Genomic DNA, 57,671 nt, shown 5'->3' with positions numbered 1-57,671 from the left:
GCGTGATAACCGTCGGCGCCGCGCTCGAAGACCACAGTATCGAGTGTGCGTTCCAGTGCGCCCCCGGAACCTCTGCATAACCTATCGCGGCTCGCGTTCGCGTCCTCAAATATGGTGCGACGAGGCGTCCGAGCGCAGCGCCTGCCTCATTGGCAGGTCAAGCTCGGCAACGCGGTCGCACCATATTTGAGGCCGAACCCGTTACGGGCCGGGGCTTTGCGCGCGGCTGGTCGGCGTCAAGGTTCGCTACCGTGCCGAAAGCACGCCACGCTCTCCCTTCCTTGCCAGCCGCGCGCAAAGCACGCCGGCGCGACCGCGCTAGGTTATGCAGAGGTTCCCCGGCCGTCGATAAACCGTGGCATGACTGACGCCGAGCGCCCGGGCGGCACCGGCCAGCGTGGACTGGCGGGCGATGGCCAGCACGAGTTTGAGTTGATTCCAGTCCAGATCGTCCATCATGTACGCCAGATTGCCACGTCCGGCGGTCGCGCCGTGCTCAGCCGGACGTATCGGCCCATGCCACCGGGCGATATCGACTCGCATGCACCAGCACCGCCGCGGTCAGACACGCCATGCCGGCCAGAAGCCAGAGGCCGAAAAGATTGCCGGTCACGGCCGCGATCAGGCCGCCGGCCAACACCATGGCCCCGGCGCCGAGCTGATGCGCGGCGTTGAGCCAGGCGAAGATTGCCGGGCCATGTGCCCCGAAGACACGATTGGATAATGCGATCACCGGCGGCACGGTGGCCACGTCGAACAGGCCGAACAGGATGCCGAAGGCCAAGAGCGCCGGCGTCATCGTTTGCCCGAGCAGCCAGGGCAGTGCGAACAGCGTGGCCGCGCGCAGTCCAAAAACGACGGCCAGCAGCGTTGCCCGATTCATGCGATCGGACAGCCAGCCGGCGGCGATGGTGCCGGGCACGTTGAAGAGGCCGATCAGCAGCAGGATGAACGACGCCGTCTCGGCGGGCATGCCGTGGGCCGTGGCCGCCGGCGTGAAGTGTGACCACATCAGGCCGTTGGTCGTCGCACCGCACAGGGCGAAATGGACGGCGATGAGCCAGAACGTCGGCTCGCCGGTCGCGCGACGCAGCACGGCCAGCACGTCGGACAGGCGGGCCTGACGGTCCGGATGGCGCGTGCGCAGACGAGCGACGCCGGTCCGGCGCTCGGTCAAGAACAGCGCCTGGGCTACCATGGTCATCGCGGCCAGGCCGGCAGCCCCGATCAGAGCCGCGCGCCAGCCATAGCGTGCGGCCAGGGCCGCCCAACCCGGCAGGAAGGCGAACTGCCCGACCACGGCAGCCGCGGTGAGCACGCCGCTTGCCGTACCACTGCGGGTGAACCATAGACGGGCCACGAATGCCCCGTAGGCCATGGTCAGCGCCCCGGTCCCGGCACCGACAAGCACGCCCCAGGCCAGGTTGAACAGCCAGACATTGGCGATCAGGCAGAGCGCGCTACCGGCGATCAGTGCCGTGAGCGCGATCAGCACCACGCGTCGAATACCGTAGCGCGTCATGGCGTGGAGCGCGAACGGGGCGGTCACGCCGTAGAGCGCCATGTTGACGGCCACGCCACCGGCCGTGGCGCCGGGCGGCCAGCCGCGGGCCTGTGACAGCGTGCTCATCAGCAGGCCCGAAAGGGTCGTGAACGAGCCGGCAGCAATGATGGCCAATCCGGCCAGCGCCACGGCCCAGCGTTGCTCGGCTCGCGTCACCCGCGGATCGATGGCGGGCGTCGAGGGGGAAGCGGTCATGACAGGCGTCCGATCTCGAATGAGGCGGACAGGCTAGTTGCTATGGCGTCGCGACGAATCAACCAGGGCTGAAAACAGAGTTTGCAGGCCTGCAATCGGGCGATCCCGTACCGCTCGACGGATGAGGCGGACACAAAAAAGCCGGCCGCGGGCAATAACCCGGGGCCGGCCGAGACGGCCATGAAACGCCCCTCCTCAGAGGGTTGCCAGCGCGATCTCCTGGCCGACCTTGATCGCTTCCGTACGATCGGCAGCGGATTTCGAATCGCGCTTGGGTTCGATGGCGCCGTCGAAGCGCACCTCGACTTCCCATCCGAGCCCTTGCTGACGGCCGAGCACTTCATAGCCGCGTTTTTCGTCGCGATGCAGGCTTTCCCAGTCGTTCACATCCATTCTGATCACCGATGAGGAGAGAGATGCAGCACGCTAACAGCCCGGCGCGCCGGGCGTGATCCGTAGCGTTGCGGAGCGCCGATGCGCTGCGATCACGATCCCGGCTGGCCGTGTGCTCGGCGCTCGTTGGCCGGATTCAAGGCCGGGGAGCATCGCGCTCAGGCATACAACACGTATCGTTGAACATGCGCTGTCGATAGATGATCGCGTAGATTGAGTCGTGGTTCCCGGGTGAGATTGTCATGGAAAAGCCATCGGGCGTGTGCCGAGCGGACACATCCACGATATGGTCGGTGGGCTCGGTCCGGCGCGAGCGGGGCGCCTGAGCGCCGTGCCGGATCGTCATATTTCCGACGGCGACAGCAGTCGCCGCGCCAGCGTCCTGCATATGCTGCTGTGGCTGACCATGGGCTGTGGCGTGATCTTCGCGCCGCTCAACTTCGCTCTAGGCAGCAGCTATCTGGCGATACTCGAACTCACGATGGTCGGCTTCGCGGCCGTCATCAAATACAAGCTGCGCCACGGTGAGCCCGTCAATCGCGCGGTGTGGAGTTATCTGCTGCCGTTTCTCGGTGCGCTCGTCTATGCCCTGTATTCGGCGCCCAACCTGTCGGTGTTCGTCTGGATATTGTTGATCCCCACGCTGTGTCATCGATTGCTGGGGCCGCGGTCCGGCTCGCTGATCGGCTGCGGCTTTCTCGTGCTCGCCGGCGTGGTGGTGGTCTCGCGCTTCAAGTTTCAGCCCTCTATCGACGATATATCGATGGTCGCGGACGTGATGCTGTGTTCGGTCGCGTTGTTCGCGTTGTCGCTCGTGCACGAGATCGAGCTGACGCGTGCCGATCGGAAGTTGCGCGAACGAGCCGACGTGGATTCGCTCACCCGTTTGGCGACACGCGGGCGTTTTCGCGAGATGTTCGAGCAGCGCCGGGCGGCTGTGCGTCATCTGCCCGACAGCGCGCAACGCACCGTCGCTTTGATCTTGATCGATATCGATTTCTTCAAGAAGATCAACGATACCTACGGTCACGATGTGGGCGATCGTGTGCTGGCGGCCGTCTCCGGGCGATTGCTTCACAACTGTCGACAGCAGGATCTACTCGGGCGGATCGGCGGCGAGGAGCTGGCGATCTGCATGTTCGCTCTGGATCAGGCCGAGGCTGAAATGCACGCCGAACGGCTGCGCCGCTGTGTCGCCGATGCGCCGATCAGGACCCACGGCCATGCCATCGTCGTCACGCTGAGCCTCGGCGTGGTCCTGTTCGATCTCGCCCGGAACACTTTCGACACCATGTTCAGCGAAGCCGACCGTCGTCTGTACGCCGCCAAGCGGGCTGGGCGCAATAAAGTTCGGGCGACGTCGGTCACCGCAGCTGCCCGTGAGGCAGAGGGGGACGAGGCGCGGGTATCTGAAAACGGCTAGGGCCTGTTGCGGGGCAAGTATGCGGCCGTACCAGGGCCGCGACATAGCGCCGAAAAACCGGGTAAAAGTCTTGTCACGCAGCGACGACAATCCGGCGTTATCGAGCGCTCACGTGGCTGAGCCATGCCACATGAGCGATGCCTTGTCTTGCTGTTGCTTGTCCCTTGGGGTTGGGCCGCCCATGAAAAATCGACGATGGGCGCCCTGCGGCGTTGCGAGTCTGGATCGTGGCACGCCACGATCGGCGACTCGCGCCTTGCCGGACACACTGCGGTCTCTCGACGAAAAGGCGCTCGAACGAAACATCAACAGGCCCTAGGTGATCTTGCCGGTTGTATTGCGATACCGTCTCTCGCCAGGCTGAGCGGTCATGCAGACGCGACGGAGGATTCGCGATGAGCAATGATCGGGATCAGGTGACACAGGCCATTCACGGTACCCGACTGACCGCGCATTCGGTCTATCAGGCCATCAGTCGCGACGGCGAGGAAGAACTGTCACGCGCGCCTTTGTCGCTCTGGTGGTCGGCCCTGGCGGCCGGGTTCGCGATCACCCTGTCGGTGGTGGCCGAAGGGCTGTTGCATGCCGCGCTGCCCGATACGCCCTGGCGACCGCTCGTGGCGAATTTCGGCTACGCGCTGGGTTTCGTCGTGGTCATTCTCGGGCGCATGCAGTTGTTCACGGAAAATACCATCACCGTGGTGCTGCCCGTGATGCGCGAGCGCTCGTCGCGTGTCTTCGGTCTGACCGCACGGCTCTGGGCTATCGTGTTGCTGGGCAACCTGGTCGGCACGTTCATCGCTGCCGGTTTCGTGCACTACGGCGTGGCCACGCCCGAGCTCAACCACGCGCTGACCGAGATCGCGGCACCTCTGTTCACGCACAGTTTCGGGAACACCCTGCTCCAGGGCGTACCGGCCGGCTTCATGGTCGCGGCCATCGTCTGGATGCTGCCGAACGCGCGTGGTTTCGAGCTGTGGATGATTCTGTTGATGGCTTACCTGATCGGCATCGGCGACTTCGTGCATATCATCGTCGGCTCGGCCGAGGCGTTTGGCCTCATGTTCGCCGGCCACGTCGGCATCGGCGCCGTGATCTGGCATTTCATCATCCCGGCCCTCATCGGCAACGTGATCGGTGGGACATTGCTGTTCTCGCTTCTGGCCTATGGCCAGGTGCAGGACGAGGTCTGAGCCTTGCCGACTCATGTCGTGCGCAGGCGCGGCATGACGCGCTCGCGACGCGCATTGTCGGGCGAATCCAGATCGAAGGCCTGACCGGCCGAGGGCAGAATCACGCGCGAGAGCATGCGATCGCCCGGGTGGCCCTGGGCGGCCCGGTCACTCAGGGCCGCCGACAGACCGGCACGGCCGGCCGGGTCGCCGTGGTTGATGAACACTGTCGTCGTGCCGCTCGGCCGGGCCTCGGGCGGCCGCTCGAAGACGAAACGACACAGGGTTTCAATATCACCATGGCCGGAATAATAGTCGCCGAAATCCACGATCCGGGCCCGGACCCGAGTCGGATCGATGCGGGCCTGACCGAGCGTCAGCGGCGTGTCGGACGGCCACTCGCCGGCGGCCAGTCGGCGTAGACGACCGGCGCCGGTCTCGGCCGGCGCGTAACCGCACAGCACGATCGTGGCGGCGGGGTTGTGAATCTGGTCGGTGATGAAATCGACGATGCGCCCACCCTCGGCCATGCCGCTGCCGGCCAGCGCAATCACACGCGACAGGGCCGGATCGTGCATGGCGCGTAATGTGCCGCCGGGGGCGCGATTGCCGCTCACCCGTGCCCAGAGACTTGCCAGATACGTATCGACGGCCGTCTCGTCGGCCAGGCCCAACCGTTCGGCAAGATGCGGATTGCGCCAGACGCGGGCACCGTCGCGCTCGGCGGTATCGCCGAGTATGGCGGCATAGACTTCGGTCATGCGGGCGGCCAGCGGCGCATCGAGTGCCAGCCAGCGCGGCCGGCCTGCGGCATCCGGCAGACCGGCCGGTGAGCGTCGCAGGACCGCGTCCAGATCGAACCAGAGTTCCTGGGCCCGGTGGATCGCGAAACAGGGCGCGACGACCGGCCCGCCACCGCGTGCATCGCTGTCGGCCAGCAAATCGGCCCAGGCATCGAGCCGATCGGGAAAAGCCTTGTAGGTGGCATCGCGGGCGGGCTCGGCGCCGCGCGTGGATTCGATGACCATGTAGTCCGCCTGGCCCGGCAATGCCTGCCCGGCAAGCAGCGACTGATAGGGGTTGTCCGGCGTGTTGCCGCCGATATCACCGCTGAACACGATGGTCCGTGCCGTACCGATGCGGCTTCGCCAGCCGATGGTGGCGGCGACCGCGCCCAGGATGTGCGCACTGCGATGCAGGGCGACTGTTACGCCGTGCAGCCGCATGGGCACGTCGAAGACGAAACCGGGCCGTAGATCGAGCGGCTGGAAATCGATCATCTCGACATCGTCGGCGCTGTATTCGCGCGAGAACTTGGCGGCATCGAGCAGGGCGATGCGTGTCATCCAGGCCGTGGCCTCGGTGCAGTACACCGGGCCGCGAAATCCGGCTCGGTGCAGCTGCGGCAGACGCCCGGAATGATCGCGATGGGCATGCGTGAGCAGGACGAAATCCAGTCGTCGGGCATCGAAGCCCAGCGGTGGAGCGCCGTCCGGCACGCCGGGCGCGCGACCGGCCTCGGCCCCGCAGTCGATCAGGCAGCGCACGCCGAGCCGGTCGTCCGTCAGCAGGCTCGCCGAACCGGTCACGGCATCGGCGCCGCCGAGAAAAGTCAGTTGCATAAATGGTCTATGCGTCGTGTCCGGCACAACGCGTTGGAAAGAGCGTTTCTATATCTGATCCTACCGATAAATAACGGCGCTGGATGCGCCGTTGGCGCCCGAACCCGGCCCCTCGGTCCTGCCGGGTGGTTCCATGTCCGGCGATCGGCGAGGATACCGACCCACTCGGCGAGGGCGCGCGTGCCGGCCGTCGCTGTCACATGTCGTCGACAAGGAAGAATCCGTGGCCGAACTGTCTGCCATCTATCGTTATCCGATGAAATCCGGCGCCGGTGAAGCCTTGCGGTGTGCGGACGTGGCCGAGGAGGGCTTGATCGGCGATCGACGGTTCATGGTGGTGCGGCCCGACGGTCGTTTCCTGACGGCCCGGGTCTGCCCGGGCCTGCAGCGCATCGTGGTGCGGTTCGACGGCACGAGTCTGTCGCTCGAACATGACACGCAGGTCGCGCTGCGGGTGCGCAGGGGCGATTTCGCCGGGCACGCGTTTTCGACCGGGGTATGGCGCGATGCGTTCGATGCGATGACGACCACCCACGCCCTGGATGCCTGGGTGAGCCGTGTGGTCGGCGAGCCGGTCCATCTGTTGTATGTGGGCGAACGCTCGGCGCGTTATCGCGATTCGATCGGCGTGCGCGTGGGGTTCGCCGACGGCTATCCGCTGCTGTTGACCAGCGAGGCGTCGCTGGCCGATGTGAATGCCCGCACGATGGGCGACCACGTCATGGCCCAGTTCCGGCCGAACGTCGTTGTGGCGGGCATATCGGCCTATGCCGAGGACGACTGGCGCCGTATCCGCATCGGCGAGGTCGTCTTTCGCGTGGACAAGCCCTGTACGCGTTGCGTGATGATCACCGTCGACCCGGCGCGGGGCGAACGCCGCGCAGACGGTGAGCCGCTGCGCACGCTGGGCACCTATCGCAAGTTCGGCAAGGACGTCTGTTTCGGCCAGAACCTCGTGGCCGAATCGGCTGGCCGAATCGTGCGCGGTGATCCCATCGAGATTCTCGAATAGCGCGCGCCTGCGGTGTCGCGCGTGACCGCGGGCCGCCGATCGGGCATGTTGCGCGGTGTCGCACCGGGCACGAATGTTGCTGCGAGGCGTTCGGAACCATGGGATCGGGGAAAAGGGGATCAGATGCTGCGTGAAGTGATCGGCGCCGGCCTGTCGGCGGCCTTGTTGTGGGGATGTGTCGGGGCCACGGCAGTGGCCGCACCGGCCGATGGGTCGGCGGCGCAGGCGAGGGCGCCGGCCAACCAGGGCTATTACCGCGAGCCGAGTCTGTGGCATGACGAGATCGCCTTCGTTGCCGAAGGCGATATCTGGTTGGCGGGGCTGAACGGCCGGAATGTCCATCGCCTGACCAGCACGGCCGGGGCCGAGGACACGCCGTTCATTTCGCCCGACGGCAAGCAGGTGGCCTTCGTCTCGGATCGCGACGGACCGAGCGAGATCTATGTGATGCCGCGCGCCGGCGGCCTGCCGAAACGCGTGACCTTCGAGCAGGCTCGGGTCCGGTTGCACGGCTGGCTGGCCGACGGGCGCCTGCTCTATGCCACGAGCAACACCGTGGGGCCGTCCAGCCAGTGGCAGCTGCGCATCGTCGAGCCGAAGACCGGCACGACTCACCCGGTGCCGCTTCAGGATGCGATCGACGGCGATTTCACGCCCGACGGCCAGACCCTGGTCTTCACCCGATTCGGCCTGACGCTGACCGGCGACAATGCCCGCCTGTATCGTGGCGGGGCGATGGGCCAGCTCTGGCGCTATGCCACGAACGGGCAGTCCGAGGCCACCCGGCTGCCCACCCAGGGCTCGGTCAGTGCGCCGATGATCTGGCGCGATCGTGTGGTGTTTCTCTCGGACGCCGACGGTCATCCGAATCTGTGGTCGATGAAGCGCGATGGCAGCGCGCGTCGCCAGCTGACGCACTACACCGGCTTCACCCCGCAGTCGCCGAGCATTGCCGGCGATCGGGTCATCTATCAGCTCGGTGCCGATCTGGTCTGGCTCGATCTGGCCCAGGATCAGACCCACCGAATCGATCTGCATCTGCCCTCGGATTTCCGGCATCGCCAGTCGCGCTGGATCGATGATCCGATGTCCGATCTCGACGCGGTGTCGCTGGGCGGCAACGGTCGCCGGGCGGTGGTGACCGCACGCGGGCATGTCGCGACCATCGGTACCAATGCCGCGCGCATCATCGATATCACGCCGGCCGGCGCGCCGCGCCTGCGGGCAGCCGTGACCGGCCCGAAGGCGCAATGGATCTATGCCATCAGCGATGCCGCCGGCAGCCAGGAGATCTGGCGATTCGCCGCCGACGGCACCGGTCACGGCAAGCAGCTCACCCACGACGGCCAGGGCGTGCGCTGGTCGGTGCATCCCTCGCCGGACGGACGCTGGCTGGCGCATGACGACAACCAGGGCAATATCTGGCTCTATAATCTGAAATCCGGCACGGACAAGAAGATCATCACCGGCGGGACCGGAGGCACGGCCGCCGATGCGATCCGCTGGTCGCCGAACAGTGCCTATCTGGCCGTGGCCTGGCAGCCCAAGGGGGCCGCACGCGAACGCATCGCGCTCTACGGTGTGCGCGAGGATCGGGCCGAGACCGTGACCACGGCTCGCTATGCCAGTTTCGCGCCGGCGTTTTCCAGCGATGGCCGCTGGCTCTATTTCCTCTCCGATCGGCGGTTCGTGCCGACGCCGGCCTCGCCCTGGGGCGATCGCAACCTTGGCCCGGCGTTCGATGACCGCACGCAGATCTATGCGTTGGCGTTGACCACCGATACCGATTTTCCCTTCGCCACGCCCACCGAGTTGAATCCGGTGGACGTCGAGGCCGCATCACAGGCCGACGACGACGAGGACACCGCCTCGGATGCGGCCACCGATGAGGACAGTGCGTCCCGGACCGGAGACAAATCGAGCCCGTCGGGTCAGATGGCGCGCTCGGCCGGGGCGTCGTCGGCGCCACGCGTGGCCTGGGACGGTCTGTCGTCGCGACTGTGGCCGGTGCCGGTGGATGCCGGTGATTATCACGACCTCGGCGTGACCGACAAAGCGCTTTATGTCCTGGCCGATGATCCCGGGCACAGCGATCAGTCCACTGACGGCCAGGCCGCGACCCAGCTGCTGACCATCAAGATCGCGCGCGAGGATGTGCAAGCCAAGGAATATGCACCCAACGTCAGCGCGTTCACGCTGAGTCCGAACGGCCAACGCCTGCTGCTGTCGCGTGGCAGCCACGGCCACGATCTGCTGATCGTCGATGCCGGGTCCAAGCTGCCGGACTCGCTCACCACGGCCCATGTGCGCACCGGTGACTGGGGCTTTGCGCTCGACCCGGTGGCCGAATGGCACGAGCTGTTCGCCGATTCCTGGCTGATGCATCGGGCGGCGTTCTTCGATCCGAAGATGCGCGGCACCGACTGGGCTGCCGTGCGCAAACGCTACGGGGCACTGATCGACCGCGCCGCCGACCGGCGTGATGTCTCCGACGTGCTGGCCCAGATGAAGACCCAGCTGGCCGCGTTGCACTCGCAGGTCTACGGCGGCGATGTCGATACGCCCGATCCGGCGATTTCCGGCGCCGGGCTTGGCGCCCGGCTGGTCCAGAGCGATGACGGCGTTCGTATCGATCATATCTATCGCACCGATCCGGATCTGCCCGATGATGCCGCGCCGTTGGACCGGCCGGGCGTCGATGCGCGCGCCGGCGATCGCATCGTGGCGGTCAACGGCCACCCCGTGAAAAAACTCGGGCCGCTGTATCGGGCGTTGCGCAATCAGGTTGGCGCCCAGGTGTTGCTGACGCTCGCACGCGGCGGGCAGACGCATCGCACAGTGGTCTCGCCGGTCGGTCTGCGACGAGAGGCCCGACTGCGCTACGAAGATTGGGTCCAGGCCAACAAGACCCGGGTGACCAAGGCCAGCGATGGTCGCATCGGCTACGTGAACCTCTACGCCATGGGGGAAAACGACATCGCCAGCTTCGTACGTGACTTCAAGGCCCAGTTCGAAAAGCCGGCCCTCATCGTCGATGTTCGACGCAATCGCGGCGGCAATATCGATTCCTGGGTGCTCGATCAGCTCATGCGCCGGCCCTGGATGTTCTGGAAGTCCCGCGGGGCGGCACCGGAAGTCAACATGCAGCAGGCCTCGCGGGCCCATATCGTCGTGCTCGTCGACCCCGTGACCTATTCCGACGGCGAAACGTTCGCGGCCGGTATCAAGGCACTGGGGATCGCGCCATTGATCGGCCAGCGCACGGCGGGCGCCGGCGTCTGGCTGTCCGACAGTCATACGCTCGAGGACGGTGGTCATGCCCGGATTGCCGAGTTCCCGCAGTTCGAGATCGGTGGCCGCTGGCTGGTTGAAGGGCACGGGATCAGCCCGGATATCGAGGTCGTCAATGCGCCGCACGCCAGCTACGAAGGCCACGATGCCCAGCTCGCCAAGGCGGTCTCGATGCTCAAGCAGTCGCTGCAGACATCACCGGTCAAGCCGCTCGATGCCCAGCCCATCCCGCCGCTGGATGCGAAACAGCCGTTCGCCCGGCCGGTTAAGCCGCTCGATCATCCGGCACGGGATTAGCGTTGGGGGCGGTCGCTGCCCTTATGGCCCGATCACGCTGCCAGGCGGTGCGCTGAGCGCGGCCTCGGGCAGTGCCCGGCGCTTCGGTCTGGGGGCTGCCCGTCGCGGCGGCGGCGAGGGCCTGTTATTAACCCGGCATAAAAATAGATGATTTTTCGGCTTGATTACGCGCGTGTGCGACAGCACGCGCGCCACGGCCAACGGCCGTGAAGCCATCGACCACGAATGCCGGCGAGCTGTTCGTCTTTGTTTTTCAAGTCCTGCCCAGCCGCGGGCCGCGGCGCGCATGCATTCACTTTCACGCCTGATTGATCCGAAAGGTCATCGGGTCGTGTGCCGCGTCAATCACCGGATTGCACGCCGACGGACACAGGGCGATATTCAAGCCAAGGGACAAATGGCTCGCGATTTGCGTTCATCGTCTGGAGGTATGTCAACCAAGGGGGCACGACATGAGTGATACGGCAAGATTCGTCCGGGTACTGGCCCGTCGCGACGTCCTCGCGCTGGCCTTCGGCGCGATGATCGGCTGGGGGTGGGTGGTGATGACCGGCCACTGGATTCTCACGGCGGGCAGTCTGGGCGCGGTGCTGGCATTCGTGATCGGGGGGCTCGCGATCGTTTGTGTCGGGCTGACCTATGCCGAGCTGGCGGCTGCGATGCCCGAAGCCGGCGGTGAGCACGTTTACAGCTATCGGGGGCTGGGGCATCTCGCCTCGTTCGTATGCACCTGGTCGATCGTGCTCGGTTACATGACGGTCGTCTCCTTCGAGGCGGTGGCGTTGCCGACCGTGGTCGAAAATCTCATCCCCGGCTACAGCGTCGGCCATCTGTGGACCGTGGCCGGCTGGGACGTCAACGCCAGCTGGGTCGCGGTCGCCGTGCTCGGCTCGCTCGTGATGATGGCGATCAATTATGTGGGCGTGCGTACGGCTGCCCTGGTCCAGAAACTGGTGACGCTGCTCATCGTCGCCGTTGGCGTGATGTTCTTCACCGGGGCGCTGTTCTCCGGCAACGGCGGCAATCTGGCGCCGCTCGTAACGGGCGATCCGGGTGTCGCGGCGGGCATCCTGAGTGTGCTGGTCATGGTGCCCTTCATGTTTGTCGGTTTCGATGTCATCCCGCAGGCTGCCGAAGAGATCGATCTGCCGCATCGCGATATCGGTCGATTGCTGATCTTCTCTGTCGTGCTGGCCGTGGTCTGGTATGCCGCCATGCTGTTCGGCACGGCCTACGTGCTGGGCCATGACGGCATCGACCCGGGAGGCCTGGCTGTGCCGGATGCGATGGCCGCCGCGTTTTCCGGCGGCTGGGCCGGCAAGCTCATGGTGCTGGCCGGCATGGCCGGTATCGTAACGAGCTGGAACGCGTTCTATATCGGTGGCTCGCGGGCGATCTACGCGTTGGCGCGGGCAGGTATGCTGCCGGCGGTCTTCGCCCGGCTGCATCCGAAGCACCGTACGCCTTATGCGGCGATCATCCTGATCGGCGTCGTGAGTACGATCGCGCCGTTCTTTGGTCGTTCGACCGGCGTCTGGCTGGTGGATGCCGGCGGGCTGGGCATCGTGATCGCCTATCTGTTCGTTGCAGCCTCATTCGTGGCGCTGCGTTATCGCGAGCCGGACATGCCGCGCCCGTTCCGGACCGCCGGCGGCGTGACGCTCGGCGTGATCGCCGTCGTATTGTCGGTGCTTATCGTCGGTCTGTATCTGCCGTTCAGCCCGTCGGCGCTCAAGCCGGTGGAATGGGCGATTTTCGCGATATGGATGATGGCCGGGCTCGGGATGTACATCTGGGCCCGCGCCCGCTACGGGCTGGAACCGGCACGCCACGTCGGCCGGACATCGTCGTAGTCGCGATAGCGGGCAGCGCGGATCCCTGGCGCCAAGCCGGGCAAGCCGCTGCCGCCGGCAGCGGCTATTCGCCAACCACTGGCGTGTCCGGTTCGACGATCCGAAGTCGTCCGAAGAGGCAGCGTTCGATGCTGGTCAGCGTGAAGATGACGCCAAGGAAGGTGATCAGCGCCAGCCAGGGACTGAGTGTGTCCTCATAGACACACAGCATCAGGAAATAGGCACAGACGAAATCAACGACCACCGAAGCGAGCCCGGCCCAGGGCGGCACCTGGAAGGCCGCGCACTGACTGGACTCGTCGCCGTCCGGGCTGCACAGCGTCACGAATAGACGGCCGCGGCCGGCGACGACGAACAGAATCTTGAACGCATAGTCGTCGAGCGTGATGTCGAAGGCGCCGCGGCGTCGAAAACAGCGGCCTGCGCGCACGCAGTGTCCGTCGACATAGACCTCGCTGCGCCCGCTCATCACCGAGAACCACGCATGCACACGCCGCCCGTCCATTCGGAAGACGAACCATGCGCCACGGGTCAACGAGGCGCTGGAGGATTCGGGCAATACAGCCATGCCGGACCGGGCTCCGCGTCACATACGGGCGCTAGTGTACGCGCTGTTGCGCCCCGATACTGTCGTGATAAATACGGGGGCCGGACGAATGTTCGTGCGATGCTAGCTTGTCGAGGCCGGCGGCGGTCGTGAATCAGCACCAGATCCGGGCCGACATCGATGGCCGCCGCCCGTCGCGACCCGGTCGCTCAGCTTGCCGAGCAGTGAAGATATTCCGAGTGTTTGATCCAGCTCGGCTTCGGGTAATAGGCAAAGACGTACTGGCCATCCTTCAGGCTGTTGACCAGCGGCTCGATGATCGCGGGACGTACGGCCGGACATCCCCAGCTGCGGCCCATGCGTCCGACCCGATGAATAAAGGCCGGCGTGGCATACTTGGCGCTGTGGATGACAATGGCGCGCTTGTAGGCATTGTCGTTGATGCCGGGCTCAAGGCCTTTCAGGCGCAGCGACAGGCCGTGGCGACCGTGATAGCTGGCCAGAGTACGAAACAGGCCCAGGCTCGAGGCATGACTGCCGGGCTTGTTGGAAAAATGTGTGGCCTTGTTGCCCCCGGTCGCGCTGCCGTGAGCGACCCACTCCTTGAACAGCAGCTGGGGTTTCGAGAGTTTGAAAACCCATAGCCGGCGCTTGGTGGAGGGCTTGGAATAGTCGATCACGGCGAGTCGATCGGCGTCCGGCTGGCCGTGTTTCTCGGCGCAGTGCACGGCCGACACGGCCATCGAGATGACGTGGGGGTCCGCGTCCGGGGCCAGCTTGGCGAGCCGCGCGCCGAGATCGGCGGCCTGGGCGATGCCGGCGCACAATAGCCACCCGCTGATGCCGAGTCCCACCAGTACAGACACACGACGTAATGATGCGGCGCGGCGGCGTGCCGAGGAATGACGTGGCATAGAACGCGTCGAACGAAAGCGATAGTTGATTGATCAGCTTAACCTTTCGACGCAAGTGCGCGCTGTGTCGCGTCGTCATGCGCGCCTTTCCGACACGCCAAGGGCCGTTTCAGTGCGTGACGGGGGCCGGCTTTTCCGGATCGATGTCGTATCTCCGGATCGCCTCGGCAACGAGACTCCGATCGATGGTGCCCAGGTCGGCCAGGGCACGTAAGGCAGTGACGGCGATCCAGCGTCGGTCCACTTCGAAGAAATCGCGCAGGGCCGCGCGGGTATCGGAACGACCATAGCCGTCCGTCCCCAGGGTGTAGTAAGGCCGTGGCATGAAAGCGCGGATCATCTCCGGATAGGCTTTCATGTAATCGGTGGCCGCGATCGCCGGGCCGTCGGCGTCGACCATGCGGGACGCGACGAAGCTCTGGCGCGGCGGCGCTTCGGGATGCAGCATGTTCCAGCGCTGGGCCGACAGGCCGTCGCGCTTGAGTTGGGAGAAACTCGGGGCACTCCAGACAGTGGCGCCAATGTGCCAGTCCCGGTCGAGCAGGTCGGCGGCGGCGATGACTTCTCGCAGAATCGTGCCGCAGCCCAGCAGCTGGACGCGATGGGCGTGGCCGGTGCGGTCTTCGCGGAATGGGTACAGGCCCTTGATGATGTCGTCTTCGACGCCCTCGGGCATGGCCGGCTGGGCGTAGTTTTCGTTCGTCATCGTGATGTAGTAATGCACGTTGTGTTGTTCGACGTACATGTCCTGCAGCCCGCGATGGATGATCACCGCCATCTCGTAGCCGAACGTCGGATCGTAGGCCCGGCAGTTGGGCACCAGGTCGAACAGCACATGGGAGTGGCCGTCCTGATGCTGCAGCCCCTCGCCGTTCATGGTGGTCCGGCCCGACGTGCCGGCCATGAGAAAGCCGCGTGTGCACATATCGGCCGCTGCCCAGCACAGATCCCCGATGCGCTGGTAGCCGAACATCGCGTAAAAGGCATAGAACGGGATCATGGTCGTGGCGTGATTGTCGTACGACGTGCCGGCCGCGATGAACGATGACATCGCCCCGGCCTCGGTGATGCCTTCCTCCAGGATCTGGCCGTCGACGGCCTGTCGATAGTAGGCCAGCTGCCCGGCGTCCTCGGGCGTGAAGCGCGATTCGAACGGCGCATAGATTCCCATTGAGCGGAACATGCCTTCCATCCCGAAGGTCCGGGCCTCGTCGGGAATGATCGGGACCAGACGATCCTTGAGTTGCGGTGTCCGCGCGAGGATCTGAAGCATGCGCACGAACGCGGATGTCGTGGCCATCTCGCGTCCGCCGCTGCCCTCGAGAATGCGGGAGAACATCGAAAGCGGGGGAATGTCGAGCGTCTCGTGATGGCGGCGCCGGGCGGGTAGATAGCCGCCGAGCGCACGGCGCCGGGCGTGCAGATACTGCATCGTCTCGGCATCCGCGGCGGGCCGATGAAACGGCATGTCGTCGAGCTCGGCATCGTCGACCGGAATTTCGAAGCGATCACGAAAGGCACGGATATCGTCCTGCTGCACTTTCTTCTGCTGATGGGTGATGTTGCGCCCCTCGCCCGAGTCGCCCATGCCATAGCCCTTGACGGTCTTGGCCAGAATCACCGTCGGTCGGCCGTTACGATTGTTCACGGCCTGTGCATAGGCGGCGTGCACCTTGACCGGATCGTGCCCGCCGCGATCCAGGCGGGCGATGTCCGTATCGGAGAGCGTGGCGACCAGCGCCTCGAGCGCGGGATCGCCGCCGAAAAAATGTTGGCGCGTATAGGCGCCGCCGTTGGCCTTGAAGGCCTGATAATCGCCGTCGTGGGTCTCGGCCATCCGTTTCTCGAGTCGGCCGTGCCGATCGGCGGCGAGCAGGGCATCCCAGCTCGAGCCCCACAACACCTTGATGACGTTCCAGCCGGCGCCCCGAAACGACCCTTCGAGTTCGTCCACGATCCGGCCGCTGCCGCGTACCGGCCCGTCCAGTCGCTGGAGGTTGCAGTTGATCACGAAGATCAGATGATCGAGACCCTCGCGTGCGGCCAGCCCGAGCGCGCCGCGGGACTCGGGCTCGTCCATCTCGCCGTCACCGCAGAAACACCAGACGTGCCGATCGCGCGTGTCACGAATGCCGCGGTTGTGCAGATAGCGCATGAAACGGGCCTGGTGGATCGCATTGATCGGGCCAATGCCCATCGACACGGTCGAGAACTGCCAGTAATCCGGCATCAGCCAGGTGTGGGGGTAACTCGACAGGCCGCTGCCTTTCGACTCGGCGCGAAAATCACGCAGCCGGTCTTCGTCGAACCGGCCCTCGAGATAGGAACGGGCATAGAAGCCCGGCGCCGAGTGGCCCTGGAAATAGACCAGGTCGCCGTCGTGCGTCTCACAGGGGGCCCGGAAGAAATGATTGAAGCCCACTTCGTAGAGCGTGGCCGCTGAGGCGAAGCTGGCGATGTGTCCCCCGACGCCGGCATGACGGCGGTTGGCCTGGAGGACCATGGCCATGGCATTCCAGCGGATCAGCGATCGGATGCGCCATTCGATGTGCAGATCGCCCGGATACGGCGGCTGGCGATCCACGGGGATCGTGTTGACGTACGGTGTCCGGGCGGTGGGCACCGTATCGATGCCGGCCCGCCGGGCCTGCTGGCCGAGCATGGTGAGCACATGATGCGCCCGCTCGGGCCCGTCGCAGGCGATCAGCGAATCCAGGGCCGCAACCCAATCGGCGGTCTCTCCGGATGCTGCCTCGGCGTCGCCCGGCAAGGATGTACGAGACGCAGTGCTGTCGCTCATGGCCAGCCTCTTCGAAAGCGCGTGAATGAAAGCCACCGACCCGACCGTTGTCGTCAGAGACCGCATGGGTCGGTGAATCGCCGAGACACGCGGTTTTTCGGGGCAGGATCATTCTCGTCGGCGGTCTCGACGGCGCGCAATTCATGAAATCGGGAACGACCTTCCCGTATATGCAACGCTGTCTTCGCGGCTGCTGACCGGTCCGGTGGATCGGCTACAATCGGCTCTCGTGGCCTTGACCGGTTCGTTCGGCCGGCAACGGCGCTGTTTTTCGATTTTCGCGGGATGAAGCGCGGTCTTGGATCTGAATCATCTGAAAACATTCGTCGAGGTCGCCCGGCACGGCACGATTTCGGGCGCGGCCCGGGATCTCGGTATCCCGAGTTCGACGATCAGCCGGCGGCTCAACCGGCTCGAGGCCGATCTCGAAACCCGGCTCGTCCTGCGCAACTCACGTCATTGCAGCCTGACCGCAAGCGGGCAGCTGCTCCACGATCACGCGGCGGCGCTGATCGATGAGCTGCTTGAATCGAAAAGCATCGTCCATGAGAGCCGGGGCCGGTTGAGCGGGCGCATCCGTGTCTCGATACCGACCGAGTTCGGTGTGGCCTGGCTCAGCGACGTGATCGCCGATTTCGCCGCGGCCCATCCCGATATCGATCTGGCGTGCATCACGAGTCTGCCGTCGCTGGATCCCGTACGACGCGAAATTGATGTCTCGATCGCCTATTCGCGGGGTATGCCGCAGGACAGTGGGCTCGTGATGCAGCGTCTGCTGATGCTGCCGAGCGCCGTGGTCGCCGCCCCGGATCTGATCGCCGCCCGCGGCCGGCCGACGCGCGTGGCCGAGCTTCGGTCGCTGCCATGTATCTCGACGCTCAGTGCGTTGCAGGCCAATCCGTGGCAGTTCATGGGCGACGATGGTCAATGCTTCGCCATCGAGGTGGCAGCCGGCTACAAGGTCGATAGCAGCCGCCTGCTGATTGGCGGTGCCCTGCGCGGCATCGGCTATGCGGTGATTCCGAAGGCGTTCATCGCGAACGAGCTGCAATCCGGCGCGCTCGTTGAACTGGCGCTGGACGCACGACCGGCGCCGCTCGAGATCGTGGCCGTGCTGCCCGGACGCAAATATGTACCGGCGCGCATCAAGGCTTTGGTCGAGGCCATCGGGTCGGCGTTGCAGGCCCGGGGCATCGAGCCGATCTGACCGTCCGGCCCGTTGCCGCGGCACGGTGGCTCAACGCATGTGCACGGCCGTGACCTCGATTTCGACGAGCATTTCGGGCCAGGCCAGACTGGCGACAGCCACTAGGGCCTGTTGATGTGTCGTGCGAGTCCGCGCCAAGCGCTGTTCTGCGGCAAGACGAGGCGTAGCACGCGCCGCGCAGTCGTTCTGCGCCAGCGTGCTAGAACGCTGTATTGCCGCAGAACAGCGCTTGTCCCTTTGGGTTGGGCCGCAAATCGCGCCCTGCGGCGTTTCGAGCCTTGATCATGGCACGCCACGATCGGCGACTCGCGCCTTGCCGGACACGATTTGTGGCGCCAACGCGGCGCTCGAACGACACATCAACAGACCCTAGGGAATGCACCGGCATGGCCAGTCCAGCGAAGTATTCAGCCTGGACCTGTTCGTAGATGTCCTTGTGACGCATGTCCGTCAGATAGACCACGATGCGCCCGATTTCGCCGAGATGGGCGTTGTTGTTCGCCAGAATGGTCTGGATGCGCTGATAGGCATACCGGGCCTGGGCGCCGATGTCGCCCGGATGTTGTATGGCGCCGGTCTCGATGTCTTCGGACCCCATGCCGGAGACAAAGATCAGATCGGCGGGGCCGAGATTGCAGACGGCGCAATCGGCAAACAGATCGCGGTTCCAGGGGCTGTATTGCTTGTCCATCAATAGGGGTCGTCGGGTGCGGCAGGTTGGGACGTCGAGCCTGGGGCCTCAACCACACTTGACGTCAAGCCGGGCACGAATCCGCATGGCGGCGGGCGGATCAGCCCGCAAAGCGCGGTTCGGGGCAGAGCACGGCGATACGGGGCCAGGCATCGGCGACATCCTCGCCGGTGGCCGCACGCACACCGCGTAGATCGTGCGGGTAGACCACGCCCTCGGCCTCGCGGGCCCGCACGCCGTGAAATTGGCCGTTGCTGGCCCGCAGGATCCAGCCGCTGTCCTGGCAGTGATCGCTGACCAGATAGACCGCCCCGGGCGCGATGCTTTCCGGCGTCAGTTCCGACGGCGGCCGGTCGATACCCCACATGCGGGTCTTGGCCACCGGCGAGATCGCATTGACCTGGATATCATGCGTCGCGCCTTCGGTGGCCAGCGCATGAACTAGCCCGACCGCGGCTATCTTGGTGCTGGCATAGGCCGCGAGGCCGGACCGGGCATACTCGGGGTACAACGCGCGATCGGATGTGGTCAGCAGAATGCGGCCGTACTGTTGTTCGACCATCGCAGGCCAGGCTGCCTGGGCAAGCCAGGTCGGTGCCGAGAGATGGATGGCGATGGCGCGTTGCAAAAAATCCGGTGTCAGCGCCGCGATCGCTTGATAGCCCACCCAGCCAGCGTTGTGCATCACGACATCGAGTCGGCCGTGCGTGGCCACGATCCGTGCGACGAGGCGAGCACAGCCGTCCCGGGTTTCGATGTCGTCATGCGCGGCCGTGGCGCGCAGGCCGGCCTCGACGAGGGCGGCTGCCGCCCGGTCGGCAGGCGCCGGGTCAAAGCCCTGGCCGGACGCATCGGTGCCGCGATCGTGGATGATGACGTGAGCACCGCGACGGGCGAGATCGTGGGCGCAGGCCCGGCCGATGCCGCGGGCTGCGCCGGTGACAAGAACAACGCGCGTGCTGAAGTCGAGCATGAGGGAATCCGTGTTTGAAACGTCGACCCACGGTAGGTCGGCCGTTCGACGGCCGGCCAATACCGTTGCCGTCGCGTGGTGATACGGCCGGGATATCAGCCCGGCGGCGGCCCGGCGAATGCAACGAGATTGGCCAGCGCCGGGGTTTCCCGTTCCGCACGCCAGCACCAGCACAGTTCGAAGACTGCGTCTGCCGTGGTGATGGGGCGATAGACCACATCCGGTCGATGCACGCCGGCCATGCTGGCCGGCACGATCGCGACCCCGACGTCGGCGGCCACCAGGGCGATCACGCCGTGCATCTGTTCGGCGTGCTGGACGATCCGCGGTTCGAAGCCGGCCCGAAGACAGAGATCGACCGCCCGTTGGTAGAAGCCGCGTCCTTCGTGCGCTGGCCAGAACACGAAGGACGCCTCGGCCAGGTCTTCGACGGCGAGCATCGGTTTGTCGGCCAGCGGATGCTCGCGTGCAATTGCGATCGCCAGACAGTCGGTATCGAAATCCGCGAACGATAGATCGGTGCTGTCCGCGATCGGCGGCAGGACCAGCGCCAGATCCGTCTCGCCCTGTCGCAGGGCTGCAATCTGTCGGGCCGTCGTGCGTTCCTCCAGATCGAGACCGACCGCCGGATAGGCCCGGCGGAAGGTCCGAACCGTCTCTGGAAGGCGGCCGTACATCGCACTGCCGACATAACCGAGCCGGACGCGGCCGCGCACGCCGTGTGCGGCGTCGCGGGCGGCCGGTGCACACTGCGCGGCCTGGGCCAGCGTTGAACGGGCCTCGACGAGCAGGGCAGCGCCGGCCGCGGTCAGGGTGTTGTGTCGGTTGCCACGCACGATCAGGGCCTCGCCGATATCGGCCTCGAGTCGACGGATCGCGGCGCTGAGCGGCGGCTGCGACATGTTCAGGCGTCGCGCTGCCCGATGGAAATGCAGCTCTTCGGCCACGACGACGAATTGGCGGAGTTGTCGGAGTTCGATCATGGGCGTTGGGAGAGGACGATGCGCCGCGCGTCCGAGGCGCTTGCGAGGGCCTGGTGCCGACGATAGCCGATGAGAGGCCGTCGCGGGGCCCGCGATATGTCGGGGCGAGAGCCCAGTGATGTTTTGTGCGAGCGCAGTGTTTCCGCCTACGAATCGTGTCCGGCAAGGCGCGAGTCGCAGGCGCCCCGAAATCAAAGGCAGGGCGACAATCCCGCGTGCCAGTACTTACACACGGGATGCATGCGATGCCTATTCCTGCCGGCCCAAAGCCGATTGCAGGCAGCACTTGGCGCGGACTCGCACGAAACATCAACAGGCCCCAGGCGAAAGACGGCCTCGGATCGACCCGGCATCGGCGGATGCGCATGCGGTTTCGGTGTCGGCGGCCTACACTGAAATCCGCTGCCGGCCGCTCGTGTTCGAGTCCTTATCATGATTTTTGCCCCCCTACCGTCACTCGCGCTGGCCGTCGTGCTGACACTCTCGCAGATCGCGTTGCTGCTGCTCGTCGTCGGTCTCGTCGCGCTGTCGATCAGCCGTCGATTTCGAGCGTTTGCCGGGCGACATCGATGGGTTCGCGGATTCTCGCTCGGTATTCTCGGCGTGTTCGGTCTGCCGTTTGTCGCCACCCAGCTCTTTCTCGGCGTCTATATTCTGGGCGGCGCGATCCACCATTACGTGCTGCGACGCACCACGCTCGATGCCCCGCGCGTGATCGCCGGCCAGCCGATGCCGGCCGGTACGCGGCTTGTGCTGCGAGAGCCGGACGAGCCGGCCTCGTTTCGCGCGGCTCGTTTTCCCAAGCCGGTCTCGGTGTATGGGTTCCGCGCATCGCGTATGGAACGCCATTTCCGGTCAGTCAACGGGGCGCAAGGCCATGTACCGGATCGCGCGACCGTCTATCTGGCTGTCGACCAGTCGTGGGCCGGCTGGCGCTGTCGGGCGGGCACACCGGTTGCACTCGATCTGCACGCTGACGGCAGCCCGGGCACGATCCGGCGCTGCGTGCTCGCTGCCGATCAGCAGGCCGACGGGATCCGGCTGCCGGCAGGTAGTGCACTGCGGGCCTCGGAAGGCGCGCGCTATGTCTCGGGTCGCCGCGGCGCGGATCGTTGGATCATCGATACCGCCGATGACCGGACGACGATCATCGCCGGTGCCCGTCTGACGGTGCGCCTGGCACTGGATGCCGACCGTCGTGTGCTGTCTGCCGGCGGTGCGCTGACGGCCCCGTTTTCACTCGGCCCCATGCATTATCCCGAGGGAACCGCCGTACGGCTGACTTTCGACGGCGCGCGTCCGCGCCCGGCGCGGTGGCTCTTCAGCCCGTCACGCGGTGCGGTCGCCCGGCGCGACGACGGGCCCGACGTCGATTTCGGCTGGGCCGTGGCGCATGACCGTAATGGCCGTGTCACCGAGCGACTGACGAATGAGGCCGCCGGTTTCCGTCATATCGTGCCGTTACGCTAGGGCCTGTTGATGTTTCGTTCGAGCGCCGCGTTGGAGACCGCAAATCGTGTCCTGCAAGGCGTAAGTCGCCGGTCGTGGCCTGCCACGATTCAGCTTGGCCATGCCGTAGTACGCCGATAGCCGATTTGTCGTGGGCGGCTCAACCGCGCGGGGCCCGGCTCAATGGGCCCTGGTCGCCGCCGGCGCCAGCTCGCGCAGCAGGAACGCATAGATCAGCCCGGTTTCCTCGAGCGCTGCGAAACGGCCGGGCAGACCGCCGTGGCCGGCGGCCATATGGGTCTTGAGCAGCAGTGTATTGGTGTCGGTCTTGGTAGCCCGGAGTTTGGCCACCCATTTGGCCGGCTCCCAGTAGGTCACGCGGGGATCGGACACGCCGGCGATCACGAGCAGGGCCGGATAGGCCTGGGCGGTGACGTTCTGATATGGGCAATAAGACCGGATGGTCGCGAAGGCGTCGGCATCGTCACGCGGGTTACCCCATTCGGGCCATTCCGGCGGTGTGAGCGGCAGACTGTCGTCCATCATGGTATTGAGCACGTCCACGAAGGGCACGTCGGCCACGGCCGCGCCGAACAGCTCCGGCCGTTGATTGACGACGGCCCCGACCAGCATGCCGCCGGCGCTGCCGCCGTGGGCGGCGATGCGCCCGGCGCCGGTGTAGCCGGTCTCGATCAGGTGTTCGGCCACGCGAATGAAGTCGGCGAAGGTATTGGGTTTACGGGCGAGCTTGCCTTCCCGATACCAGCGATAACCGCGTTCCTTGCCGCCCCGGACGTGGGCGATGGCGTACACGAAGCCGCGATCGATGAGCGAGAAACGGCTCGCCGAGAACGCCGCCGGCTCGGAGATGCCGTACGCGCCGTAGCCGTGCAGCAGACACGGCGCGCTGCCGTCGAGCGGCGTGTCCTTGTGATGGGTGATCGTGATCGGCACCTGCTCGCCGTCGTGTGTCTCGGCGGTCGACCGGCGGACGATGTAATCGTCGGTATCGAAACCGCTGGGGACCTGGCGTTGCTTGCGCAGCGTGCGCGCGCGCGTGGCCATGTCGTAATCGAAGGTCTCGTCCGGGGTGTGGGGCGCGCTGTAGAGAAAACGCAGGGTCGATGTGTCGTACTCATAGCCGACCGACATGCCCAGCGAATAGGCTTCGGCCTCGAAAGCGATGGCGTGATCGGTGCCGGTCTGCTTGTCCGTGATGATGATGCGCGGCAGGGCATCGGCACGTTCCATGCGCACGCGAAAGCGCGCCAGTTCGACGTGGTCGAGGATCAGCCGACCGGGCTGGTGGGGCACGAGTTCTTCCCATTGGGCTTCGTCGGGGGCCTCGATCGGTGCGCGTACGAGACGGAAATCCTCGGCTTCGCCAGCATTGGTCAACATCACGAAATGCGTGCCGTTGTCGTCATCCACGCTGTATTCGCGACCGATCTGGCGGGCGGCAATCAGCGCCGGGGCGACGTGCGGCGTGGCTGCCGGGATATAGCGGGTCTCGCTCGTGGCGTGATCGTGGGCATGGATGAGCAGGTAACGGCCCGACTGGGTTTCGCCGAGGCTGACGAAAAAACCGGGATCGGGCTCTTCGTAGACGAGCTCGGCGCTGGCCTGGTCGGCCCCGAGCGGCAGTCGCCAGACACGACACGGCCGATGATTGTCGTCGAGGGTAACGTAGAACAGCGTCTGGCTATCGGCCGACCAGGCGACTGTGCCGGTGGCATTATCGATCGGCGGCTGGATCTCCACGCCGGTGTCGATATCACGGACATGAATCGTGTAGGCCTCGGAACCCCGCTCGTCGAGCGCGAAGGCCAGACGGCTGTGATCCGGACTGTGGTCGACCGCGCCGAGCGAGAAATAGGTCCGGCCCTCGGCTTCGGCATCGCCGTCGAGCAGGATCGTCTCGCCATCGAGCGCCTCGCCGGGCCTCGCGGAGCCGTCGGCGCTGCGCGGCGCGCGACAGAAGATCGGATGCTGGCCGCCCTCCCGGAAACGCACGTAGTAGACATGGTCGCCGTCCGGCGTGGGGACGCTGGCATCGACTTCGGCCATGCGGGCCCGCATTTCGGCCACGAGCCGGCGCTGCAGATCTTCGGTGTCGGCGAGCACGGCTTCGGTGTAGTCGTTCTCGGCATCCAGATGGGCCCGGATGTCAGCATCGAGCCGTGCCGGATCCAGCATGGCCTCGCGCCATTGGGCATCGCGCAGCCAGGCGTAGTCGTCGGCCAGGTCCGCGCCGTGAATCGTGGTGGGATGCGGCTGACGCGCGGCCAGGGGCGGCGCCGGCAGAACGCGGTCACGGGGAGTGGATTCGGACATGAGATACCGGCTCGAACAAATGGATACGCCAACCAGGCGTATCGCACAAGATGTGTGGTCCGGCCGGCCGGTTCAAGCGCTGCGCGTGAGATCGCCACCGGCAATCGGTCGCTACGGGCTTGGCGTGCGCCGATACGCGGCGGATGATGGTGCCACGGCGACAACGGAGAATCGAAGCATGCAGCGCGAGATCGCAGATGTGATCGTCGAATGTGTTCAGGGCGATATCACCCGCCAGGCCGATATCGATGTCATCGTCAACGCAGCCAACAAGCAGTTGCAGGGGGGCGGCGGAGTCGACGGCGCTATCCACCGGGCAGCGGGGCCGAAACTGGTGGAGGCCAGCCGGGCGCTTGCGCCGATCGAGGCCGGCGAGGCCGTGATCACGCCCGCCTTCGACCTGGCCAATCAATGGGTGGTCCACTGTGTCGGTCCGGTTTATTCACAGAACCCGGCGGTGCCCCGGCAGTTGGCGGCCTGCTATCGACAGGCGATGCGCCTGGCCGAGGGCAAGGCCGCGGCATCGGTCGCCTTCCCGGCCATATCCGCCGGCATCTACGGCTATCCGCTGGCCGAGGCCGCCACGATTGCCGTGGAAAGCGTGGGTGAGGCAGCGCGCGAGGCGGTATCGGTCAGACAGGTTCGTTTCGTACTATTCTCGGAAGATGCCTTCGATGCATTCGCCGAAGCGTTATCCACACTCACTTGAGCCCGGTTGCACGTGAAACGTGCCCAGACAAAGGGCTTTTCCCATCGGGAGCCGACGATCATGGCCGAGACCACGCACGACACGCTGATCGCATGGCTGCAGGAGGCCCATGCCTTCGCCCAGCACGGCGAGACCATGCTGGGTGGCCGGGCCGAGGCGTTGTCCTCGGATTATCCGGTCCTGTCGAATCGACTGAACGAGCATGTCGCCGAGACGCGTCAGCATCGGCGTGAGATCGCACAGCTGCTCGACGATCTTGGCGCCGATACGTCGACCGCCAAGGACATCGGCGGCAAGCTGTCTGCGCTGGGTCATTCCTGGGGCACGCAGCTCAGCGGCGAGACGCCGGTCCAGGCCGTGGCCGCCAGCATCGCCTTCGAGCATTTCGAGATCGCCAACTACCGGGCCTTGATCGCGGTTGCCGATATCGCCGAGGCCGGACAGGTCAAGGCCACGCTCGAATCGCTCGTGGCCGACGACGTCGCCATGTCGCAGTGGCTGGATGACACGCTGATCGACATTACCCGTCGTTATGTCGGTGCCTAGACGTCTCGTCCCGAGATAGGTGACCGCCTCAGTGGCCGAGCGGCGCCCCGCGGCGTTGTAGACTTCGCGCGGGGCGTGTCTTGCCCGACGCCACGGGCGCGGCGCACGCGCGACGTGTTATTAATCCGGCACCCAAACAGCTGACGACGTCAGCTGTTTTCAACGCCGTCGAAAAAAACGCCGGCACTTGTCCGTCTTTTTATTTTCAATGGCTTCACGGCCGTTGGCCGTGGCGCGCGTGCTGTCGCACACGTGCGTTATCAACCCGAAAACTCATCTATTTTTATGCCGGGTTCATAACAGGCCCTAGTTTGAGGCGGCCGATCGATTGGCCAGATGCGCCCGTGGGGCACGCATGATGTAATCATCCATCACGAACCCCTGCCCGATGGGTTTCACGTCCGTGTCGCAGATCGCAAAGCCCATCGCCTTGTAGGCCGTGATGGAGCTGTCGTTGTGTCGGTTGACCCGTAGGGCCATTTTCTCGGCCGACCAGAATTCATCGATCTGCCAGGCGGCGCGCTCGACCAGACGCCGCCCGACACCGAGATTGCGGGCCTCCTGGGCGACGTATAGCTTGTCCAGCCAGGCACAGTCGGGCTCGGACGGCTCGGGTGGGCTGACGGCGGCGAACCCGATTGCCCGCTCCCCTCGCATGGCCAGGGTGAAGCGCTTGCCGGCCTCGTGATCGCGCATCAGGGCCTCGTCCGAGTAGCCCTCGGCGAGCATGTATTCGACCTGGGCCTGGCCGATCAACGGCACGTAATGTTGTTGCCAGATAATGTGGGCCAGCGCCGAAAGATCGGCCAGACGTTCCGGTGTGTCCGCATCGAGCAGATGGATCGGGGCGGGCGCATTCACGTTGATTTCTCCTGTCCTGTGAGCCGGTCCCGCAGGGCATCGGCGTAATCACGGTCGGCGAGCAGCGCGCGGCCGCGGGGTGACTGCGACAATTGCAGTTCGAGCCGGCGCGCTCGGCGCGCTCGGCGCGTCAGGCGCCGGTTCTCCTCGGAGTCCGGTGCGGCGTGGGCGAGTAGATCCTCGACCTCGCGCAACGCCTGCCGGCTCGCCATTTCCGGCGGAACACAGCCGGCGTTCTTCAACAATCGATAGCCGGCACGTAGCTGTTCCGGGACGTGGCGGGCCTCGTCCGGCGGCAACGGCCGTCCGGCGCCGGGCAGATCGTCGAAGGCGCCCTGTGCCGCGGCGGTTTCGATATGGGCGTCGGCGAGTCGGTCGAGTAGGCTCATGACAGGTAAGTATAACGGCCGTTTGCAATCGGCAAGGTTAGGCGAAAAGACATGGCAGAGTTTCTTGCGCCGGCGCTGCAGGGCGCCGATATCGTCGATACGGTGGAAGCCAATGGCCTGACGCTGGCCTACGAGCAGTTCGGTCGCACGCGGGATCCAGCGCTCGTGCTGATCGTCGGTCTCGGCATGCAATTGCGTGCCTGGCCGGACGCCTTCTGTCGGGCACTGGCAGATACAGGGCTACGCGTGATCCGGTTCGACAATCGCGATATCGGTCTGTCGACGCAGATCAAGACGGCACGCCGATATCCGTCGCCGTTCAAGGCCTTCATGCGCGGGGTGGCCAAGCGCCCCATCGGCGCACCGTATCAAATCGAGGACATGGCCGATGACGCAGTGGCCCTGATGGACGCGCTCGAGATCACGGCAGCCCATCTGGTCGGGGTATCGATGGGCGGGATGATCGCCCAGGTCGTGGCGGCGCGTGAGCCGGAACGCGTGAAGACGCTGACTTCCATCATGTCCACCTCGGGTCATCCCAAACTGCCGCGGAGCCGTTTGCGGATTCTGCTGCGCCTGGCGCGGGCGCCGAAAAGCCGAGACGCCGAAGACGTGGCAGCGCACATGGCGCGTACCATGCGTCTGATCGGCAGCCGTGACCCGCGCCTGGCCCGAAGCGAGGAAGACTGGTACAGCGAGTGTCTCAAGAACGCCGAGCGGTCATATGCCCCGGCCGGCACCCATCGCCAGATGCTCGCCGTGCTCTCGGCTCGTTCGCGGCGGGATTTGCTGTCGGACATTCGCCAGCCGGCCCTGGTGATCCACGGCCGCGACGATCCGCTGCTGCCGGTCGCCCATGGGCGGGATACTGCGGCCTGGCTGCCGAATGTGCATTACGAGGAGGTCGACGGCCTGGGCCATGATCTGCCGCCGCGCCTGTTGCCGCGCTACGTCGGCTGGATTCGTGATCTGATCGATGGCGAGCTGGTGATGCATCGAGGCGAGGCGCTGGAACGCAAGGCGGGCTAGGGCCTGTTGAGGTTTCGTTCGAGCGCCTTTTCGTCGAGAGACCGCCGTGTGTCCGGCAAGGCGCGAGTCGCCGATCATGGCGTGCCACGATCCAGACTCGCAACGCCGCCGGGCGCGATTTGCGGCCCAATCCGAAGGGACAAGCGCTGTTTTGCGGCAATACAGCGTTCTAGCAGGCTAGCGCAGAATGACTGCGCGGCGCCTGCTACGCCTCGTCTTGCCGCAGAACAGCGCTTGGCGCGGGCTCGCACGAAACATCAACAGGCCCTCGGGCTTTAGATGGCCTCGATGCGGCGTGCTCGACCGAGGCCGATCAGCGCGATCAGGGCCACGAGGACCGCGACACAGGCGACAAGATAGGCATCGGAGAACGGGGCGGTGGCCGCCGGCCCACCGTAGAGCGGATTGAGCGCGCCGCCGGCGTGGTGACGGCGGGCGGCAAGCACGCTGCCGAACACGGCAGCGCCGGTCCCCGCGCCCATGAAGAAACACAGCTGGTAGATGCCGAAACCCACGCCGGCGATCTCCGTGGACAACGCCGTCGAGGCCGCATTGGCGGCGGGCGAGGTCACGCCGGCATAGCCCGAACTGGCAACGACCAGACAGGCTGCAAGCACATAGACCGGACCGCCCGCCCCGATGCTCGACAGACCGATGAGCCCGGTCAGCAGGACCGTCAGGCTGGTGCCCAGCACAGCGCGCGGGCCGTAACGATCGGACAGCCGGCCGACGATCGGTGCCAGCAAGGCGACGGAGATCGCCCCCGGGGCGATGACCAGCCCGGCCTGGAACGCCGAGAACCCGAGCTGATCGATCAGCATCAACGGGGTGAGAAACAGACCACCGCCGATGAAGGCCCCCTGTGAGAGCAGGGCGATCAGCGCCGCGGAAAGAAAACGCCGGTTGCCGAACAATGCCGGCGGCACGAAAGGATGACGCGCCGTGCGGATTCGCCAGGTGAACAGGCTTCCGGTGATCAGGGCGACGACCAGCATGCCCCAGGCGCGCGGAGCCGTCGGGCCGACATGGCTGACCGCGGTGACCCCGAACAGCAGTGCCGCGGCGCTGACTGCCAGTAACAGACCGCCCGGCAGATCGACACGCGCGAGACGATCGCTTGGCGGCGTGCGCCCGGCGTTCGGCTCCGGTAGACGTTGCCAGGCGGCGATGAACAACAGGCAGAGTACCGCCAGCGTGCCAAAGAACAGAATGCGCCATCCGGCCATCGACACCCCGATGCCGCCCACCAGCGGCCCGGTCGCTGCGCCCATACCTACCGCAGAGGACATGATGCCGAACAGCCGCCCTCGCTGGCCGGCCGGGAACAGACGGGCGATCGAGCCGTAGGCCAATGAGGGAATGGCGGCCGCGCCGGCCGCCTGAATCGCCCGCCCGCCCACGAGCACGCCGAAATGCGGGGCCAGGGCACAGGTCAGCGAACCGAGGCCGAACACCACGAGTGCGAACAGAAAGGTCCGGCGCAGACTATAGCTGTCCGACACACGGCCATAGATCGCCACACCGGTCGCGAACACGATCGAATACGCCGTGATGATCCAGCCGGACAGACTCGGTGCGATGCCCAGATCGTGGCTGACGACCGGAATCGCGACGTTGACCATGCTGTTGTTGAGCACGCTCGTGAAGGCGGCCAGCACCATCACGAGCAGCAATGGGTTGGTGAGCGGCGAGGGCGATTGGGTCGCCGAGGCGTGCGTCATCGCGACAGAGCAGACAGAAAGACGGCGACTACTCTGCCATGGGGCGTATTGGAACGGTGGACCGGGCGCGAAACTTTAAACATGCCGAGGCTGGTGACCGGGTGCTGGCCGGGATGTCCACATCAGGCGCCCTGAAAAATAGCTGACTCTCTTGGCGACTTCATTGCCGAAAGTGCCCGTCTTACGCTCAAGCTGGCCCGGCGACGATGATCGGCCGGCCGCCAACGTGTTTCGGCGGCGGCTCATTGCGTAGGCAATCTCGACTAGGGACTGACGCCAACCGCGTCGTTTGCCGGTCGAAATTGCCCGTCCAGTGGCCCGTTGTAGTTATCGGAAGACGTTGTCGTTGTCGAAATCGGGCTGGTGTTATAGATATCGCCTCGTCCGTAGAGCGAACCGTTCGTCGCGGTCACGATATATCGCACCTGGGTGCTGATCGACACCATCCCGGGCCCAGCTGGCGTCGCTGCCATGTAAATAATGGTTCTGATCGTGGGTGTTTTCGGATTATCTTGGCACATCCGCGCGTTATGGCATTTTTCGGCCGGCACGCGTGTCCCGCCCGAGCGCGTTGAGACGGTCCCGCGAGAATCCGTGGGCGAATCGGTCGGTACCACGGTTTCGGCGCGAATGATGTCGCCGAAGGCCCCGACCGTGAAGAAAATCACCTGATCGCCGGCTGCATAACCCTGCACGCAATTCTTGACGCAATCGGCCCGCCCATAGACGAGTTTGCCCAAGACGGGTTGGCTGACCGGCGAGTGCGTGGCCGTGTCCGCGAAGGCCGCAGGCGGGCATACGAGTAGCATGAAAAAGACGCCGAGGCAGCGCGTTGCAGCCGGACGGAAAAGATCGAATCTTGTTTTTGACATGCCTGATGCCGCCGTGTCCGTCTCCGGATGAGACTTTTCGGTTATAGCCGCATGCGACGGGGCAGTCAAAAAGGCACTTGATTATGTACCACGCTCAGTGTTGGCTCCTTTGGCTTCTGGATTTCAGCACCCATCGGCTACAAGGATCGCGGCTCGGATGAACGATCTACTGAGAGGTCACACCTGGCGGCCGAAATCGAAGCCGAACTGATCGCCGGTGGCCGGCGGCGGGGCGAACTGCGACGTATCCAGTGCAAAGCGTTGGCCCTCCAGGCCGTGGCGACGTCGGGCCAGGGCGATACGTTTTTCGATGAGTGCAGCGTAATGACCGGTGCCGGTCATGCGGGTGCCCCAGGTGGCGTCGTAGTCGGCGCCGCCGCGCATCTGGCGGATCAGGCTCATTACGTGCGCGGCGCGGTCGGGATAATGCGTTTCCAGCCACTCGCGAAACAGCTGCTTGATGCTGTGTGGCAGGCGCAATAGCACATGGCCGACGCGCCTTGCTCCCGCGTCGGCGACCGCCGCGACCAGGCGCTCGATCTCGTGATCGGTGATCATGGGGATGACGGGAGCGATCAACGCACCGGTTGGCACGCCCGCCTCGGCCAGCGCGCGGATCGTGGCCAGCCGCCGGCCCGGCGCGGCAGCACGCGGCTCCAGCGTGCGTTTGATGTCTGAGTCCAGGCTCGTCACGGACACGAACACGCTGGCCAGACCGCGCCCGGCCATGTCGCCCAGCAAGTCCAGATCGCGGGTGACGTGCGCGCCTTTCGTGATGACCGAAATCGGCTGGTTGAATTGGTGGGCGACTTCGAGAATCTCGCGGGTGATCGCCAGTTTGCGGTCGTCGGGCTGATAAGGATCGGTGTTGGCACCGAGCGTGATGGCCTCGCATCGATAACGGGGATGACGCAGTTCGGCCTCGAACAGCGCGGCGGCCTCCGGCTTGTAGTAGAGCTCGGTTTCGAAATCCAGCCCGGCCGAGTGATCCAGATATTCATGCGTCGGCCGCGCGAAACAATAGATACAGCCGTGCGCACAGCCCTTGTAGGGATTGATGGAGGCCGCGAATGGCACATCAGGCGATTCGTTGCGCGAGATGACGCGCCGGGTCGGGTCGCGGTGCAGGCGCGTGGGCGGGGCCGTGTCGTCGTCGGCAAGCGTATCCAGCGTATCCCAGCCGTCGTCGAAATCCTCGCCGTGGGCGGCCGCAAAGCGGCTCGCCGCGTTGGTCAATGCACCGCGGGCGGCATGATTCGTGGGCCGATGCGCCATCGATAAACTGTATGTAAAAACAGTTGATATCGCAAGCCAGCGCCGTGAAACCAGCGCATGAAAGGCGCGGCCCGGGAAACGGCCGCGTTGGCGCCGTGTGCCACATGGCCGGCGTGCGGGCGAGCCACACCCCAGCCTGTGGTTGAAGCGGCCGAAACGGCTGCGTTGGGAACGTCGACGCCGCCGGGGCGACGCCGATCGAACGGTCAGATCGCGGTATAGCCGCCGTCGACCGAGAACACGGCACCGGTCACGAAGCTGGAGGCATCCGAGGCCAGATAGAGCGCCAGACCGCCCAGCTCGCGCGGCTCCCCGGCCCGGCCCATCGGCGTCATCGACAGCCAACGGTCGATCATCGGTCCGCCCTGTTCGAAGAACGCACGGGTGATCTCGGTCTTCATGTAGCCGGGGGCGATGGCATTCACACGCACGCCGCGATCCCCCCATTCGGCGGCCAGGCTCTTGGTCAGCATGTTCACGCCCGACTTGGCGGCGTTATAGGCTGACTGCGGCTGCGGTACGTTGGCGATCAGCCCCGACATTGACGAGGTATTCACGATCGACCCGCCGCCTTCGGCCAGCATGTGCCGGCCGATCTCGCGCGACAGCAGATAGACCGCGTTCAGGTCGATATCGATGACGCGTTTCCAGTCGTCGTAGTCGTCGGACTCGGACGGCGCGTGATGGGCGATGCCCGCGTTGTTGAACAGGATATCGATTCGGCCGTATTGCCCGATCAAGCGCTCGGTCAGGGCAACTACGGCGGCCTCGTCGGTCAGATCCACTCGGTAGGCCCGGGCCCGGCCGCCGTACTCGCTCGACAATCGCTCGGCGGTCGCGGCGGCCTTGTCGCCGTCGATATCCACGATAGCCAGATGGGCGCCGGCCGAGAGCAGGGCCTCGCCCATGGCCAGGCCCAGACCCTGGGCGCCGCCGGTGACCACCGCCACGCGGTCGTCGAGACGGAATTGATCGAAGATATTCATGATTGAGCCGCCTTTTGTGTGTCAGCGGCCTCGGGTGTGGCCGTGTCGAGACCGGGCTGACGGAAATTGATGAAGAACGTCAGGGCCGCGCCGATCAGGTAGATGCCGGTATAGGTCCAGACCACGCCTTCGACCCCGATCCAGGGCAGCAGCGGCGTGGCGATCGCCGGCCCGGCGAAGTTCGACAGCCCTACCGACAGGTTGTGGATGGAAATCGCGGCCCCCCGGTGTTTCGGTGCCAGCACGGGGAACATGGCCGACATCGGTACGAAGGCCGAGAGCGTGATGCCGTAGAGAATGGCCACGCCGATCGCGATCGGCACATGGCCGGCATAGGCCAGCGGGATGTAATAGAACATCAGACAGGTAATCGCCATGCCCACGCAGCCGAACCAGCGGATCTGGCGCAGCCAGCCGAAGCGGTCCCCGCAGATGCCCCAGAGCACGTTGGTGGCGATCGTCGTGATGAAGACCACGCCCCAGATCCGCAGCCATTCCGGCGTCGAGAAATGCAGGGTATCGGTGAAGAAGATCGGCATGATCACCATGAAACCGAACAACGAGTGCTGGTTGATGATCCGCACCACGAAAGCCAGTGCGATGTTGCGGTTTTCAAACAACAGCGTGATACCGCGGCTCATCTCCTTGAGCTTGTCGGCGGTCGAGGTCAGCTGCTTGCCCTTGGCGTCGTTACCCTCGGTCATCGTCAACAGGCCGATCAAGGCGGCGGCGATCACCCAGATCAGCGAGAACCAGAGGGTGCCCATGAAGCCGATCAGCGGCAGCGTATAGCTCGGCAGGTAGGTACCGATGAAGCCGATGCCCACGGAATACATAGCCCAGAACCAGCCCATGGCCGAGGCCAGTCGCTCGTCGGGGGCGGTGCGGGCGATCCAGACCACGAACGAATAGATGAACAGTGGATAGCCCACGGCCCGGATGCCGTAGAGCAACAGGATCATCGGCAGGCTCTCGGCCTCGAGGCCGAACAGCAGAAACAGCACGTGGAAGACGACCCAGATGATCGCACCCCACTTCATCACCCGCCGCGGCCCGTAGATTTCGGCCGAGACACCGGCCAGCCAGGAGCCGAGAGCCACCATGAAGCCGTAGACCGAAAACACCAGTGATGCACTGGACTCGGAAAATCCGATATCAACCAGGTATTTGGACAGGAAAGCGAGTTCGATGCCGTCGCCGGTCATGAACAGGGCGATGGCGATATAGCCGCCGAGCAGGGCAAGAGGCATGCCGAAGAGCATGCGGGCGGAAGCACGATTGGACATGGAAATCTCCGTCGAAGCGCGGCGCGCGGGTCAGGCCGTGTCGGCGTCGGGAACCAGGATGACCTTGAGCGCATCGCGCCCGGCCTTGACCTGTTCGAACCCGGCTTCGAATTCGGCCAGCGGCAAACGATGCGTCACCATGCCGTCGGTCGGGATCGAGCCGTCGGCAATGCCCGCGATCGTGGCCGGATAGCAGTAGGCGCCGAGATGCGCGCCCAGCAGATCCAGCTCCTTGCGGTCGCCGATGATCGACCAGTCTGCGGTGACCGGTTCGCCGAATACGCTGAACTCCACGAAACGGCCGAGCTTGCGGATGGCGTTCAAGCCCTGACGCACGCTGGCCGGCGCGCCGCTCGCCTCGATATAGACATCGCAGCCGTAGCCGCGGGTCTCGTCCTTGATCCGGGCGACAACGTCCTCGCGGGCCGGGTTGATGGTGATGTCGGCGCCGTATTCGGCGGCCTTGGCGAGCCGGTCGTCGTTCATGTCGAGCACGATCAGCCGTCGCGGGCTCTTCAGTTTCGCGATGCCGACCATGCCGAGGCCGAGCGTGCCGGCGCCGGAGATCACGACCGTATCGGCCAGCTGGATATTCGCGCGTTCCACGGCATGCATCGAACAGGCGAAGGGCTCGATCAGGACGGCCTTGTCGACGGCCAGATCAGCCGGTACGCGGTGCAGGCGCGCGTTGTCCGGGAAGCGCATGAATTCGGCCATGCCGCCGTTGACGTTGTTCTGGAAGCCGAAGATGTCGTGGCGTTCGCACATCCAGTAGGCGCCGCGCTCGCAATAGTCGCAGGCCTCGCAGGGTACGATCTGCTCGGCGATCACGCGGTCGCCGATATCGAAGCCGGTGTGCTCGGGGCCGATCGCGGCCACCCGGCCGACAAACTCGTGACCGGGCACGACCGGGCCTTTCACGTAGGCCGGCTGTTCGTCGTTGCCCCAGAACATATCGGCGCCGGACCAGCATTTGACGTCGCTGGCACAGATGCCACAGGCCTCGATGCGGATGACCACTTCGCGCCCTCGGGCTTCGGGGGTCGCTACGGTTTCCAGGCGATAGTCGTGCGGGCCGTGATTGACCACGGCTTGCATGGTTTGGTTCATGGGTGCGCCTCGGCAGGGTTATTCACCGTCCACGAAGGGATGACGGCCGGGTAGCTTGAAACGCGTTCGGCGCAGCTCGATGAGCTTGTCGACCTCGGCCTGGCTGAACTCCTGTGCGCCGCCGTACTGCGACGCGAGATAGACCACCTTGGCGTAGTAGTCCAGCGCCTCCATCTTGAAATGGGCGTTGTTCAGGTCCGCGCCGTAGGACAGGGCGCCGTGGTTTTCCAGCAGCAGCGCGTCATAGCGGGCGAGATATGCGGTGGTCGAGTTGGGCAGATCCATCGTCGACGGCGTGCCATAGGGCGCGATCGGCACTTCGCCGAGCAGGATGGTGGACTCCGGCATGACCTGCTGGGTCAGTGGCTTGCCACAGATGGCATGCACCGTGGCATACAGCGGATGGGCATGAACCACAGCATTGACGTCGGGGCGATGCCGGTAGACGTGCAGATGCATCTTGATCTCCGACGAGGGCCGGTTGGTTTCGCCTGCGACCGGCTCGCCGTCGTTGTCGATCACGCAGATCATTTCCGGCGTCATGAAGCCTTTCGAGACCGCGGTCGGTGAGCAGAGCAGGCGTTCATCGTCCAGTCGCACCGAGATGTTGCCGTCGTTGGCGGCGCCCATCTCGCGCTGATAGAGCCGCTTGCCGACGTCGCAGATCTGTTCGCGGAGTGTTTGTTCGTCGTTGGATCGAGCCATGAAGCCATCCCGTGGTTCGGTGAATGTCTTTTCTTGTCTGCGGATAAAAACAGAATTCAGATAATAACAACAGAAATAAAGAATAATACTTTTGTTTATGTTGCTTGTGGCAAGGCGCGATTCTAAGGTCGAAAGCCCGCTCAGGAGGCGACACCATGCATAGAACAAGCTCAGGCCCATCCCGCCACGGCGCGCCGGTACGATGCCTGGCCTTCGACTTCGGCGCCGGGAGCAGTCGTGCCATGCTGGCCGAGCGGGTCGACGGCCGGCTCGCGCTGCGGGAAGTGCATCGTTTCGACACGGCCACCGACAGTTACGACGGGCAGACCTGCTGGGACATGGCGGCGCTGTATGCGGGGCTGGCCGATGGGTTGGCTCGGGCGCGCGAAAGCGGACCGGTTCACGCCGTCGGTATCGACAGCTGGGGTGTGGATTTCGGTCTGATCGATGCCGGCGGCGCGCTCGTCATGCCGCCGCTTCATTATCGGAACGGCCATGGCACGCAGGGCTTGTCGCAGGGCCTCCTGTCGCTGGAGGCCATGCACCGGCGGACCGGTGCCCAGCGGCTCGACATCAACACGGTGTGTCAATTGCTGGCGATCGCCGAGCGTTGGCCGGCGCGCCTGGCCGAGGCCGATACGCTACTCATGATGGCCGATCTGCTGACCGCGTATCTGTCCGGCTCGCATCACGCCGAGTACACGCTGGCCAGCACCAGCGGTCTGATCGATCCAGTGCGCGGCGACTGGGATCGTGACCTGGTCGCCGAGCTCGGATTGCCCACGGCGATGCTACCGCCGATGATCCCGAGTGGCACGATATGCGGCACGCTGCGGGAAACGCTCAACGGCGGGCAGACGTCGCCCACCGCGGTTGTGGCCGTCGGCTCGCACGATACGGCCAGTGCCGTCGCCGGCCTGGATCTCGGCGCCGAGGAGGCTTTTCTCATCCTCGGATCCTGGTCGTTGCTCGGGGTGGAGAGCGATACGCCGGTATACGACGCGCGCACGTTGGCTCACGGTTTCGGCAATGAAGGCGGCGTTTGTGGCACACATCGCCTGATCACCAACATCAACGGGCTGTATCTGATACAGATGCTGCGCGAGGCCTGGCAGACCCGTCACGGCGTCGCGCCTGATTATGCCGAGATATCCGCGGCCGCAAGCGATGCGCAACTGGAAGCGTCTCTCCGAATCGATCCGGATGATGACCGGTTCTTCGCCCCTGACGACATGATCGCGGCCATCGACGATTTCTGTGCGGCCCACGGTCTCGGCCGGCCTGTCGGGATCGGTGATTACGCCTTGGCCATCTATCGCGGTCTGGCCGATCAGATCGCCGCCCGGATCCGAGTGCTGGAAACCGTGTTCGAGCGGCCCGTCAACGCGCTCTGTGTCAGCGGTGGCGGGAGTCAGGATGCTGTGCTCTGTGCGCATATCCGGGCGGCCGCCGGAAAGCCGCTGCGACCGGGGGCCATCGAAGCCTCGGCCTACGGCAACGCGTTGATGCAACTCAAGGCGCTGGGCTGCATCGAGACCCTTGCCGAAGGACGTGCGCTGTTGCCCGAACGGGAGCCACAGGCCGCGGGCTGAATCCGCCGGCCTCGGCCATTGGTCGATATGGCCGGGGTCGTCGTCGCTCGACGCTGCGATGGACGAGACCGGCTCGTTATACTGGTGTTTCACATGCCCGGCGGCCGTTCGCGGCGGCCGCACTCGCGAGCGACCCGATCATGCTGCCCGCCGAACGCAAACAAAAGACCCTCGACGTGCTGCTCGCCGACGGCAAGGTCGGTGTCGCGGATCTGGCCGAACGTTTCAACGTCACGCGGGAAACGGTGCGTCGTGATCTCGAGAAACTCGAAAGCGAAGGCGTGCTCGAGCGCACGCACGGCGGCGCGGTGGCGATCGTCGAGCGCAGTCAGGACCTGCCGTATCTGACGCGTGAATCGTTCAATCGGGCTGCCAAGCAGCAGATCGCGCACAAGGCCGCCCGGCTGATCGGCGACGGCGAGGCACTGATGCTCGATTCCAGTTCGACAACCTGCGAGATGCTGGATGCCTTGAATGACCGGCACGATCTGCAGTTGATCAGCAACTCGCTTCGTCTGGCCGCGGTCGGCGCGGAAAGCGAACACGCCTTGATCACAGTCGGCGGGGAACTGCGCAAGAAATCGCTGGCCTTCGTCGGTGGTCTCGCCGAGGAATCGCTGGCCCGGTTCAACGTCGACTGGGCGCTGATTGGCTGCAAGGCCCTGCACAGCGAGGCCGGCGTGCTCGAGTCCAACCTCGGCGAGGCCCAGATCAAGCGGGTGATGATGCGCCATGCCCGGCGCAGAGCGTTGCTCGTCGACCATACGAAATTCGATCGCAATGCGCTGGTCCAGATCTGTGATCTGGCCGATATCGATGTCGTGGTCACCGACATCGCCCCCGAGCCGGCCTGGGTCGAGCGTCTCGCGGCCATGGACGTGCAGCTGATCTACTAGGCTGTGTCGCACGAGCGCCGCGTTGGGGCCGCAGATCGCGTCCTGTACGGCGCGCGTCGCAGGGCGGCCATCGTCGATTGTGCGGGCGGCCCAACCCAAAGGGACAAGCGCTGGATTGCCGCAAAACAGCGCTTGGCGCGGACTCGCGGGACACATCAACAGGCTCTAGGGTGTGTCGAACGTAGGGTGTCCTGCGGCCGTGTCCCATCACGGCATGCCGATACGATGAAGCCCGACTGTTTTGCAGGCGTGAGCGGCCGATGAAAGCGCGTCGAGCGTCCGGGCGGGATCGGTTCAGACTTCGATATCGCCGTTGTGGATCGCGATCCGGATCGCCTGGGCGGTCGTTGTGGCACCCAGACGATGTCGTATGCGGCGCAGATGATTCTCGATCGTGCGACTCGACAGGCCGAGTGTCGCGGCGACATCGGCCTGGCGGTGGCCGGCGGCGGTCCAGGACAGGACTTCCTGTTCACGATTCGACAATCGCTTGCTGGTCTCGGCGCGCGGCGCTTCGAGCAGTCGGCGGGCTGCCAGAAATGCGGTCGTGGCCACCAGCGTCAGCCCCACGCGCGTTGTCGCGGTGGCATTGATGTGTTCGCCGCCGAGGCTCATCGCCCCTTCGAGGCCGAGCGGCCCGAAGACGGGCACCTGCAGGCCGTGCACGCCGTCGCCACGCGGCGCCGGCGTCACCTGATACTGTTCGCCACTGGCCTGTTCGATCTTGCGCCAGAAGAACGGCGCTCTCGCGTCAAGGATATGACGCGTCATCGGACAGCGGCGGATATAGGTCCGGGCATCGACGCCGGCGCCATCGTCGTTCCAGTTGCCCTCGACCCAGTAGATGCGATCGACCACGTCGTCCCACGCCGCCGTGGCGGAGAACAGGACGAGTCGGTCGTAGCCGAGCGGCGCGGCGTAAGCCCGAACCGCGTCCTCGACCGCGGTCAGCGTCGTGGCCTGCTCCAGTGCGAGCACGACGCTGAGCGCATCATCGGCAAGCCCAGTGGTCACGCCTTGGCAACGGCCTCGAGCAGCGTATCGGCGGCCAGCCGGCCGAGCGCATTGCCGGCCAGCGGGCTGTCGCCGGTCAACAGGTTGCGATCGCGGTGTGTTGCACCGGAAATATCGTCGTTGACCAGCTCGAAGCCGAGATTCTTGAGTTGTTCGCCGAATGGCCATGTCAGATGGCCCGGCATGTAGCCCATGTCGGGCGTCTGTGCATCGAGCGAATCGGGGAAGGCACAGATCTTGTAACCCTGGTACATGGGGCTGTCGCCGACCGATAGAAACGCGGCCGGCCCGTGACAGATCGAGATCACGAACTTGTCTCGGTCATTCGCCCACTCCAGAGCGGTCTTTACGTCCGGACTGTCGGGCAGCCCGATCAGGGCGCCGTGCCCGCCCGGGATGAATATCGCGATGTAATCGGCGTCGTCGAGCCCATCGGCAATGACGTCGGCGAGTTTGCGCGGTGCCTTGAACTGGTCGCGATAGGTCGCGAACAGGTTCTGGAGCGCTTCGTCTTCCGAGGGCATCGCCCAGTGCTCGAACTTGACCGGATTGCCGGAGATCGTGGCCACATCGAAGGCGAAACCGGCCTGATCAAGATGATACATCGGCAACAATGTTTCCACCGGATGGTTGCCGGTCGAAAACATCGTGCCGTTGTCGGTCAGCAGATAGCGCTCGTCGGCACCGATCATGAGCACCTTGAGGCGTCCGCCCCGATAGGCGTTCGGGTAATCGGCACCCGAGAGATCGGACTTGGCCGACGTGAACTGCGCCAGCGAATAGGGGGATGGGAAAAACGCGTTGTCCTCGGCGGGATCCGCGACCGGACGTTTGTCTTCGGACTGTGTATCGGTCATGCCGTTTCACACGTTCAATGAATTCGTCGCCTCAGTATAGATGTGATGCAATCAGGGCCAATGAGGCTTTTCCCTCAGCGCGTCGCCGGTATCGCGTTGCACAGACGACGCAACCGGGGGCTGACGTACGGGCGACATGACGACGACGGGTATCGCCCCAAGTCTGTCTCGGCCACGACATGCCAATCGGCATGCCTGCTTCAAGCGTTATCCATCCGGCGCCCGAGCCGCTGAACCTTGCAACGGTTCACAACACCATCGAAAAATAAACGCCGGCACATGGCTTCATTTGTTTTCAATGGCTTCGCGCCTTTGGTCGCGGCCCACATGCGCTCACATGCGCACGTGATGGGCCCGACGCATCATCCATTGCCATGCGGGATTGATCACGACCCGGTGAACTTATGCCGCGAGGTGTTCTAGGGCCTGTTGAGGTTTCGCGCGAGTCCGCGCCAAGCCCTGTTCTGCGGCAAGACGAGACGTAGCACGCGCCGCGCAGTCGTTCTGCGCCAGCGTGCTAGAACGCTGGATTGCCGTCGTGTTTTTGATTTTGGGGCACTTGTCCCTTTGGGTTGGGCCGCAAATCGCGCCCGGCGGCGTTGCCAGTCTGGATTGTGGCACGCCACGATCGGCGACTCGCGCCTTGCAGGACACACTGCGGTCTCTCGACGAAAAGGCGCTCGAACGAAACCTCAACAAGGCCCTAGGTCGTGGCGCGTTCAATCAGACGGGCGGGAACACGCAGGCATTGTCCTTCGGTCGTGGTCTGCTCGGATAGCAGTAGTTCGACGGCACGATCGACCATGCCGGAGATATCCTGGGCAAAGCTGGTCAGTTGAAACGCCTGCCAAGCGGCCATGTCGATATCGTCGAAGCCGATGACCTGCACGTCGGAGGGAACCGCACGGTCGAGATCGTGCCGTAGTGCCTCGAGGGCCCCGAGGGCGAGCAGGTCGTTGGCGGCGAACAACGCATCAGGCGGGGTCGATGCGGTCATCAAGGCAGCCGCGGCGCTTCGGCCGCCGGCGTAGTCGTAGTTGCCACGGGCCTCCAGCGGCGACGGCAGGCCGAGCGCGCGGATGGCATCGGCGAAGCCGGTGAAACGCTCGATTTCCGCCGGACTGTTCTCCGGACCGTGGATGAAGGCCGGGCGCGTCGCGCCGCGAGCGTGCAACAGCTGCGCGGCCGCGGCACCGGCGGCGGCGTTGTCGCAGCTCACGCTGTGGACCGAGGGGCCGTGGAGCGGCGTGTTGAACGACACGACCGGGATGCCGAAGGCCGCCAGCGCATCGCGGGTATCGGGCTGTGTGACGGCCAGCGCGCTGAAGACACCGTCGACACGATAGCGCGCCAGATCATCGGCGACCGCGTCCAGCGAGTGATTGCTGTCCACACGGGCCAGGACCATCTGCTGGCCCGCGGCAGACAAGCGTGTGGCCAGCGTGTCGAGTACGCGCGCATAGAACGGGTTGCCCATGCCGCCGATGACCACGGCGATCATCCGCGAGCGCTTGCCCTGCATGATGCCGGGCAGGGCGTTGGGTCGATAGCCGAGCTCGGCGGCGGCGGCGAGTACGGCATCCCGGGTGCTCTGCGAGACGCTCGCACCCGGCGAATACGTCCGCGATACCGCCGACTGGGACACGCCTGCGCGGCGGGCAACATCGGTGGAATTCGGCATGCGGCGCGATTCGTTCATCCGGATAGTTTAGCCGGCCCGACAGGCCATCGGGCAAGGCTGCCGTGTTCGACCAATCGCCAATATCCGGAACCAGTATGGCTTTTTAGGGTTGGCCGCATCAGCAATGCATAGCTATGCAAAAAGAGGAAGCCATGAGTGATACAGCGACCGGGTTCGACATACGAGAGGTCTTCGACCTGTCCGGGCAAACGGCCGTCGTGACCGGCGGCAATCAGGGCATCGGCCGTGCGCTGTGTTTCGCCCTGGGCCAGGCCGGCGCAACGGTGGTGATCGCGGCACGCAACGCAGAACGCAATGCGTCGGTGGTGGCAGAGCTCGAGGCGGCCGGTCACGTGGCGCGAGCGATTACTTTGGACGTCACGGATTATCAGAGCTGGCAGGACGGTATCGCGGCGATCGACGCCCCGATCGATATTCTCGTGAACAACGCCGGCATCTGTTATCACGAGCCCGCCCTCGACGTTGCCCCGGCGCGCTTCGCCGACGTCATGGACCTGAACGTGACCGGTCTCTGGTACGGCTGCCAGCAAGTCGGCGCCCAGATGATCGACCGCGGCAAGGGCAGCATCGTCAACGTCGGCTCGATGTCGGGGATGATCGTCAATCGCCCGCAGATGCAGCCGGCCTATAACGCTTCAAAGGCGGCCGTGCATCACCTGACCCGGTCGCTGGCCGCCGAGTGGGCGCCCTACGGCGTACGCGTCAACGCCATCGCGCCGGGCTATGTGCGTACGGAGATGTCACCGATCGATCGGCCGGAGTTCAAGCGGTACTGGCTGGACGACGCGCCGATGCAGCGTGCCGCTGAACCGGCCGAGCTGGGGCCTGCCGTCGTCTATCTGAGCAGCCGTGCATCGGGCTTCGTCACCGGTGAAGTGCTGACACTCGACGGCGGTTACACGCTTTTCTGAGAAGCACCAACGGAGATCACTGATGGCTGACATGAAACGAATGGCCGGTCGGCGTGTGCTGGTCACGGGAGGTGCGGGCGAAATCGGCCACGCCGTGGCCCGCCGACTGGCGGACGAAGGCGCGGCCATCGCGCTGCTTGATATCGATCGCGACAAACTCGACGCGGTGGCCGATCGGTTCGCCGGTCAGGATGTCGAGATCACTCGCCACGTCTGTGATGTGACCGATGCGGCCGCCGTGGCCGACACGGTCAGCGCGATCGAGCGTCATGCCGGCCCGATCTACGCCCTGTTCAACAATGCCGGTTATCAGGGGGCTTTCGCGCCGGTGCACCAGTACCCGGGCGAGGATTTCGCGCGGGTGATGCAGATCAACGTGACCGGCGCTTTTCACATCCTCCAGGCAGTGTCGGCCCGAATGGTTGCCACCGGCGGCGGGGCGATCGTCAATACCGCCAGTATGGCCGGGGTGTCGGGCCCGCCCAACATGCCGGCCTACGCCGCGTCCAAGTCGGCGATGATCGGTCTGACCCTGACGGCTGCCAAGGATCTGGCGCCCCATGCCATTCGGGTCAACGCGGTGAGCCCGGGCTTCATCGGACCCGGCTTCATGTGGGAGCGCCAGGTCGAACAACAGGCCGCCGCGGACAGTCCCTACTACGCCCGCGATCCGGCGACCGTCGCCGACCAGATGATCGCCAGCGTACCGATGGCGCGCTACGGCCAGCTCGAAGAGATTGCCGGTGTGGTCGCGTTCCTGCTCAGCGATGACGCGAGCTACATGACTGGTACCAATCTGCCCATCGCCGGTGGCGGCCAGTAGGTCCGCCGTCGGCCCCAAGCCGGAGATATGAGGATGGCCAACACGACAATCGACGACGGCCGCTTTTCCTGGCGGCTGTTATGGATGACCACGAGTGCTGCCCTGGGCGGCTTTCTGTTCGGTTTCGACAGTTCGATCATCAATGGCACGGTCGACGCCATCCAGCAGGCCTATGGCCTGTCGCCGGCGATGCTGGGCTTCACGGTCTCGTTCGCGCTGCTCGGCGCGATGGTCGGCGCCTGGTATGCCGGCGTCTGCGCCGAGCGTTTCGGCCGGGTGCGAACCATGCTGATCGCGGCAGCGCTGCTGGCCATCAGTGCGCTCGGCTCGGGATGGGCCTATACGGTCTGGGATCTCATCGGCTGGCGGTTCGTCGGGGGGATCGGGGTCGGTTTTGCCTCGGTGATCGCCCCGGCCTATATCGTCGAGGTATCGCCGGCCCATCTACGGGGACGACTGGGTACGTTGCAGCTCCTGTCGATCGTGATCGGCATCTTTGCGGCACTGCTGGTCAGCGCGATCATCGCCCGTTCGGCCGGCGGTGCGAGCGCCTCGGCATGGTTCGGCCTCGCGGCCTGGCGCTGGATGTTCCTGTCGGAGCTGGCGCCGGCGCTGATCTACGCCGGGCTGGCGCTGAGTCTGCCGGAGTCGCCGCGTTATCTCGTTGAGAAGAGCCGGGAATCCGAGGCGGAGCATGTGCTGGCGACGGTCGTCGGGATCGCCCGCGGCGCCGCGGCCCGGGCCAAGATCGCCGAGATCCGGGATACCGTCGCCCATGATCGGACCAAGCGGTTCGGGGATATCACGAGTCCGCGCTACGGTCTGCTGCCGCTGGTCTGGGTCGGCATCGCACTGTCGGTATTCCAGCAGTTCGTCGGAATCAACGTCATCTTCTATTACTCGACCACACTGTGGCAGTCGGTTGGTTTCGCCGAATCGGATTCGTTCACCATCTCCGTCATCATGGCCCTGACCAATATCGTGGCAACGTTCATTGCCATCGCCCTCATTGATCGGCTGGGGCGTCGTCAGTTGCTGCTGATCGGCTCGGCGATCATGACGATCACGTTGACGGCCATGGCGCTGGCGTTTTCTCAGGCCGTGATGCGCGACGGCACCCTGTCGTTACCCGGTCTGTGGGGGCCGATCGCGCTGGTGGCCGGCAATCTGTATGTGATCGGCTTCGGCGCGAGTTGGGGGCCGGTCGTCTGGGTATTGCTGGCCGAGATGTTCCCCAACCGTATCCGAGCCATGGCGCTGGGGATCGGTGCCGCCGTCCAGTGGCTGGCCAATTTCGTGGTCAGCATGACGTTCCCGATACTGGCGACCGTCGGCCTGGACGCGGCCTACGGTCTGTACGCGCTTTGTGCGTTTGCCTCATTGCTGTTCGTCTGGCGCATGGTGGCCGAAACCAATGGCCGACGACTCGAGCAGATGACCACGAAGAAGGCGAGCTCGGCTGTCTCGGTGTGATGGCAGCCTGCAGCGAATAGCACAATGCCCGGCGGGCGTACGGGCGCGTACGCTCGCCGCCGACACGATCGTTCGGCCGTGGTGACGTACACGCGCGCGATAAGGGCGCCGGGGCGAGCATTGGCGGCGTTGCGCTGTGGCCTGGCGCGGGGGGCGACCGCACGAACCGGCGAATGACATGCCGGGTAGGTGTTCACGAACCGCCTAAACGGTCCGCAACGAGATGAGCGCCGTATGTTGTCGATTCGTCCGGTGAAATCGAGTTGCGTGTCGCTTGAGCCCCGCCGACGCGACCTTGCAGGCCGAAAGATAAACGATCCGATACAGGTCTGACGGCATCGGCTCAGTGCCGCCCCGGGGGCCGCCTGGCGCAAGCCATGGGCCCGCTGCCGTCGACCGCGACGACGGTAAGACGGGGCGGCCGACTGATACGCATAGGCATCGCTCGCCACGACCTGCCTCCCGTCGCAAGCGCGGCGACGCGCGGCAGAGTCCGAGGCAATCCCGCGGCCTGCCTCCCGTCGTTCGCGGCTCGTGACCGGCTGGTCAGATCTTGCCGACGCGATGCAGAGCCATGGCGACAGTCGCGATCGCCCGGTTCGACGGCCATGCTCGAGACAGCAGCCGTGCCTACGTGGCGGCGGCGCGACGTTGCTGAATACTCAGCATGATGTTCTGCATGAGGACCGCCACGATCAGGATCAGGCCGATCAGGCCGGATTGGTAGATCGCGTTCAGGTTGTTGAAGCTCAGGCCATAGTTGACGAGGGCGATGACCAGTGTGGCCAGCGCGGTGCCGACGACGCTGCCCTTGCCGCCGAAGATCGACGAGCCGCCGAGCACGACGATGGCGATGCTGATCAGGTTATCGGTCGCCCCGGCGTCCGGACGGGCGGTGGTCAGGCGCGAGGCGTTGATGGCACCGGCCAGTGCGGCCAGGCCCCCGGCGATGACGAAGGTCGCGATCTGGACACGGCCGATCCGGATGCCGGTCAGTCGCGCGGCGAGGGTGTTGGTCCCGGTCAGGTGTACGAGCCGCCCGAAACGCGTGCGCCACTGCACGACGGCCAGCAATACCAGCAGCGGCAGGTAGATGGCCACGATCTGTAGCGGCACCGAACCGATCGTGCCCTGGCCGAGGACGGCGAAGCCCTCCGGGAAGCCGCTGACATCGATGCCGCTGGTGATGACGAGCGCCAGACCGCTGAAGGCGAACATGGTGGCCAGCGTCACGATGATGGCCGGCACGCGCAGCCAGACCGTGGCCAGGCCGTTGACCAGGCCACAGAGTACGCCGACGCCGAGGCCCAGCATCACGGCCAGCGGCCAAGGCACGCCGCCGACCATCGCCAGACCCATGACGACCTGGGCGAGGGCGAAGATCGCCCCGACCGACAGATCGATGCCGCCGGTGTTGATCACGAAGGTCTGGCCCAACGCGATGATGCCGATTTCCACGGCCAGCACGCCCATGGCGAAAAGGTTGTCGGTGCTCCAGATGCCCGGCGCGCCGATGCTGACGCCGATGAGGGTAATCAGGCTGATGACAAGCAGTACCGGCGCCCGGCCGGTCCAATCGATGCGATTCATGCGCCCCTCTTTCTAATCGTTGCGCCGCACGGTGGCCGAGCCCACCGAGACGAGGATGATCACGCCGAGTACCACTCCGGACCAGAATGGCTGGATGTGAAGCAGGACCACGCCGTTCTGCACCAGACCCACGAGGATCGCGCCGAGCAGCGTGCCGAGCAGCGAGCCACGCCCGCCGGTCAGCTCGGTGCCGCCGAGCACGACCGCCGCGATCACGGTCAGCTCGAAACCGGTGCCGGTCGTGGTCTGGACCATCGGACTGTGGCCGAGGCTCATCAGGGCGGCCACGCCGACCAGCACACCGGTCAGGGTGTAGGCGGCGAGCTTGATGCGCTCGACCGGAATACCGTTGAGCCGGGCGGCGTTTTCGTTGTTGCCGATGGCAAAGATGTGCCGGCCCCGCGGCAGCCGGGCCAGAAAGACCATGCCGAGCGCCAGGAGCACGAGCGCGATCCAGACCGCGACCGGCACGCCCAGGGGCTGGGTCAGCACCATGGTTTCAGTGACCGACGGCGGGATCATGGTGATCCAGTGGTTGCCCAGAAACAGAAAGGCCGCGGCCCGATAGACACTCAACGTGCCGAGCGTGGCGATCACCGGCGGCACGCGGCCGTAGGTGATCAGCGCGCCGTTGATCAGCCCGAGGATCGCGCCCGCGATCAGGAACACCGGCGTGGCAGCGGCCAGCCCCAGGCCGTATTCAAAGGCCGTGCCGCCGGCCACGGCGACCAGGCCGAGCATGGAGCCGACCGAGACATCGATGCCGCCGGTGACGATGATCACGGTCATGCCGATGGCCGGCACGAGCGTGATCGCGGTGCTGATCATCAGATTGGTCAGGTTCGAGGCGGCCCAGAAATTGCCGCTTGAGCCGATCGAGATGCCGGCCGTGATCACGATCACGCCGACCACGAGCAACAGTTCGCGAACCGAGACATTGATCCAGCTGGGCCAGTTCAGGCCCGACGAGGCCGGGGTTGCCATCAGGCGCTCTCCTCGGTGGTGTCGTGATGGGCCGCCCGGTTGTCGTCGTCGGCCGAGCCGATGGCGCTGGCGAGCACGGTTTCAGCGCTGTGCGGGCCGTGCTCGAAGGTGTCGGCGATGCGGCCTTCACGCATGACGATGATACGGTCCGATACGGCCAGGACTTCATCCAGATCGGACGAGATCACGCCCACGGCCATGCCGCGATCGGCCAGATGCCGGATGAAACGATGGATCTCGTCCTTGGCGCCGACATCGATGCCGCGGGTCGGCTCGTCGAGAATCAGGGCCTTGAGCGGCAGATTGGCCCAGCGCGAGAACAGACCTTTCTGCTGGTTGCCGCCGGATAGGTCGCCGATCGACGTATCCGCGCCCGGCGCCTTGATGTTGTAGTGGTTCATCAGCTCGGTGGTGAAGCGTCGCATGCCCGCCAGATCGAGCAGGTCGAAGACATTCGAGAATCCCGGCAGCGTGTTGGAGGTCAGATTCTGTTCCAGGGACTTGTCGAGAAACACGCCCTGGAATTGACGATCCTCGGGCAGATAGCCCAGCCCCAGCTTGATCGCATCGGCGGGATGCCGCGGACGGATGGTCTGGCCATCGAGCTGGATCCGGCCGGCGCTGGGCCGGATATGACCGTAGAGCGCAAGCGCGGCCTCGGAACGCCCCGAACCGACCAGGCCATACAGCCCGGTGATACAGCCCGCGGGCAGTTGCCAGCTGATGTCCTCGCAGTGACCCGCCACGCTCAGATTCGTGACTTCGAGCATGGGCCGGCGTTCGCGCTGCACCGTCTCGCTGGCGGGCTCGCGGTCACGGGCGCTGCCGTGGCCACCGGTCATCAGCGACAGCATCCGTTCGGTGGAGACCTCGGCGATGGGATAGGTGCCCCGACGCTCGCCGTTGGTCAGCACCGTGACTTCGTCGGCGATCTGATGGATCTCCTCCATCCGGTGCGTGATATAGACGATGGCCGTACCGGCTTCGCGTAGCTCGCCGATGATCTCGAACAGCCGCGCGGTTTCCTCGCGCGAGAGAATCGAGGTCGGCTCGTCGAAGATCAGCAGGCGGGTGTCGCGCAGCAAAGCCTGGGTGATCAGCACGAGTTGCTGATAGCCGATCGACAGGCTCGACATGCGACGCGACAGGATCGACGGATCGAGCCGCAGCCGCGCCAGCAACGGCTTGGCCGCGGCCGTCATCGCCCGGCGGTCGAGCATGCCGCTGCGGCCGCGCAGCTCCTGCCCCATGAACAGGTTTTCGCGGACCGTCATGTGCGGATAGACGGTCGGCTCCTGATAGACAGCGGCGATGCCCAGTTCCTGAGCCCGACGCGGTGAATCGATGGTGACCGTCGTGTCGTCGACCCGGATCTCGCCGTTGGTCGGGGTGACCGCGCCGGTCAGGATCTTGATCAGCGTGGATTTGCCGGCGCCGTTCTCGCCGAGCAGGGCGTGCACCCGACCCGACTCGAAGCGGATATCGATATCGTCCAGGGCGCGCACACCGCCGAAGCGTTTGCCCACGCCGCGCAGTTCGAAGCTTGCCATCGGAGCCCTCTCGAAGTGGTCAGGTCGGCCGACACGTCACGCGTGTCGGCCGGGGCGCCCAATCCGGCGATCAGAAGTCCATCTGGATATTGGACTTGTCGATGACCATGGGCGGGCCGAGCAGCAATGTCTTGGTCTGTTCGTCGTACTTGACCTTGCCGAGGCCCGGCACATCGTTGACCGGCTTGAAGGACTTGCCTTCAAGCAGTTGCTTGACGCCCCAGCCGGTCAGATAGCCCAGGTCGATCGGGTTCCACAGCACCACCTTGTTCACCGTGCCGTTCATGACATACGGGCGGATGGTGTTCGGGTCGGTGATGCCGGTTACCGCGATCTGGCCCTTCTTGCCGGAGGTGAGCACTGCCTGTGCCGCGCCGGGCACGGATGTGGTGTTCACGCCGACGATGCCGTCCAGATCGGGATAGGCCGAGATCAGCTGGTTCGTGATGTTGGTCGCCTTGGTAACGTCTTCGCCGCCGTACTGAACGTCGACCAGTTCGATGTCCGGATACTTGTCGGCCAGACGCGCCTTCATGAACTTGATCCACGTATTCAGGTTCGTGGCCGTGGAGCCACCGGAGACGAAGGCCACCTTGCCGCTGGTCTTGCCGGTATTGGCCTTGAGTTGCGCGGCCAGTACATCGATGACCTTGTAGCCCAGTGCCTTGTCATTGACCTGGGAGACGCGCAGCTGATTGCCGTCGGCGTCGACCTGCGAGTCGGTGGAATAGAACACGATGTTCTTGTCGCGCGCCTTCTTGACCATCGGGCCGAAGGCGGTCGGGCTGTTGGCAGCCACGCCGATCGCGTCCACGCCCTGGTTGATCAGGCTCGAGACGATATTGACCTGCTGAGCGACATCCGCCGAACTCGGACCCTGATACACGATCTTCATGTCGAACTGCTTGCCGGCCTTGTCCATGCCCTGCTTCATGGCGGCAAAGTAGGGAATGCCGACGAGCTTGGGCACGAACCCGACGGTGTACTGCTCGGCCCAGGTCGCGCTGCTGCCGAGTGCCAGTGCCAGGGTCGTGCCGCCCAAAACGGCCCATCGTTTGAAAAAAGCGTGTCGCGACATGCCGGTTCTCCTCCGCGATCAGCCCCCGAGGGCGATCTGTTTTTATGTGGCTTTTTAATGCAGTCGTTTTATCGTTTTCTTGATTTCGTGCCCGGCGCAAATCGCGTTCGATCGGCATTTACGGCCACGACCATGCGAAGAAGGTGCGTGACCTGGATGCGCCTGAAAATAAGGCGATAGTATGACGACGGTTTGCAATAACGTCAGGTTATCGAATCGAATCTGCTTTTTATTGCGGGCGTCGGCTCCGCTGTTGGGTTTGTGTGGCGACGCCAGCGACCGGCTTATGGGGTGATACGCTGACCGGCCCAGTCGAACAGATCGCCCGAGTCCGCCGGTGAGAGTTGTGCAATGACGCCGAGCAGATGTTTGGCTGCCTGGGTGGGCGTCTGGAGCTGGCCTTCGGGAACGCGCTTGTGGAACGGCGCCGACAGGCCCGTGTCGACGGTGCCGGGATGAAGCCCCACGCAGATCAAGGCCCGCGACTTGCGTGCGAGCTCGATCGCGGCAGTTCGCGTGAGCTGGTTCTGGGCTGCCTTGGCCGCGCGATAGGCATACCAGCCGCCGTAGCCGTTGTCGGATATCGAGCCGATGCGGGCGCTGATGCTGGCCAGCACGGCCCGCTCGCCGTGGGTCATCAGATCCGCGAAGTGCTTGATCATCAGCGCGGGGCCGGTGGCGTTGACGGCGAAGCTGCGGGCCAGATATGCGGGATCGATGTCGGCCAGTCTTTTTTCCGGCCACATGCCGTTGGCCTCGTCGTGCAACAGCCCGGCGCAGTTGATCAACAGATCGAGCCGGCCGTGACGTTCGTCCATGTGCGTGCGTGCCCGGGCAATGCTGTCCTCGTCGGTGATATCCAGCGCCAGGATATCCAGTCGCTGTTCGCCGTGTTTCTGCTGGAGGGCGGATAACGCATCCGCGGCGGCCGGGTCGCGGGTGGTGGCGGTGACGTGCAGCGATTCATCGGTCAACAGCGCGGTGACCAGCGCCAACCCCAGACCATGGGCGCCGCCTTGCACCAGAACAGGTGTATTCATTTAATATTCACGGATGTTCGTCGTACCGATCATGTTACGTCGTGGGGTTGCGGCGCGATGCGGGGTACCAAGGGGGTAATAGTGCATGGACGGAGCGGTATCACAGGCCACGCTGACGCGTCATCGTGCGCTTGAGCCTGACGAATGGGAGTGTGCGGACCAGCGCGGCGATGCCGCCGCGCGCGTCAGTGACATTTCCGAGCAGTTGCGGCTCGGTTTTCGCTGGCTGCGGTTTCAGCCGCGTGTCGAGGCCGAGTTCCGGACGTATTTTCGCAGGACGGGGCAATACAGTCGGCTGGCGATGATTTTCATCGGTCTGGCCGCGACGCTGCTCTCGGTCGTACTGGACGTACGGGCTCTTGGCCTGCCGCCCGATGCCGAGGCTGTCTCCCGCGTGATACAGCTCAGCGTGCAGTTGCCGATGCTGGTACTCGCGGCTGTGGCGATTCTGTTGCGACCGCGTGCGCGGTGTTCCGACGTCGCGACCCTGCTGGCAGTCTACGTCACGCTTGCGGGGCTCATGACACAGCGTGTCTTCGACGCCGCCGTCGGTTTCCCGATGCCGCTCGAACTGGCCGCAGCCACGTTGCTGGCCTTGTTCACGCTCTCGCGCCTGCATTTCTGGGTCGCCGTGCCGGCGGGCGTGGTCGGGCTGCTGCTGGCGGTTTTTGTCGAGCATGCCTGGGTCGAGCCGACGCTGACCACGCGTTATCACATCTTCGCCAGCGGGGTGATTGTGGCTATCGGGTTCTGTTCGGGATATTCGCTCGAATATTTCATACGCTGGTCGTGGCTCAACGAAACGCTCCTGCGTTACATGGCGCGTTACGACGGCCTGACATCGCTGTTCAATCGGCCGGCGCTGGAGGCTGCGCTCCATAACGCGCTGAAACCGACGAGCGCAGCCAGGGCCGGTCGCGGCGTGGGACTGGCCCTGGTGGATATCGACGGTTTCGGGGCCTACAACAACGAATATGGCCATCAGGCCGGCGATACCGCATTACGACGGGTCGCCGATGCGCTGCGCCCGTGTGCGCGTCGCAACGATGTCTGTGGTCGCTACGGGGGCGAGGAATTCCTCGTGTTCTGGACGGATATCGAAGAGGCCGACACGCAGGGGCTGGCCGATCGGGTGCGCTCGGCGATTGAAGCGCTGCAGATCAGGCCGGCCAGTTCCCAGGCGCATCGCTGGCTGAGTGTGAGCATCGGCGTCTGCTGGGTGGCCCCGGATCGGCTGACGACGCCGCTGGACGAGATCATCGGAGAGGCTGATCGGCGTCTTTATCGGGCCAAGGCCGCCGGGCGCAACTGCGTGCGGATTGCATCGATTCGCGAATGGCGAGACCCGAACACGCTGCTCGGGTATGCCGTGACGGGCTGAATACGCGCCAGCGGCGTTGGCGACGATGAGCCCCCGGGCCGCCGGGGCGTGTCATCGAGTTTTCGCATACGCCTAGCGATGCCGGGCTTGGCACGTCGTCTGGCGAATTTCCGGACGACAATACAGCGATTGGCGTTCGTCTTAGGGCCTGTTGATGTTTCGTTCGAGCGCCTTTTCGTCGAGAGACCGCAGCGTGTCCGGCAAGGCGCTAGTTGCCGAGCGTGGCGTGCCACGATCAAGGCTCGCAACGCCGCCGGGCGGGATTTGTGGCCCAACTCTTCGGGACAAGCGCCCCAAAATCAAAAACATGACGGCAATACAGCGTTCTAGCAGGCTGGCGCAGAATGACACGCTATGCCTGCGACGCCTCGTCTTGCCGCCCATCGTCAATTTCAGGGCGCACTGGGCGCGGACTCGCACGAAACATCAACAGGCCCTAGTGAATCAGCCAGCCGAGTAACAAAACGCCGAGTCCGCCAATCAGCAGGCCCGATACGAGCCGGCGACGCATGGCGTGGCGCAGACCGCTCAACAGCAGCACAAGACCGATCACGAGAATGATCAGCGCGGTCATCGAGCGACCGATGCCGAGCTCGTCCGCCAGTCCCCCGTAGAAACTGTCGATCGCCCCGAAGATATGGCCGAAGAACCAGGCCAGGCCATCGACGATGGCCCGGATCAAGCGTCCGATCTGCTCGCCGACCCAGTGAAACAGCCCGTTGGGCGACATGCCGCTCCCCATGAAAATCGATTCGTCAGTCTAGGGCGTGTTGAGGTTTCGTTCGAGGGCCTTTTCGTCGAGAGACCGCCGTGTGTCCGGCACGGCGCGAGTCGCCGTATCGTGGCGTGCCACGATCCAGACTCGCAACGCCGCAGGGCGCCCATCGTCGATTTTTCATGGGCGGCCCCACCCGAAGGGACAAGCGCCCAAAATCAAAAACACGACGGCAATCCAGCGTTGTAGCCCGCGGGTGCAGCATGGCTGCACGGCGCGCACTACGCCGCGTCTTGCCGCCCATCGTCAATTTCAGGGCGCGCTTGGCGCGGACTCGCACGAAACATCAACACGCCCTTGGGTCTGTAGCTGTCGCGTACGAGCCCGGGCCCGAGGCCAGGCGAGCGAAGCGGCGCCCGGGACCGGCCTGTTCGCGGTCTCGGGCGGCGCCCTCAGTGCCGTGTGTCGGTTCGAGCGACGAGGGTGGCGGCGGGAGACTGGGCCAGCGCCGAGGTGTCGTCGGCCGCGTCGTCCGATGTATGAGTCTGGCCGAGACGATCCTCGCGCGACGGGCTTGAGGCCCCCGCATCGGCGGGCGGGGCGACCTGTTCGTCGCGGGTTTTGATCGGCGTTTGCTGCTGGCGAGCATTCGGTTTGCCCGGCGCCGTGATATTGATATCGACTTCGACCATCATGCCCGGCGACAGTTTGGGCTTGGGGCCCTGATCGATTGCGATGCGCACCGGAATGCGCTGGGTGATCTTGGTGAAGTTGCCGGACGGATTCGGGTCGGGTAGTAGCGCGAACTGGTTGGTGGCAGCCCCTCCGATGACCTGGACATGGCCCTTGTAGGTCGTGTCCGGTCGGGCATCGACATGCACGTCGACAGGCTGGCCGACCGCCAGATCGGCAACCTCGGTCTCCTTGATATTGGCCTCGATCCACACGTCGTTCGGGTCGTGCATCATCAGGATCGGCTGGCCGGCGGAGATGTACTCGGCCTGCTCGATGAACGTGCGGTCGACGACGCCGTGAATGGGGCTGGCCACCCGTAGATCGTCGATCATGTTCTGTTGATGTGCCAGACGGGCCCTGGCGATCTTGAGCTGTGACTTCAGTACGTCGGGATTGGTGATCTGGCCAGCGCTCAGCAACCCGGTACGGGCGTTGGTGACCGCGACCTCGTCCTGTTGCACCTGGCTCTGGGCGCGCTGATATTCTGCCTTGGCCGACTGATAATCGAAGCGATAGATATCCCGCTGTTTCTCGGTGCCGCCCTTGGCCTCGTAGAGATTCTGAGCCCGGACGTAGTTATCGTGTGCCTTGCCCATGCGGGCCTTGGCGGCTTGAACCGCGGCCCGATCGGCCGCCAGCATGGCCTGCGCCGAGTCGACGCCACCGCTGATCTGCTGATTGGCCAGAGACAGCTGTGTCTTGATGTGTTCGACCTGCGCCTGCATGCGCTCGAGCTCGAGTTGGTCCGGTCGGCTGTAGAGTTGGGCGACGGTGTCGCCCTCGGCGAGACGATCGCCCTCGATGAGATCGAAGCCGGTCACGCGTCCGGGCAGCCGCGACGACACGGTGATCTCGTGCGAGGCCACACGGGCATCGTTTTCCGAGACGTGCGTCATGCGGTGATACAGCCAGAACGCCAGCCAGACGAGCACGACGACAGCCGCAATGACGATCGCCGCCAGCTTGAGCCAGCGACGGTTGTTCGAGCGCAGCGGCTTCGATTCGGCGGATTCGGATGTTGCGTGGGCCATAGTCCTACGAGTCGTTATTGTGTCGGGTCACGCGCGCTCGCCCTGGGGGAGGCCTTTTTCGCGCGCGCAATGCATGCGCGTTCTCGCCAACCCCCAGCGCGAGAGCAGATAGGACGGCGGGATCACCGTCACCAGAGCGACGGCCACCATCAGAAAGCCGTCCTGATAGGCATAGATCGTTGCCCAGATGGCATCGACTCGGGACAGCAACACCGAGCCGGCGGCCTGTTGATACACCTCGGACGTACCCGTTCGTGCCGCGATCTCGCTGTACTGACGCAACGATTCCATGGCTATCGGGTTGCCGGGCGTCAGCCCCTGATGCGTGAGCTGGGCGCTGTGCAGGGCCGTGCGACGGTCGAGCATGGCGACCAGGATGACGGTGCCGAAGGCGCCGCCCAGCTGAAGCGCGAAGTTGATCGCGCCGGAACCGTAGCCGATCAGACGCGGTGGCAACGAGGCGATCGAGCGTGACAGCGTCGGCGGTGGCACCACGGCCATGCCGGTGGCGACCAGCGCCATCGAGAGCGCGAGGGAAAAGAACGAGCTGTTCCAGTCGGCGCCGGCGAACCGCCACGTGGCGAACGCAGTCACGGCGAGTGCCGGCACGGTGATCCAGTGCGGCGGGATTCGATCCGAGAACTTGCCGACCAGCGGCACCAGAACCGCCAGTACCAGTGTCGAGGGCGTGAACAGCAGCCCCGACGTGATCGGGCTGTATTCCAGGATCGCATCCATGAACTGCGGCAGCAGATACATCACGCCATAGAAGGCGCCCCCGAACAGGAACAGGACGATCGAACCGGCCAGAAATTCCTTCGTCTTGAAAATGTCGAGATCGAGGATCGGTCGTTGCTGGCGCGGCTCCCACCAGATGAAAAACGCCGTGCCCACGATCGCGATGGTCACCAGCCAGAGCACGCCGGCACTGCCCCAGGTCCAGCGCTGGCCGTTGGCCAGCGCGGCCAGCAGCGAGAAGATCGCGACGAACAGCACGCTTGCGCCGACCCAGTCGAGTTTCGGGATCGGGCCGTCCTCCTCGCGATCGGGCAGAAACACCAGCCCCATCAGGATCGCGGCCACGCAGATCGGCAGCACGATGAAAAAGACGTAGCGCCAGGAGAAATCGTGGACGAGATACCCCCCGACCACGCTGGCCAGCGTCAGCGGCAGCCCCAGGCTCATGCCGTAGATGGCCGTGGCCAGACCGCGCTTGTCCGGCGGATAGACCATGAACAAGGCTTCCAGCGCCACCGGGCGGATGATGCCGGTCATCGCCCCCTGGACGACCCGCGCGGCGATCACCATGCCCATGCTTTCGGACCAGCCGCCCAGCAGCGAGGCCGCGATGAACACCAGTAGCAGCCCGACATAGGTCTTGCGCTGGCCGAAGGCCGCCATCAGCCAGGGCGAGACCAGCAACGTGACTGTGGTCGCGGCGAGAAAACCCGTCGACAGCCACTGGACCTGCGAGGCGCTCATGCCGAACGCGCCCCGGATATAGGGCGTGGCGACATTGACGATCGTGATCGACATGCCGAGGGCGACGAGGCCGAGCAATACCGTGATCGTGACGTAAAGACGGTATCGCGGCCCGTAGCGCTCGAACATGGCCTCCACCTGGGTCATGCGGCTCCGGGATGCGTGGGGAATACAACGAATAGAACTGTGTAGGGTACACGATAACCGGCGATGACGTCGCCGATGCGCAGCGACGCGCCCGATGTCCGATCCGTCATGCGTGGCTCGCCATCGGGCCACGAGCGCGAAGGATCGGGGCCACGACGACGCATCATCCGGTCATGGCATTAAAAAAAGCCGAGGGGGCGGGCCCGGCGGCTTTTTTGTCTTCTAGGTGTGTAAACCCACCACATTGTTCACGGATAAGCCCAGCCGGCTGATCGGCGGTTGATGGTTCAGGCTGGCATGCGGCCGGTGCCAGTTGTAGTCATGCAGCCAGTACGGCAGATAGTTCGCACGCTCATCGGCGTTTTGATAGACCCGGGCATAGGCCCATTCGTGCAGTGCCGTCTGTATCCAGCGCTCGGCTTTGCCGTTGGTCCGCGGCCGGTACGGCCGGGTGCGCTTGT

50 protein-coding genes (1 of these 50 running past the window's edge) are annotated in these 57,671 nt (G+C 65.0%); 16 read left to right on the top strand and 34 right to left on the bottom strand.

Features of this window, described 5'->3' with window-relative positions; all coding sequences use genetic code 11:
* From D3260_RS15355 to D3260_RS15340, 5 genes are all read right to left on the bottom strand, one after another.
* Nucleotides 1-35, bottom strand: the 5' portion of a protein-coding gene (locus tag D3260_RS15355) for a LysR family transcriptional regulator (protein WP_158583567.1). The gene continues 679 nt to the left of window position 1, outside the view; the window shows 35 of its 714 coding nt (coding positions 1-35); the start codon lies at nt 33-35; its stop codon lies beyond the left edge, outside the window.
* A gap of 283 nt (nt 36-318) precedes the next feature.
* Entirely contained in the window at nt 319-459 is a 141-nt protein-coding gene (locus D3260_RS15350; protein WP_199671542.1) for a LysR family transcriptional regulator, read from the bottom strand.
* A gap of 37 nt (nt 460-496) precedes the next feature.
* Nucleotides 497-1,759 carry an MFS transporter gene (locus D3260_RS15345; RefSeq protein WP_120099488.1) on the bottom strand — a complete coding sequence of 421 codons (1,263 nt, stop codon included), beginning with the start codon at nt 1,757-1,759 and terminating at the stop codon, nt 497-499.
* Nucleotides 1,756-1,941 (bottom strand): hypothetical protein, encoded by a 186-nt coding sequence (locus D3260_RS17370; RefSeq protein WP_147418228.1) that lies wholly within the window; start codon nt 1,939-1,941, stop codon nt 1,756-1,758. The genes D3260_RS15345 and D3260_RS17370 overlap by 4 nt, the downstream gene beginning before the upstream one ends.
* Nucleotides 1,942-1,954: 13 nt before the next feature.
* On the bottom strand, nt 1,955-2,152 hold the full coding sequence (locus tag D3260_RS15340) for a hypothetical protein (protein ID WP_120099487.1): 198 nt from the start codon (nt 2,150-2,152) through the stop codon (nt 1,955-1,957).
* 331 nt (nt 2,153-2,483) lie between these two features.
* Between D3260_RS15340 and D3260_RS15335 the strand changes: the two genes are divergently transcribed.
* Both D3260_RS15335 and D3260_RS15330 read left to right on the top strand, forming a co-directional pair.
* The gene (locus D3260_RS15335) at nt 2,484-3,575 is read left to right on the top strand and encodes a GGDEF domain-containing protein (protein ID WP_233544104.1); all 1,092 of its coding nucleotides are present in this window, start codon (nt 2,484-2,486) and stop codon (nt 3,573-3,575) included.
* 395 nt (nt 3,576-3,970) lie between these two features.
* Nucleotides 3,971-4,768, top strand: a complete 798-nt coding sequence (locus D3260_RS15330) for a formate/nitrite transporter family protein (protein ID WP_120099485.1) — start codon at nt 3,971-3,973, stop codon at nt 4,766-4,768.
* A gap of 11 nt (nt 4,769-4,779) precedes the next feature.
* Here D3260_RS15330 and D3260_RS15325 read toward each other — a convergent pair whose 3' ends face one another.
* Complete coding sequence (locus D3260_RS15325) at nt 4,780-6,369, bottom strand: MBL fold metallo-hydrolase (RefSeq protein WP_120099484.1); 1,590 nt, start codon at nt 6,367-6,369, stop codon at nt 4,780-4,782.
* A gap of 223 nt (nt 6,370-6,592) precedes the next feature.
* Here D3260_RS15325 and D3260_RS15320 point away from each other — a divergent pair, with 223 nt between their 5' ends.
* From D3260_RS15320 to D3260_RS15310, 3 genes are all read left to right on the top strand, one after another.
* Entirely contained in the window at nt 6,593-7,381 is a 789-nt protein-coding gene (locus D3260_RS15320; protein WP_120099483.1) for an MOSC domain-containing protein, read from the top strand.
* A 123-nt stretch (nt 7,382-7,504) separates the two neighbouring features.
* Nucleotides 7,505-10,969 carry a S41 family peptidase gene (locus tag D3260_RS15315; protein WP_158583566.1) on the top strand — a complete coding sequence of 1,155 codons (3,465 nt, stop codon included), beginning with the start codon at nt 7,505-7,507 and terminating at the stop codon, nt 10,967-10,969.
* 452 nt (nt 10,970-11,421) lie between these two features.
* Nucleotides 11,422-12,822: an APC family permease gene (locus D3260_RS15310; protein ID WP_120099481.1), complete on the top strand. Its 1,401-nt coding sequence runs from the start codon at nt 11,422-11,424 to the stop codon at nt 12,820-12,822.
* 64 nt (nt 12,823-12,886) lie between these two features.
* Here D3260_RS15310 and D3260_RS15305 read toward each other — a convergent pair whose 3' ends face one another.
* The 3 genes from D3260_RS15305 to aceE form a co-directional block, all read right to left on the bottom strand.
* Nucleotides 12,887-13,390 (bottom strand): hypothetical protein, encoded by a 504-nt coding sequence (locus tag D3260_RS15305; protein ID WP_147418226.1) that lies wholly within the window; start codon nt 13,388-13,390, stop codon nt 12,887-12,889.
* Nucleotides 13,391-13,578: 188 nt separating this feature from the next.
* Nucleotides 13,579-14,235 (bottom strand): murein L,D-transpeptidase catalytic domain family protein, encoded by a 657-nt coding sequence (locus D3260_RS15300; protein ID WP_199671541.1) that lies wholly within the window; start codon nt 14,233-14,235, stop codon nt 13,579-13,581.
* Nucleotides 14,236-14,392: 157 nt separating this feature from the next.
* On the bottom strand, nt 14,393-17,083 hold the full coding sequence (gene aceE, locus D3260_RS15295) for a pyruvate dehydrogenase (acetyl-transferring), homodimeric type (RefSeq protein ID WP_120099478.1): 2,691 nt from the start codon (nt 17,081-17,083) through the stop codon (nt 14,393-14,395).
* A gap of 298 nt (nt 17,084-17,381) precedes the next feature.
* Between aceE and D3260_RS15290 the strand changes: the two genes are divergently transcribed.
* Nucleotides 17,382-18,290, top strand: a complete 909-nt coding sequence (locus tag D3260_RS15290; RefSeq protein ID WP_120099477.1) for a LysR family transcriptional regulator — start codon at nt 17,382-17,384, stop codon at nt 18,288-18,290.
* A 199-nt stretch (nt 18,291-18,489) separates the two neighbouring features.
* Here D3260_RS15290 and D3260_RS15285 read toward each other — a convergent pair whose 3' ends face one another.
* From D3260_RS15285 to D3260_RS15275, 3 genes are all read right to left on the bottom strand, one after another.
* On the bottom strand, nt 18,490-18,981 hold the full coding sequence (locus D3260_RS15285; RefSeq protein WP_120099476.1) for a RidA family protein: 492 nt from the start codon (nt 18,979-18,981) through the stop codon (nt 18,490-18,492).
* A gap of 100 nt (nt 18,982-19,081) precedes the next feature.
* Nucleotides 19,082-19,954, bottom strand: coding sequence for an SDR family NAD(P)-dependent oxidoreductase (locus D3260_RS15280; protein ID WP_120099475.1), 873 nt, complete (start codon nt 19,952-19,954; stop codon nt 19,082-19,084).
* Between the two features lie 95 nt (nt 19,955-20,049).
* A complete protein-coding gene (locus D3260_RS15275) occupies nt 20,050-20,937 on the bottom strand; it encodes a LysR family transcriptional regulator (protein ID WP_120099474.1) in 888 nt (295 codons plus the stop codon).
* Nucleotides 20,938-21,369: 432 nt separating this feature from the next.
* Here D3260_RS15275 and D3260_RS15270 point away from each other — a divergent pair, with 432 nt between their 5' ends.
* Nucleotides 21,370-22,407, top strand: coding sequence for a hypothetical protein (locus D3260_RS15270; RefSeq protein ID WP_120099473.1), 1,038 nt, complete (start codon nt 21,370-21,372; stop codon nt 22,405-22,407).
* 159 nt (nt 22,408-22,566) lie between these two features.
* On the opposite strand, the gene D3260_RS15265 is transcribed toward D3260_RS15270, so the two are convergent.
* Nucleotides 22,567-24,720: a S9 family peptidase gene (locus D3260_RS15265; protein ID WP_120099472.1), complete on the bottom strand. Its 2,154-nt coding sequence runs from the start codon at nt 24,718-24,720 to the stop codon at nt 22,567-22,569.
* 178 nt (nt 24,721-24,898) lie between these two features.
* Here D3260_RS15265 and D3260_RS15260 point away from each other — a divergent pair, with 178 nt between their 5' ends.
* Complete coding sequence (locus D3260_RS15260; protein WP_120099471.1) at nt 24,899-25,429, top strand: O-acetyl-ADP-ribose deacetylase; 531 nt, start codon at nt 24,899-24,901, stop codon at nt 25,427-25,429.
* 60 nt (nt 25,430-25,489) lie between these two features.
* A complete protein-coding gene (locus D3260_RS15255; protein ID WP_147418225.1) occupies nt 25,490-25,975 on the top strand; it encodes a DUF892 family protein in 486 nt (161 codons plus the stop codon).
* Between the two features lie 306 nt (nt 25,976-26,281).
* On the opposite strand, the gene D3260_RS15250 is transcribed toward D3260_RS15255, so the two are convergent.
* Both D3260_RS15250 and D3260_RS15245 read right to left on the bottom strand, forming a co-directional pair.
* The gene (locus D3260_RS15250) at nt 26,282-26,836 is read right to left on the bottom strand and encodes a GNAT family N-acetyltransferase (protein WP_120099469.1); all 555 of its coding nucleotides are present in this window, start codon (nt 26,834-26,836) and stop codon (nt 26,282-26,284) included.
* Nucleotides 26,833-27,225, bottom strand: a complete 393-nt coding sequence (locus tag D3260_RS15245; protein ID WP_120099468.1) for a DnaJ family domain-containing protein — start codon at nt 27,223-27,225, stop codon at nt 26,833-26,835. The genes D3260_RS15250 and D3260_RS15245 overlap by 4 nt, the downstream gene beginning before the upstream one ends.
* Nucleotides 27,226-27,276: 51 nt before the next feature.
* Between D3260_RS15245 and D3260_RS15240 the strand changes: the two genes are divergently transcribed.
* Nucleotides 27,277-28,254 carry an alpha/beta fold hydrolase gene (locus D3260_RS15240; RefSeq protein ID WP_120099467.1) on the top strand — a complete coding sequence of 326 codons (978 nt, stop codon included), beginning with the start codon at nt 27,277-27,279 and terminating at the stop codon, nt 28,252-28,254.
* A 275-nt stretch (nt 28,255-28,529) separates the two neighbouring features.
* On the opposite strand, the gene D3260_RS15235 is transcribed toward D3260_RS15240, so the two are convergent.
* The 7 genes from D3260_RS15235 to D3260_RS15205 all read right to left on the bottom strand — a co-directional run bounded on the left by D3260_RS15235 (nt 28,530) and on the right by D3260_RS15205 (nt 36,209).
* On the bottom strand, nt 28,530-29,975 hold the full coding sequence (locus D3260_RS15235) for an MFS transporter (protein ID WP_120099466.1): 1,446 nt from the start codon (nt 29,973-29,975) through the stop codon (nt 28,530-28,532).
* Nucleotides 29,976-30,238: 263 nt separating this feature from the next.
* On the bottom strand, nt 30,239-30,847 hold the full coding sequence (locus tag D3260_RS15230) for a hypothetical protein (RefSeq protein WP_147418224.1): 609 nt from the start codon (nt 30,845-30,847) through the stop codon (nt 30,239-30,241).
* 177 nt (nt 30,848-31,024) lie between these two features.
* Nucleotides 31,025-32,122 (bottom strand): PA0069 family radical SAM protein, encoded by a 1,098-nt coding sequence (locus D3260_RS15225; protein WP_120099464.1) that lies wholly within the window; start codon nt 32,120-32,122, stop codon nt 31,025-31,027.
* A 206-nt stretch (nt 32,123-32,328) separates the two neighbouring features.
* Nucleotides 32,329-33,108, bottom strand: a complete 780-nt coding sequence (locus tag D3260_RS15220; RefSeq protein WP_199671540.1) for an SDR family NAD(P)-dependent oxidoreductase — start codon at nt 33,106-33,108, stop codon at nt 32,329-32,331.
* Entirely contained in the window at nt 33,105-34,394 is a 1,290-nt protein-coding gene (locus D3260_RS15215; protein WP_120099462.1) for an MFS transporter, read from the bottom strand. The genes D3260_RS15220 and D3260_RS15215 overlap by 4 nt, the downstream gene beginning before the upstream one ends.
* A gap of 30 nt (nt 34,395-34,424) precedes the next feature.
* Nucleotides 34,425-35,504 (bottom strand): alcohol dehydrogenase catalytic domain-containing protein, encoded by a 1,080-nt coding sequence (locus D3260_RS15210; RefSeq protein WP_199671539.1) that lies wholly within the window; start codon nt 35,502-35,504, stop codon nt 34,425-34,427.
* A gap of 18 nt (nt 35,505-35,522) precedes the next feature.
* Nucleotides 35,523-36,209, bottom strand: a complete 687-nt coding sequence (locus D3260_RS15205; protein WP_120099461.1) for a class II aldolase/adducin family protein — start codon at nt 36,207-36,209, stop codon at nt 35,523-35,525.
* Nucleotides 36,210-36,364: 155 nt separating this feature from the next.
* Between D3260_RS15205 and D3260_RS15200 the strand changes: the two genes are divergently transcribed.
* Both D3260_RS15200 and D3260_RS15195 read left to right on the top strand, forming a co-directional pair.
* A complete protein-coding gene (locus tag D3260_RS15200) occupies nt 36,365-37,801 on the top strand; it encodes a rhamnulokinase family protein (protein ID WP_120099460.1) in 1,437 nt (478 codons plus the stop codon).
* A gap of 140 nt (nt 37,802-37,941) precedes the next feature.
* Nucleotides 37,942-38,697, top strand: coding sequence for a DeoR/GlpR family DNA-binding transcription regulator (locus D3260_RS15195; RefSeq protein ID WP_120099459.1), 756 nt, complete (start codon nt 37,942-37,944; stop codon nt 38,695-38,697).
* Between the two features lie 294 nt (nt 38,698-38,991).
* Here D3260_RS15195 and D3260_RS15190 read toward each other — a convergent pair whose 3' ends face one another.
* The 3 genes from D3260_RS15190 to D3260_RS15180 all read right to left on the bottom strand — a co-directional run bounded on the left by D3260_RS15190 (nt 38,992) and on the right by D3260_RS15180 (nt 42,249).
* Nucleotides 38,992-39,711, bottom strand: a complete 720-nt coding sequence (locus D3260_RS15190) for a PA1136 family autoinducer-binding transcriptional regulator (RefSeq protein WP_120099458.1) — start codon at nt 39,709-39,711, stop codon at nt 38,992-38,994.
* Nucleotides 39,708-40,568: a glyoxalase III HchA gene (gene hchA / locus D3260_RS15185; RefSeq protein ID WP_120099457.1), complete on the bottom strand. Its 861-nt coding sequence runs from the start codon at nt 40,566-40,568 to the stop codon at nt 39,708-39,710. Before hchA ends, D3260_RS15190 begins: the two co-directional genes overlap by 4 nt.
* 703 nt (nt 40,569-41,271) lie before the next feature.
* Complete coding sequence (locus tag D3260_RS15180; protein WP_199671538.1) at nt 41,272-42,249, bottom strand: LacI family DNA-binding transcriptional regulator; 978 nt, start codon at nt 42,247-42,249, stop codon at nt 41,272-41,274.
* A gap of 152 nt (nt 42,250-42,401) precedes the next feature.
* Here D3260_RS15180 and D3260_RS15175 point away from each other — a divergent pair, with 152 nt between their 5' ends.
* The 3 genes from D3260_RS15175 to D3260_RS15165 are packed head-to-tail and all read left to right on the top strand — an operon-like array spanning nt 42,402 to nt 45,477.
* Nucleotides 42,402-43,181: an SDR family NAD(P)-dependent oxidoreductase gene (locus D3260_RS15175; RefSeq protein ID WP_120099494.1), complete on the top strand. Its 780-nt coding sequence runs from the start codon at nt 42,402-42,404 to the stop codon at nt 43,179-43,181.
* Nucleotides 43,182-43,203: 22 nt separating this feature from the next.
* Nucleotides 43,204-44,004, top strand: a complete 801-nt coding sequence (locus tag D3260_RS15170; RefSeq protein ID WP_120099455.1) for an SDR family NAD(P)-dependent oxidoreductase — start codon at nt 43,204-43,206, stop codon at nt 44,002-44,004.
* Nucleotides 44,005-44,037: 33 nt separating this feature from the next.
* Nucleotides 44,038-45,477, top strand: a complete 1,440-nt coding sequence (locus D3260_RS15165; RefSeq protein WP_120099454.1) for a sugar porter family MFS transporter — start codon at nt 44,038-44,040, stop codon at nt 45,475-45,477.
* Between the two features lie 630 nt (nt 45,478-46,107).
* On the opposite strand, the gene D3260_RS15160 is transcribed toward D3260_RS15165, so the two are convergent.
* From D3260_RS15160 to D3260_RS15140, 5 genes are all read right to left on the bottom strand, one after another.
* A complete protein-coding gene (locus D3260_RS15160; RefSeq protein ID WP_120099453.1) occupies nt 46,108-47,067 on the bottom strand; it encodes an ABC transporter permease in 960 nt (319 codons plus the stop codon).
* Nucleotides 47,068-47,079: 12 nt separating this feature from the next.
* Nucleotides 47,080-48,051 carry an ABC transporter permease gene (locus D3260_RS15155; RefSeq protein ID WP_120099452.1) on the bottom strand — a complete coding sequence of 324 codons (972 nt, stop codon included), beginning with the start codon at nt 48,049-48,051 and terminating at the stop codon, nt 47,080-47,082.
* On the bottom strand, nt 48,051-49,601 hold the full coding sequence (locus D3260_RS15150; RefSeq protein WP_120099451.1) for a sugar ABC transporter ATP-binding protein: 1,551 nt from the start codon (nt 49,599-49,601) through the stop codon (nt 48,051-48,053). Before D3260_RS15150 ends, D3260_RS15155 begins: the two co-directional genes overlap by 1 nt.
* 70 nt (nt 49,602-49,671) lie before the next feature.
* The gene (locus tag D3260_RS15145; RefSeq protein ID WP_120099450.1) at nt 49,672-50,679 is read right to left on the bottom strand and encodes an autoinducer 2 ABC transporter substrate-binding protein; all 1,008 of its coding nucleotides are present in this window, start codon (nt 50,677-50,679) and stop codon (nt 49,672-49,674) included.
* Nucleotides 50,680-50,963: 284 nt separating this feature from the next.
* Nucleotides 50,964-51,719 carry an SDR family oxidoreductase gene (locus D3260_RS15140; protein ID WP_120099449.1) on the bottom strand — a complete coding sequence of 252 codons (756 nt, stop codon included), beginning with the start codon at nt 51,717-51,719 and terminating at the stop codon, nt 50,964-50,966.
* 85 nt (nt 51,720-51,804) lie between these two features.
* On the opposite strand from D3260_RS15140, the gene D3260_RS15135 reads away from it, so the two are divergent.
* Nucleotides 51,805-53,100, top strand: a complete 1,296-nt coding sequence (locus D3260_RS15135) for a GGDEF domain-containing protein (RefSeq protein ID WP_120099448.1) — start codon at nt 51,805-51,807, stop codon at nt 53,098-53,100.
* A gap of 436 nt (nt 53,101-53,536) precedes the next feature.
* On the opposite strand, the gene D3260_RS15130 is transcribed toward D3260_RS15135, so the two are convergent.
* The 4 genes from D3260_RS15130 to D3260_RS15115 form a co-directional block, all read right to left on the bottom strand.
* Entirely contained in the window at nt 53,537-53,842 is a 306-nt protein-coding gene (locus D3260_RS15130; RefSeq protein ID WP_233544103.1) for a hypothetical protein, read from the bottom strand.
* 425 nt (nt 53,843-54,267) lie between these two features.
* Nucleotides 54,268-55,581, bottom strand: coding sequence for an HlyD family secretion protein (locus D3260_RS15125; protein WP_120099446.1), 1,314 nt, complete (start codon nt 55,579-55,581; stop codon nt 54,268-54,270).
* A gap of 27 nt (nt 55,582-55,608) precedes the next feature.
* Nucleotides 55,609-57,210 (bottom strand): DHA2 family efflux MFS transporter permease subunit, encoded by a 1,602-nt coding sequence (locus D3260_RS15120; RefSeq protein WP_120099445.1) that lies wholly within the window; start codon nt 57,208-57,210, stop codon nt 55,609-55,611.
* 222 nt (nt 57,211-57,432) lie between these two features.
* The coding region (locus D3260_RS15115) for an integrase core domain-containing protein (protein WP_147418222.1) at nt 57,433-57,671 on the bottom strand (239 nt) is incomplete at its 5' end.

Source organism: Salinisphaera sp. Q1T1-3 (genome assembly GCF_003602005.1).
Classification (GTDB): Bacteria; Pseudomonadota; Gammaproteobacteria; order Nevskiales; family Salinisphaeraceae; genus Salinisphaera.
The sequence above is the reverse complement of the archived record's forward strand: the minus strand, read 5'-3'. Positions and strand labels throughout refer to the sequence as shown.

Excerpts from the sequence above, each read along its gene's own strand:
- hchA (WP_120099457.1), bottom strand. The coding sequence starts at position 40,568 with ATGACCGATACACAGTCCGAAGACAAACGTCCGGTCGCGGATCCCGCC.
- D3260_RS15315 (WP_158583566.1), top strand. The coding sequence starts at position 7,505 with ATGCTGCGTGAAGTGATCGGCGCCGGCCTGTCGGCGGCCTTGTTGTGG.
- D3260_RS15150 (WP_120099451.1), bottom strand. The coding sequence starts at position 49,601 with ATGGCAAGCTTCGAACTGCGCGGCGTGGGCAAACGCTTCGGCGGTGTG.
- D3260_RS15220 (WP_199671540.1), bottom strand. The coding sequence starts at position 33,108 with ATGAATATCTTCGATCAATTCCGTCTCGACGACCGCGTGGCGGTGGTC.
- D3260_RS15270 (WP_120099473.1), top strand. The coding sequence starts at position 21,370 with ATGATTTTTGCCCCCCTACCGTCACTCGCGCTGGCCGTCGTGCTGACA.
- D3260_RS15125 (WP_120099446.1), bottom strand. The coding sequence starts at position 55,581 with ATGGCCCACGCAACATCCGAATCCGCCGAATCGAAGCCGCTGCGCTCG.
- D3260_RS15230 (WP_147418224.1), bottom strand. The coding sequence starts at position 30,847 with ATGTCAAAAACAAGATTCGATCTTTTCCGTCCGGCTGCAACGCGCTGC.
- D3260_RS15175 (WP_120099494.1), top strand. The coding sequence starts at position 42,402 with ATGAGTGATACAGCGACCGGGTTCGACATACGAGAGGTCTTCGACCTG.
- D3260_RS15280 (WP_120099475.1), bottom strand. The coding sequence starts at position 19,954 with ATGCTCGACTTCAGCACGCGCGTTGTTCTTGTCACCGGCGCAGCCCGC.
- D3260_RS15155 (WP_120099452.1), bottom strand. The coding sequence starts at position 48,051 with ATGGCAACCCCGGCCTCGTCGGGCCTGAACTGGCCCAGCTGGATCAAT.
- D3260_RS15245 (WP_120099468.1), bottom strand. The coding sequence starts at position 27,225 with ATGAGCCTACTCGACCGACTCGCCGACGCCCATATCGAAACCGCCGCG.
- aceE (WP_120099478.1), bottom strand. The coding sequence starts at position 17,083 with ATGAGCGACAGCACTGCGTCTCGTACATCCTTGCCGGGCGACGCCGAG.
- D3260_RS15165 (WP_120099454.1), top strand. The coding sequence starts at position 44,038 with ATGGCCAACACGACAATCGACGACGGCCGCTTTTCCTGGCGGCTGTTA.
- D3260_RS15160 (WP_120099453.1), bottom strand. The coding sequence starts at position 47,067 with ATGAATCGCATCGATTGGACCGGCCGGGCGCCGGTACTGCTTGTCATC.
- D3260_RS15235 (WP_120099466.1), bottom strand. The coding sequence starts at position 29,975 with ATGACGCACGCCTCGGCGACCCAATCGCCCTCGCCGCTCACCAACCCA.
- D3260_RS15170 (WP_120099455.1), top strand. The coding sequence starts at position 43,204 with ATGGCTGACATGAAACGAATGGCCGGTCGGCGTGTGCTGGTCACGGGA.
- D3260_RS15210 (WP_199671539.1), bottom strand. The coding sequence starts at position 35,504 with ATGAACCAAACCATGCAAGCCGTGGTCAATCACGGCCCGCACGACTAT.
- D3260_RS15305 (WP_147418226.1), bottom strand. The coding sequence starts at position 13,390 with ATGGCTGTATTGCCCGAATCCTCCAGCGCCTCGTTGACCCGTGGCGCA.
- D3260_RS15265 (WP_120099472.1), bottom strand. The coding sequence starts at position 24,720 with ATGTCCGAATCCACTCCCCGTGACCGCGTTCTGCCGGCGCCGCCCCTG.
- D3260_RS15205 (WP_120099461.1), bottom strand. The coding sequence starts at position 36,209 with ATGGCTCGATCCAACGACGAACAAACACTCCGCGAACAGATCTGCGAC.
- D3260_RS15180 (WP_199671538.1), bottom strand. The coding sequence starts at position 42,249 with ATGCCGAATTCCACCGATGTTGCCCGCCGCGCAGGCGTGTCCCAGTCG.
- D3260_RS15225 (WP_120099464.1), bottom strand. The coding sequence starts at position 32,122 with ATGGCGCATCGGCCCACGAATCATGCCGCCCGCGGTGCATTGACCAAC.
- D3260_RS17370 (WP_147418228.1), bottom strand. The coding sequence starts at position 1,941 with ATGGCCGTCTCGGCCGGCCCCGGGTTATTGCCCGCGGCCGGCTTTTTT.
- D3260_RS15240 (WP_120099467.1), top strand. The coding sequence starts at position 27,277 with ATGGCAGAGTTTCTTGCGCCGGCGCTGCAGGGCGCCGATATCGTCGAT.
- D3260_RS15310 (WP_120099481.1), top strand. The coding sequence starts at position 11,422 with ATGAGTGATACGGCAAGATTCGTCCGGGTACTGGCCCGTCGCGACGTC.
- D3260_RS15140 (WP_120099449.1), bottom strand. The coding sequence starts at position 51,719 with ATGAATACACCTGTTCTGGTGCAAGGCGGCGCCCATGGTCTGGGGTTG.
- D3260_RS15285 (WP_120099476.1), bottom strand. The coding sequence starts at position 18,981 with ATGGACAAGCAATACAGCCCCTGGAACCGCGATCTGTTTGCCGATTGC.
- D3260_RS15200 (WP_120099460.1), top strand. The coding sequence starts at position 36,365 with ATGCATAGAACAAGCTCAGGCCCATCCCGCCACGGCGCGCCGGTACGA.
- D3260_RS15215 (WP_120099462.1), bottom strand. The coding sequence starts at position 34,394 with ATGTCCAATCGTGCTTCCGCCCGCATGCTCTTCGGCATGCCTCTTGCC.
- D3260_RS15330 (WP_120099485.1), top strand. The coding sequence starts at position 3,971 with ATGAGCAATGATCGGGATCAGGTGACACAGGCCATTCACGGTACCCGA.
- D3260_RS15145 (WP_120099450.1), bottom strand. The coding sequence starts at position 50,679 with ATGTCGCGACACGCTTTTTTCAAACGATGGGCCGTTTTGGGCGGCACG.
- D3260_RS15275 (WP_120099474.1), bottom strand. The coding sequence starts at position 20,937 with ATGATCGAACTCCGACAACTCCGCCAATTCGTCGTCGTGGCCGAAGAG.
- D3260_RS15130 (WP_233544103.1), bottom strand. The coding sequence starts at position 53,842 with ATGGGGAGCGGCATGTCGCCCAACGGGCTGTTTCACTGGGTCGGCGAG.
- D3260_RS15195 (WP_120099459.1), top strand. The coding sequence starts at position 37,942 with ATGCTGCCCGCCGAACGCAAACAAAAGACCCTCGACGTGCTGCTCGCC.
- D3260_RS15325 (WP_120099484.1), bottom strand. The coding sequence starts at position 6,369 with ATGCAACTGACTTTTCTCGGCGGCGCCGATGCCGTGACCGGTTCGGCG.
- D3260_RS15340 (WP_120099487.1), bottom strand. The coding sequence starts at position 2,152 with ATGGATGTGAACGACTGGGAAAGCCTGCATCGCGACGAAAAACGCGGC.
- D3260_RS15255 (WP_147418225.1), top strand. The coding sequence starts at position 25,490 with ATGGCCGAGACCACGCACGACACGCTGATCGCATGGCTGCAGGAGGCC.
- D3260_RS15120 (WP_120099445.1), bottom strand. The coding sequence starts at position 57,210 with ATGACCCAGGTGGAGGCCATGTTCGAGCGCTACGGGCCGCGATACCGT.
- D3260_RS15260 (WP_120099471.1), top strand. The coding sequence starts at position 24,899 with ATGCAGCGCGAGATCGCAGATGTGATCGTCGAATGTGTTCAGGGCGAT.
- D3260_RS15135 (WP_120099448.1), top strand. The coding sequence starts at position 51,805 with ATGGACGGAGCGGTATCACAGGCCACGCTGACGCGTCATCGTGCGCTT.
- D3260_RS15350 (WP_199671542.1), bottom strand. The coding sequence starts at position 459 with ATGATGGACGATCTGGACTGGAATCAACTCAAACTCGTGCTGGCCATC.
- D3260_RS15345 (WP_120099488.1), bottom strand. The coding sequence starts at position 1,759 with ATGACCGCTTCCCCCTCGACGCCCGCCATCGATCCGCGGGTGACGCGA.